47 protein-coding genes, 3 tRNA genes and 1 other RNA gene (2 of these 51 running past the window's edge) are annotated in these 57221 nt (G+C 69.7%); 31 read left to right on the forward strand and 20 right to left on the reverse strand.

Going from position 1 to position 57221, the window contains the following annotated elements:
* The 4 genes from dnaG to Q9R08_RS07070 form a co-directional block, all read left to right on the forward strand.
* Positions 1-496, forward strand: the final stretch of a protein-coding gene (gene dnaG / locus Q9R08_RS07055; protein WP_308867185.1) for a DNA primase. It extends 1361 nt beyond the left edge of the window; only the last 496 of its 1857 coding nucleotides appear in the window; the start codon falls outside the window, past its left edge; it ends in the stop codon at positions 494-496.
* Between the two features lie 50 nt (positions 497-546).
* Positions 547-1338: an ATP-binding cassette domain-containing protein gene (locus tag Q9R08_RS07060; RefSeq protein WP_308867186.1), complete on the forward strand. Its 792-nt coding sequence runs from the start codon at positions 547-549 to the stop codon at positions 1336-1338.
* A gap of 77 nt (positions 1339-1415) precedes the next feature.
* Positions 1416-1488: transfer RNA gene (locus tag Q9R08_RS07065), tRNA-Asn, on the forward strand.
* 63 nt (positions 1489-1551) lie between these two features.
* Positions 1552-2211, forward strand: a complete 660-nt coding sequence (locus Q9R08_RS07070) for a hypothetical protein (RefSeq protein ID WP_308867187.1) — start codon at positions 1552-1554, stop codon at positions 2209-2211.
* 31 nt (positions 2212-2242) lie between these two features.
* Here the strand turns inward: Q9R08_RS07070 and def are convergent, their stop codons facing one another.
* On the reverse strand, positions 2243-2809 hold the full coding sequence (gene def, locus Q9R08_RS07075; RefSeq protein WP_308867189.1) for a peptide deformylase: 567 nt from the start codon (positions 2807-2809) through the stop codon (positions 2243-2245).
* Positions 2810-2851: 42 nt separating this feature from the next.
* Between def and Q9R08_RS07080 the strand changes: the two genes are divergently transcribed.
* From Q9R08_RS07080 to nagE, 3 genes are all read left to right on the forward strand, one after another.
* Positions 2852-3940, forward strand: a complete 1089-nt coding sequence (locus Q9R08_RS07080; RefSeq protein WP_308867190.1) for a DMT family transporter — start codon at positions 2852-2854, stop codon at positions 3938-3940.
* 53 nt (positions 3941-3993) lie between these two features.
* Positions 3994-4067, forward strand: a tRNA-Ile gene (locus tag Q9R08_RS07085).
* Between the two features lie 200 nt (positions 4068-4267).
* Complete coding sequence (gene nagE, locus Q9R08_RS07090) at positions 4268-6208, forward strand: N-acetylglucosamine-specific PTS transporter subunit IIBC (RefSeq protein ID WP_308867191.1); 1941 nt, start codon at positions 4268-4270, stop codon at positions 6206-6208.
* A gap of 62 nt (positions 6209-6270) precedes the next feature.
* Here nagE and Q9R08_RS07095 read toward each other — a convergent pair whose 3' ends face one another.
* Positions 6271-8277: a DUF262 domain-containing protein gene (locus Q9R08_RS07095; RefSeq protein ID WP_308867192.1), complete on the reverse strand. Its 2007-nt coding sequence runs from the start codon at positions 8275-8277 to the stop codon at positions 6271-6273.
* Between the two features lie 164 nt (positions 8278-8441).
* Between Q9R08_RS07095 and Q9R08_RS07100 the strand changes: the two genes are divergently transcribed.
* A complete protein-coding gene (locus tag Q9R08_RS07100) occupies positions 8442-9215 on the forward strand; it encodes a hypothetical protein (protein ID WP_308867193.1) in 774 nt (257 codons plus the stop codon).
* Between the two features lie 155 nt (positions 9216-9370).
* Entirely contained in the window at positions 9371-9874 is a 504-nt protein-coding gene (locus Q9R08_RS07105) for a DUF3145 domain-containing protein (protein WP_308867194.1), read from the forward strand.
* A gap of 193 nt (positions 9875-10067) precedes the next feature.
* Here Q9R08_RS07105 and Q9R08_RS07110 read toward each other — a convergent pair whose 3' ends face one another.
* From Q9R08_RS07110 to aceE, 6 genes are all read right to left on the reverse strand, one after another.
* Positions 10068-11306 carry a beta-ketoacyl-[acyl-carrier-protein] synthase family protein gene (locus tag Q9R08_RS07110; RefSeq protein ID WP_308867195.1) on the reverse strand — a complete coding sequence of 413 codons (1239 nt, stop codon included), beginning with the start codon at positions 11304-11306 and terminating at the stop codon, positions 10068-10070.
* Between the two features lie 56 nt (positions 11307-11362).
* Entirely contained in the window at positions 11363-11611 is a 249-nt protein-coding gene (locus tag Q9R08_RS07115) for an acyl carrier protein (protein WP_013586517.1), read from the reverse strand.
* 73 nt (positions 11612-11684) lie between these two features.
* Positions 11685-12686 carry a beta-ketoacyl-ACP synthase III gene (locus tag Q9R08_RS07120; protein ID WP_308867196.1) on the reverse strand — a complete coding sequence of 334 codons (1002 nt, stop codon included), beginning with the start codon at positions 12684-12686 and terminating at the stop codon, positions 11685-11687.
* 13 nt (positions 12687-12699) lie between these two features.
* Entirely contained in the window at positions 12700-13611 is a 912-nt protein-coding gene (locus Q9R08_RS07125) for an ACP S-malonyltransferase (RefSeq protein ID WP_308867197.1), read from the reverse strand.
* 100 nt (positions 13612-13711) lie between these two features.
* Positions 13712-14932: a PucR family transcriptional regulator gene (locus tag Q9R08_RS07130; RefSeq protein WP_418001321.1), complete on the reverse strand. Its 1221-nt coding sequence runs from the start codon at positions 14930-14932 to the stop codon at positions 13712-13714.
* Positions 14933-14942: 10 nt separating this feature from the next.
* Complete coding sequence (aceE, locus tag Q9R08_RS07135) at positions 14943-17672, reverse strand: pyruvate dehydrogenase (acetyl-transferring), homodimeric type (protein ID WP_308867198.1); 2730 nt, start codon at positions 17670-17672, stop codon at positions 14943-14945.
* 141 nt (positions 17673-17813) lie between these two features.
* On the opposite strand from aceE, the gene Q9R08_RS07140 reads away from it, so the two are divergent.
* A tRNA-Val gene (locus Q9R08_RS07140) sits at positions 17814-17886 on the forward strand.
* 9 nt (positions 17887-17895) lie between these two features.
* On the opposite strand, the gene Q9R08_RS07145 is transcribed toward Q9R08_RS07140, so the two are convergent.
* Positions 17896-19428 carry an amino acid permease gene (locus Q9R08_RS07145; RefSeq protein WP_308867199.1) on the reverse strand — a complete coding sequence of 511 codons (1533 nt, stop codon included), beginning with the start codon at positions 19426-19428 and terminating at the stop codon, positions 17896-17898.
* Between the two features lie 89 nt (positions 19429-19517).
* On the opposite strand from Q9R08_RS07145, the gene Q9R08_RS07150 reads away from it, so the two are divergent.
* The 3 genes from Q9R08_RS07150 (at position 19518) to rnpB (ending at position 22416) form a co-directional block, all read left to right on the forward strand.
* Complete coding sequence (locus Q9R08_RS07150; RefSeq protein ID WP_308867200.1) at positions 19518-20249, forward strand: zinc ribbon domain-containing protein; 732 nt, start codon at positions 19518-19520, stop codon at positions 20247-20249.
* Between the two features lie 21 nt (positions 20250-20270).
* Positions 20271-22001 (forward strand): bifunctional 3'-5' exonuclease/DNA polymerase, encoded by a 1731-nt coding sequence (locus Q9R08_RS07155; protein WP_308867201.1) that lies wholly within the window; start codon positions 20271-20273, stop codon positions 21999-22001.
* Positions 22002-22046: 45 nt separating this feature from the next.
* Positions 22047-22416: RNase P RNA component class A (rnpB, locus tag Q9R08_RS07160), an RNA gene on the forward strand.
* A gap of 46 nt (positions 22417-22462) precedes the next feature.
* On the opposite strand, the gene ppgK is transcribed toward rnpB, so the two are convergent.
* Positions 22463-23236 carry a polyphosphate--glucose phosphotransferase gene (ppgK, locus tag Q9R08_RS07165; RefSeq protein ID WP_308867202.1) on the reverse strand — a complete coding sequence of 258 codons (774 nt, stop codon included), beginning with the start codon at positions 23234-23236 and terminating at the stop codon, positions 22463-22465.
* Between the two features lie 99 nt (positions 23237-23335).
* On the opposite strand from ppgK, the gene Q9R08_RS07170 reads away from it, so the two are divergent.
* The 3 genes from Q9R08_RS07170 to Q9R08_RS07180 are packed head-to-tail and all read left to right on the forward strand — an operon-like array spanning position 23336 to position 27977.
* Positions 23336-23563, forward strand: coding sequence for an SPOR domain-containing protein (locus Q9R08_RS07170; RefSeq protein ID WP_308867203.1), 228 nt, complete (start codon positions 23336-23338; stop codon positions 23561-23563).
* Between the two features lie 60 nt (positions 23564-23623).
* A complete protein-coding gene (glnA, locus tag Q9R08_RS07175; protein ID WP_308867204.1) occupies positions 23624-24961 on the forward strand; it encodes a type I glutamate--ammonia ligase in 1338 nt (445 codons plus the stop codon).
* A 13-nt stretch (positions 24962-24974) separates the two neighbouring features.
* The gene (locus Q9R08_RS07180; protein WP_308867205.1) at positions 24975-27977 is read left to right on the forward strand and encodes a bifunctional [glutamine synthetase] adenylyltransferase/[glutamine synthetase]-adenylyl-L-tyrosine phosphorylase; all 3003 of its coding nucleotides are present in this window, start codon (positions 24975-24977) and stop codon (positions 27975-27977) included.
* A 137-nt stretch (positions 27978-28114) separates the two neighbouring features.
* On the opposite strand, the gene glnA (Q9R08_RS07185) is transcribed toward Q9R08_RS07180, so the two are convergent.
* Positions 28115-29539, reverse strand: coding sequence for a type I glutamate--ammonia ligase (glnA, locus tag Q9R08_RS07185; protein WP_308867206.1), 1425 nt, complete (start codon positions 29537-29539; stop codon positions 28115-28117).
* 132 nt (positions 29540-29671) lie between these two features.
* Between glnA (Q9R08_RS07185) and Q9R08_RS07190 the strand changes: the two genes are divergently transcribed.
* Entirely contained in the window at positions 29672-30064 is a 393-nt protein-coding gene (locus Q9R08_RS07190; RefSeq protein ID WP_308867207.1) for an RDD family protein, read from the forward strand.
* Positions 30065-30117: 53 nt separating this feature from the next.
* On the opposite strand, the gene Q9R08_RS07195 is transcribed toward Q9R08_RS07190, so the two are convergent.
* The gene (locus Q9R08_RS07195; RefSeq protein WP_308867208.1) at positions 30118-30828 is read right to left on the reverse strand and encodes a DUF4191 domain-containing protein; all 711 of its coding nucleotides are present in this window, start codon (positions 30826-30828) and stop codon (positions 30118-30120) included.
* A 125-nt stretch (positions 30829-30953) separates the two neighbouring features.
* On the opposite strand from Q9R08_RS07195, the gene Q9R08_RS07200 reads away from it, so the two are divergent.
* A complete protein-coding gene (locus Q9R08_RS07200) occupies positions 30954-32270 on the forward strand; it encodes a hypothetical protein (protein ID WP_308867209.1) in 1317 nt (438 codons plus the stop codon).
* A gap of 12 nt (positions 32271-32282) precedes the next feature.
* Here the strand turns inward: Q9R08_RS07200 and sucB are convergent, their stop codons facing one another.
* From sucB to Q9R08_RS07215, 3 genes are all read right to left on the reverse strand, one after another.
* Positions 32283-34082: a 2-oxoglutarate dehydrogenase, E2 component, dihydrolipoamide succinyltransferase gene (gene sucB / locus Q9R08_RS07205; RefSeq protein ID WP_308867210.1), complete on the reverse strand. Its 1800-nt coding sequence runs from the start codon at positions 34080-34082 to the stop codon at positions 32283-32285.
* Between the two features lie 62 nt (positions 34083-34144).
* Positions 34145-35518 carry a dihydrolipoyl dehydrogenase gene (gene lpdA / locus Q9R08_RS07210; protein WP_308867211.1) on the reverse strand — a complete coding sequence of 458 codons (1374 nt, stop codon included), beginning with the start codon at positions 35516-35518 and terminating at the stop codon, positions 34145-34147.
* Positions 35515-37002: a leucyl aminopeptidase gene (locus Q9R08_RS07215; protein WP_308867212.1), complete on the reverse strand. Its 1488-nt coding sequence runs from the start codon at positions 37000-37002 to the stop codon at positions 35515-35517. Before Q9R08_RS07215 ends, lpdA begins: the two co-directional genes overlap by 4 nt.
* Before the next feature lie 86 nt (positions 37003-37088).
* Here Q9R08_RS07215 and Q9R08_RS07220 point away from each other — a divergent pair, with 86 nt between their 5' ends.
* The 3 genes from Q9R08_RS07220 (at position 37089) to Q9R08_RS07230 (ending at position 40295) form a co-directional block, all read left to right on the forward strand.
* A complete protein-coding gene (locus Q9R08_RS07220) occupies positions 37089-38009 on the forward strand; it encodes a proteasome assembly chaperone family protein (RefSeq protein WP_308867213.1) in 921 nt (306 codons plus the stop codon).
* Positions 38010-38256: 247 nt separating this feature from the next.
* Entirely contained in the window at positions 38257-39603 is a 1347-nt protein-coding gene (locus tag Q9R08_RS07225) for an RNA polymerase sigma factor (RefSeq protein WP_308867214.1), read from the forward strand.
* On the forward strand, positions 39600-40295 hold the full coding sequence (locus Q9R08_RS07230; RefSeq protein WP_308867215.1) for a coenzyme F420-0:L-glutamate ligase: 696 nt from the start codon (positions 39600-39602) through the stop codon (positions 40293-40295). Before Q9R08_RS07225 ends, Q9R08_RS07230 begins: the two co-directional genes overlap by 4 nt.
* A gap of 66 nt (positions 40296-40361) precedes the next feature.
* Here the strand turns inward: Q9R08_RS07230 and Q9R08_RS07235 are convergent, their stop codons facing one another.
* Complete coding sequence (locus Q9R08_RS07235; RefSeq protein ID WP_308867217.1) at positions 40362-41384, reverse strand: sugar-transfer associated ATP-grasp domain-containing protein; 1023 nt, start codon at positions 41382-41384, stop codon at positions 40362-40364.
* Positions 41385-41429: 45 nt separating this feature from the next.
* Between Q9R08_RS07235 and Q9R08_RS07240 the strand changes: the two genes are divergently transcribed.
* Together Q9R08_RS07240 and Q9R08_RS07245 are read left to right on the forward strand one after the other, a co-directional pair.
* On the forward strand, positions 41430-42152 hold the full coding sequence (locus tag Q9R08_RS07240; RefSeq protein ID WP_308867218.1) for an alanine racemase C-terminal domain-containing protein: 723 nt from the start codon (positions 41430-41432) through the stop codon (positions 42150-42152).
* Positions 42149-43192, forward strand: a complete 1044-nt coding sequence (locus tag Q9R08_RS07245; RefSeq protein WP_308867220.1) for an alanine racemase — start codon at positions 42149-42151, stop codon at positions 43190-43192. The genes Q9R08_RS07240 and Q9R08_RS07245 overlap by 4 nt, the downstream gene beginning before the upstream one ends.
* 73 nt (positions 43193-43265) lie before the next feature.
* On the opposite strand, the gene Q9R08_RS07250 is transcribed toward Q9R08_RS07245, so the two are convergent.
* Entirely contained in the window at positions 43266-43484 is a 219-nt protein-coding gene (locus Q9R08_RS07250) for a DUF7455 domain-containing protein (protein ID WP_194415370.1), read from the reverse strand.
* A gap of 168 nt (positions 43485-43652) precedes the next feature.
* Here Q9R08_RS07250 and Q9R08_RS07255 point away from each other — a divergent pair, with 168 nt between their 5' ends.
* Entirely contained in the window at positions 43653-45734 is a 2082-nt protein-coding gene (locus Q9R08_RS07255; protein WP_308867221.1) for a DNA gyrase/topoisomerase IV subunit B, read from the forward strand.
* A gap of 123 nt (positions 45735-45857) precedes the next feature.
* Here the strand turns inward: Q9R08_RS07255 and Q9R08_RS07260 are convergent, their stop codons facing one another.
* Positions 45858-48317: a DNA gyrase/topoisomerase IV subunit A gene (locus Q9R08_RS07260; protein ID WP_308867222.1), complete on the reverse strand. Its 2460-nt coding sequence runs from the start codon at positions 48315-48317 to the stop codon at positions 45858-45860.
* Positions 48318-48383: 66 nt separating this feature from the next.
* On the opposite strand from Q9R08_RS07260, the gene Q9R08_RS07265 reads away from it, so the two are divergent.
* Positions 48384-49499: an alkaline phosphatase family protein gene (locus tag Q9R08_RS07265; protein ID WP_308867223.1), complete on the forward strand. Its 1116-nt coding sequence runs from the start codon at positions 48384-48386 to the stop codon at positions 49497-49499.
* A gap of 57 nt (positions 49500-49556) precedes the next feature.
* On the opposite strand, the gene sepH is transcribed toward Q9R08_RS07265, so the two are convergent.
* Positions 49557-50600, reverse strand: coding sequence for a septation protein SepH (gene sepH / locus Q9R08_RS07270; protein WP_308867224.1), 1044 nt, complete (start codon positions 50598-50600; stop codon positions 49557-49559).
* 262 nt (positions 50601-50862) lie between these two features.
* Between sepH and Q9R08_RS07275 the strand changes: the two genes are divergently transcribed.
* Positions 50863-51156: a DUF4193 domain-containing protein gene (locus Q9R08_RS07275; protein WP_308867225.1), complete on the forward strand. Its 294-nt coding sequence runs from the start codon at positions 50863-50865 to the stop codon at positions 51154-51156.
* On the opposite strand, the gene Q9R08_RS07280 is transcribed toward Q9R08_RS07275, so the two are convergent.
* Complete coding sequence (locus tag Q9R08_RS07280) at positions 51131-51634, reverse strand: DUF3093 domain-containing protein (RefSeq protein ID WP_308867226.1); 504 nt, start codon at positions 51632-51634, stop codon at positions 51131-51133. The two genes, Q9R08_RS07275 and Q9R08_RS07280, sit on opposite strands and share 26 nt — an antisense overlap.
* A 12-nt stretch (positions 51635-51646) precedes the next feature.
* Between Q9R08_RS07280 and dut the strand changes: the two genes are divergently transcribed.
* From dut to dxs, 5 genes are all read left to right on the forward strand, one after another.
* A complete protein-coding gene (gene dut / locus Q9R08_RS07285) occupies positions 51647-52099 on the forward strand; it encodes a dUTP diphosphatase (RefSeq protein WP_308867227.1) in 453 nt (150 codons plus the stop codon).
* Complete coding sequence (locus tag Q9R08_RS07290; RefSeq protein ID WP_308867229.1) at positions 52096-52695, forward strand: DUF3710 domain-containing protein; 600 nt, start codon at positions 52096-52098, stop codon at positions 52693-52695. Before dut ends, Q9R08_RS07290 begins: the two co-directional genes overlap by 4 nt.
* The gene (locus Q9R08_RS07295; RefSeq protein WP_418001322.1) at positions 52692-53489 is read left to right on the forward strand and encodes a DUF3159 domain-containing protein; all 798 of its coding nucleotides are present in this window, start codon (positions 52692-52694) and stop codon (positions 53487-53489) included. The genes Q9R08_RS07290 and Q9R08_RS07295 overlap by 4 nt, the downstream gene beginning before the upstream one ends.
* 133 nt (positions 53490-53622) lie before the next feature.
* A complete protein-coding gene (acnA, locus tag Q9R08_RS07300) occupies positions 53623-56451 on the forward strand; it encodes an aconitate hydratase AcnA (RefSeq protein WP_308867230.1) in 2829 nt (942 codons plus the stop codon).
* 97 nt (positions 56452-56548) lie between these two features.
* A protein-coding gene (gene dxs, locus Q9R08_RS07305) for a 1-deoxy-D-xylulose-5-phosphate synthase (protein WP_308867231.1) crosses the window boundary here: on the forward strand, positions 56549-57221 show its 5' portion. It continues 1304 nt past the right edge of the window; the window shows 673 of its 1977 coding nt (coding positions 1-673); the start codon lies at positions 56549-56551; its stop codon lies off the right edge, out of view.

Below are 57221 nucleotides of genomic sequence, written 5' to 3' on the forward strand. Positions count from 1 at the left end.
CTCCGTCGACGACGGCGCGCTCCGCGTCACGCTGGCGACGCTGCCCCGCAGTCCCGAAGTCGGTCTGGAGCGCGACGCCCTCATGGGGGTGCTGCAGTTCGGCCACCGCATGGACGCGACGCTGGTGGAGCGCGCTCTCGAGCTGCCGTTCCGCAACGCCGCTCTCGACGCCGTCCGCGTCGCGGTTCGCGACGCCCCCGGCATGCAGCGGCCGGGCTGGTCGGCGGATGCCGTCGCCACGGTGCGCGAGCCCTACCGCTCGCTGGCCGCAGAGCTGCTCGCCGGCGACTTCCCGGCGCTGAACGACGACGCGGCGGTGACATCGGCGGGGGATCTCGCGCGACGCCTCGTCCTGCGGCGCTTCGATCGAGAGAAGGCAGAGCTCCTCGGCGCGATCCAGCGTGTGCCCGCGGCCTCGGAAGAGGGGCGCAGCATCCGGCTGCGACTGCGTGAACTGGATGCGCAGCGCCAGGCACTCGTCGACGAAGCATCGTGACGCGCGGATCCCGGCTGGCGCCGACGGCGCTCGCGCGGCAGGATGAACAGATGGCTCGCCGACGAGACGCGGATGTCGCGATCGACTGTTCCGACCTTTCGATCGCTCGCCGCGCGGGCCGGGGCGGGCCGTCCCAGCGCGTCGTCGACGGCGTGTCGTTCCGCCTGCCCCACGGTGGCATCCTGGCGGTCATGGGACCGACCGGCTCGGGCAAGTCCTCGCTCGCCGCCGTGCTGGCGGGCGCCGACGAGACGGGACTCGCCGTCGTCGGCGGCGACGGTCTCGTCGAGGGCATCTCGGTGCGGCGCCCGGGTCGTGCGCATCGCCAGCTCACGTACTACGCCGGCTACCTCCCGCAGTCCGCAGGCGCCCGTCTGCCCGCGCGGCTCACTGTGGCGGATGTCATCGGAGAGCCCATCACCAGCCGCGACCGCCGAGTGAGCGCGCGCGCCCTCGCCGTCCGGGTGGCCTCGCTGCTCGACGAGCTGATGCTGCCCCTCGGGGCCGCCGCCAAGTACCCGTACGAACTCAGCGCCGGCATGCGCCAACGCGTCGCGCTGGCGCGCGCACTCGTCCTGCAGCCGCGGGTGCTGATCGCAGACGAGCCCTTCGCGAACATGGATGTCGAGGTGCGCAAGGCAGCTCGCGAAGCCGTGCTGCGACGCCGGCGCGAGCTCGCCATGGCAGCGCTCATCGTGACCAACGAGCGTGACGTCGTGAACGAGCTGGACGCGGACGTCCTGGTGCTGCGTGCCGGGCACGCCGTCGCCTACGGGCACGGCACCGACGACCTCCTCTGGACCCCTGGCGGCGAAGCTGACAGGCGCCTCGTCAGCTCGTGAAAGAGCCCGCCATGGTCATGAGCACGGGCTGAGCTTTGCTAGTATGGTCTGGTTGCCCGCGCGAAAGTGCGGACCATTCCTCCATAGCTCAATTGGCAGAGCAATCGGCTGTTAACCGATAGGTTCTTGGTTCGAGTCCAAGTGGGGGAGCGAAAGCCTCGGGGCTCCACCCCCGAGGCTTTCTTCGTCTCCGGACCAGATCGAGGGGTGCACATGGCGGGTCGCGCGAAGCCTTCACCGCTGCTGGCGGTCGAAGGCGGCGTCCCCGCGCCGGCACCGATCTACCGCTCCGCGCCGCTGCTCGGCGCGCTGGCTCTGTTCGCGGGCGCGGTGGGGTGGGTGGGGCTCGTCGTGCTCTTCGGCGGAGAGCCGTGGATGTTCCCCGTGTCCGCGCCGGAGCCCTGGCTGTTCCTCGCGCTCGTGCCGTCGGTCGTGGCGATCCTGCTCGCCGTGCGCGGCATCGCCCTCTGGTCGCTTGCTCTGGCGGTCGTGAGCTGCTGGCTCGTGCCGACCGGGATCGCGACGATGCTCGTCGTGCTCGTGGCCCTGTGGGCCGTGCGCGGCATCCGCAGTCAGTGGGCCGCGCACGACCTGGACTCCGTCATCGCCACCGCCGCCGCCCACGGCCTTCCCGTCCTGGTCGTGCAGCACGTCGCGGGCAGGGCAGGCGCACGCAAGACCACGGACACCACGCAGGTGCAGGTACGGGACGTCGACACCGGCGAGCTGACCACGGCCCGGGTGTGGGGGCCCATGCGCACCGGCACGACGCTCGTGCGCCAGGGCATGAACGTGATCGCACAGGCGCCTCCCGGGGCCGAGGCCGAGCTGCGCCGGTGGGTCGAGCGTCAGAATCGCCGCAGCGACGCCTGACGCCCCGCCGGGCGGGTCGCCGGCGCCAGGATCACGCCTCGATGTCGTCCAGGCCGGGGGTCCAAGAGCTGCCCGGCCGGCCCCAGCCGCGCTTGCGCGCGATCTTCTGCACGGTCTTCCAGTCGCCGTCGTCGAGGCGGTCGACGTAGAGGATGCCGTCCAGGTGATCGAACTCGTGCTGCATGATGCGCGCCCGCCATCCGTCGACCTGGACGCTCACGGGTGCGCCGTCGAGGTCGATGCCGGTCACGAGGACCTCCTCCGAGCGGCGCAGCGGGAACCGCTCACCCGGGAACGACAGACACCCCTCGGACTCCTCGTCGGGGTCGGGCGCACCCGGCTCGAGCGGCCGCATCCACAGCTCCGGATTGATGATCACGCCGCGCCAGGGCGCGCCGTCGTCATCGCCGTAGGTGTACGTGTAGATGCGCAGGGGAACGCCGACCTGAGGGGCCGCCAGGCCCACGCCGGGGGCGGCATCCATCGTCTCGAACATGTCCGCGACGAGTGTGCGGATCTCGTCCGTGATCTCTTCGACGGCGGACGCGGGGGAGTGCAGGACGGGATCGCCCATGATGCGAATGGGGAGAACAGCCACGCCTTGAGCCTATCGAGCGGCGCCTGCGGCTAGTGTCGATACGTGCTCTGGACATCGGTGGAACTCGAGGACGTCGGCGATCAGCTCGTCGGCGCTTTCCAGAACCCCGGCATCCTGATCGGCATCCCGCTCGCCCTGCTCGGGGCGGTGTTCATGTCGTTCGGCGCCCAGTATCAGCACCGCGGCGTGACGAAGGTGGAGCGCCTCAGCGGCGGACACTCCAGCCAAGGTCTGGGCCCCAGTCACCTGCTGAAGCTGCTCGCCCGCCCGTCTTGGGTGATCGGCACCGTGATGCTCGGGCTCGCCATCGTCTGTCAGCTGTCCGCCCTGTACTTCGCGCCGCTCATCGTGGTGCAGCCGCTCGGCGCGTTCGCCCTGGTCATCACGACGCTGCTGAACGCTCAGATCAGCGGGCACAGGCCCACGAAGCGCTCGCTCATCGCGATCGCCGCCTGCGTCGGCGGCATCTTCATCTTCGTCACGATCGCCGCCCTGTTCGCGACCGAGAAGCCGGTGTCGAACGGGCAGCTGATCACCATCCTGGTCCTGCTGCTCGTCGTCACGCTGGTGTTCGCCGGACTGTGGATCTGGCTGCGCAAGCGCATGGGCGCGCTGTTCTACATCACGGCCGCCGGCGTGATCTACGGTTTCGTCGCGACTCTTGCCAAGGTCGTCATCGAGCGAGTCAAAGTGAGCGACTTCAACTGGCTCACCTTCCTGTGCCTGGCCGCGCTCATCATCGGCGCCATCGTGGGCGCCTACTTCGTGCAGAGCGCCTACGCGTCGGGCCCGCCGGATCTCGTGGTCGCGGGCCTCACGGTCATCGACCCGATCGTCGCGATCATCATCGGTCTGACGGTGCTCCAAGAGGCTGCCGGCGCCCCGCTGTGGGTCTACATCTCGTTCGCCGTCGTCGGCGGCGTCGCCGTATGGGGGGTGTTCCAGCTCGCGCGACACCACCCGCAGGTGCTCAGCGAGAGCCAGGAGCTGCCGATCCAGCGGGGGAGCGACGCGGGGATATCGGATGCCGCGCACCCGCGCACCGGCTCCGTCAAGGTGACCGAGGCAGTGGCCAAGGTGTGGCCCGAGCCGCCGGTCAAGGATCGCCTCGACGATCCCGACAAGCGCTGACGCACGCGTCGCTCGGGCCGGACCGGTAGGCTCGTCTGCGCACTCCGTGCCGAGGGGCGGTGGCCAAGCTGGTCAAGGCAGCGGGCTCATAACCCGACGATCGTGGGTTCAAGTCCCACCCGCCCTACGAAGTGAGAACCGCCGCTGCCCGAGGGGTCGCGGCGGTTCTCCATTCGGTTGACCGGTACCGGCGGGTACCGGCGAGAACGGCGGCGCAGGATTCGTTCACCCTCCTTACTTTCGGAGGGGGGCCCGGTGACGCGCACCTCCCTTTGCCTGTAGCGTCATCGACATCACCTGTCCCCTGGGCCCTCACGGAGGCGAACAATGAAGTTCTTGCAGAGGCTCGGCCGATCGATCATGCTGCCGGTGGCTGTGCTGCCGGTCGCCGCGATCCTGTCGGGCCTGAGCTACTGGATCAGCAACGGCGGGAAGAGTCCCAACCTCGTCTCGGCGTTCCTCGGCGCTGCCGGAGGGTCGCTGCTCGACAACATGGCGCTGCTGTTCGCCGTCGGCATCGCACTCGGTATGGCACAGAAGTCCGACGGCACCTCGGCGCTGGCCGGGCTCGTGTCGTGGCTCGTCGTCACCACGCTGCTCAAGCCGGAGACGGTCGCCCTCTACACCGGCGTCGCCGACGTCAACGAGGTCGATCCCGCCTTCCTGAAGGTGCAGAACGTGTTCGTCGGCATCATCTGCGGACTCATCGGCGCGTACTGCTACAACAAGTTCAAAGACACCAAGCTCCCCGACGCACTGTCGTTCTTCTCGGGCAAGCGCTCGGTGGCGATCGTCACGGCCGGCGCCTCTCTCGTGGTCGCCGTCGCACTGTTCTTCGTATGGCCCTGGGTCTACGGCGGCCTCGTCACGTTCGGCGAGTGGATCGTCACCCTCGGACCGTTCGGCACGGGCATCTACGGCTTCCTCAACCGCCTGCTGATCCCCGTCGGACTGCATCACGCCTTGAACTCCGTGTTCTGGTTCGACGTGGCGGGGATCAACGATCTGAACAACTTCCTCTCCGGTGAGGGCACCTACGGCGTGACCGGTCAGTACATGACGGGCTTCTTCCCGATCATGATGTTCGGTCTGCCCGGTGCGGCCCTCGCGATGTACCTGACCGCCAAGACCACGCGCAAGAAGCTCGCCTACGGCATCCTGCTCGGCGGCGCGATCTCGTCGTTCTTCGTCGGCGTGACCGAGCCCCTCGAGTTCGCCTTCATGTTCCTGGCGCCCGTGCTGTACCTGGTGCACGCGATCTTCACCGGCATCTCGATGGCCATCAGCCAGATCCTGCCGGTGCGCATGGGCTTCGGCTTCTCGGGCGGCTTCATCGACCTCGTCCTCAACTGGATGAACCCGATGGCGCAGAACCCGTGGCTCATCCCCGTCATGGGCGTGTTCTGGTTCTTCATCTACTTCGTGGTGTTCTACTTCTTCATCAAGCGGTTCAACCTGAAGACGCCGGGCCGTGAAGACGACGACATCCTCGGCGAGGGCACGGAGTACGACACGCACGCGGCCGACGACAAGTACCTGGTCACGGGCAGCCGCTTCATCGATGCGCTCGGAGGGAAGGACAACATCCTCGAGCTCGAGAACTGCGCCACGCGCTTGCGGATGGAGATCGACGACCCGAGCAAGGTCGACGAAACCGCGCTCAAGCGCGCCGGGGCTGCGGGCACGATGAAGCCCGGCGGCAAGTCGGTGCAGGTGGTCTACGGGACGAACGTCCAGTTCGTGAAGGACGCGATGGAGCAGATCATCGCGGGAGATGTCGCCGTGCCGGCAGGCGCAGCGCCCGAGCCTGCCATCGCTCCCGCCGCGGGCACGACCGCGGTGCTCACCGACACCCCGGCCACCACGACCGTGACCCTGCGCCAGCCGCTCGAAGGACGAGTGGTTCCGCTCTCCGCCGTGCCTGATCCGACCTTCGCGCAGGGCATCATGGGTCCGGGAGTCGCGATCGAGCCGACCGGTGACACGGTGGTCGCTCCCGCCGACGGCACCATCGGGGCCACATTCGACAGCAGCCACGCGGTGGCGCTCGTCCTGGGTGACGGCACCGAGCTGCTGATCCACGTCGGCATCGACACCGTCGGCATGAAGGGCGACGGCTTCCAGACCCTCGTCGAGAAGGGGCAGAAGGTCACCGCCGGCACGCCGCTTCTCCGCTTCGACCTGGCGAAGATCGAGGCAGCGGGCCACCCCTCGATCACGCCGGTGATCGTGCTGAACAACGAGAACGCCGCTGTCACGTTCGAGTGACGCCCGCGCGCGACCCACGATGAAGGGGACGGATGCCTCGGTTCGAGGCATCCGTCCCCTTCTCACATCGCGTTGCCGATGTACGAGTACTTGACGAAGACCTCGGCGGCGAGGCCTGCCTCTTCGAGCACGCCCTGCACGGCGCTCAGCATGTAGCTGGAGTCCCATCCCATGTAGAGCGAGTGCTCGTCGTCGAGGCGATCCCACTGGCCGTTCCACGACTGCGCGGTATAGACAGGTCCGCCGCGTCGTGCGCTGTACGCGACCACGGCGTCGCGTGAGTCGGCCCAGAGCCGCTTGAAGACACGGTTGAAGAGGTACTTGACGTCGGGCACCTCCCAGTGCTCGCCGCAGTACTCCACGTACGACCACTCGCGGTGCCATCCCGGCGGCCACCCGCGCCGGCGGACGGCGTCCAGGATCGGGGTGAGCCCGTCGTCGTCGATCGCGGGACCGCCGGGCCGCTTCCACACCTCGACGAAGCGCTCTGTGAGCTGCATGGATCGCTGGGCGATGGCCGCCGTTCCCCACCCGGGCAGCTCCGCCAGCGCCGATGTCGTCCCGATGGCGCTGCGGGCGTACAGCGCCTGCTTCTGCGGGAAGGAGCGGTCCAACGCGCGGAGCGCGAGATCCTCCTCGAGGATCGTGAGGTTGCCGATCGTGTTCGCCAGGGCGCGATGGCTGTTCTGCTCGTCGTCGCTGTACGCCGCCCACTCGCGCTCGCCATCGCCCGACCAGGTGTCCCCGGGCGCGAGCGGGAAGATGTGCTCGACGTCGAGCCCGCCGGTACCGTCGACCCCGGCGAGGCGACCCAGCACGTACCCGGCGTGGGGGAGCTCGGAGTACTTCAGCGCGACCGCGACGCGCTCGTCCGACGGAGTGATGCGCGAGATCGCCGAGACCAGCGCCTCACGGCCCTGTTCACGCGCACGGCAGAGGCGCGCCACCAGACGGTCCACTCCGGTGCCGACGACCGCACGGCGCACCAGGAGCGACTGCACCATCTCGAGCGTCTCGATCAGCTCGTCGCGCGCGATGGATCCGAGCTCGAAATCCCGGTACGCCCGCATGATAAGCGGGTACATGCCGGTGCCGAAGGTGCTGAGGTGGGAGAGCTCGCGCGTGATCCCGGCATCCGGCGCCTCGCTCGGATGCAGCAGCACCCCGTATACGCGCGACAGATGGCGCCATTCGGCGGCGTGACGCACCAGGTCGGCGAACTCGAGGCGGGGGAACTCGTGCCGGAAGGCCTCGTACACGCCGCGCCCGCCGACGACGGTCACCTCGCGCCCCGTTCTCATGACGAGGTACTGCCGCCAGAACTCGGCGATCGAGTCGCCGGTGTTCTGTTCGATCGGCTGCCAGTACTCTGCTTCGATCTCGCGCTGCTCCGCATGCGTGAGGCCCATGAGCACGTAGTTGTGGATGAGCTCGTGGTCGCGCAACGGCTCGCCGGTCGAGTTGAGGCTCTCGAAGATCTGCTGCGCGTTCGCCCCGATGCCGAGGGTGATCGCCACATGCTCGAGCTTCTGCAGACCCCGCCAGATGTGCGGCGCCTCGTCGAGGCTGATCTGGCTGCGGAAGAACGCGTAGTTGTCGTCGAACCGTGAGTCGCGCTGCTCGCCGTGGGGGAGTGGGAGGTCGAGCACGACGCGCTCGAAGACCGCCGCCCACGCGCGATGCGGGCGAAGCTTCGTCCGCGTCGCGTCGTGGGAGTGCACGAGCACGCGCTGCAGCTGATCGGCGAGAGCAGGATCCGCCTCGCGGACGGTGTGGTGCAGCGCCGCGACGAGCAGCATAAGGGTCGTCGTCCGCTGCTGACCGTCGATCAGCACGAGCTCGGCGTCCTCGCCCTCACCGCTGGCCGACGAGAGGATCGAGCCGATGAAGTGCATGTGCCGATCGTCGAGGTCGGCTACCGCGCGGATGTCGGAGAGCAGCTGCTCGCATCCGCCGATGTCCCACCGATACTGCCGCTGGTAGACGGGGACGACGATCGTCCAATCCGCGGCCGAGAGCCATCCGATGGTGTTGACAGCAGTGGCGTCGACATTCGTGGCAGTGACCATGGCCCGTCCAGTCTAAATGGGCCCACCGCGCCGGACCGGCCGCCCGGGCGCCCGGCGGTTATTCACGGCGCGGTCCTCCGGAGCCTTCGGGGGCCCGAGGTAGGCTTGCCTAAGTTGAGCCTGTTAAAACGTGCTGGCTCACTGACCGAAAGGCATGATTCGTCATGGGTTACATCAAGTCTGCCGCTCTCGATGAGACCGGCTTCGTGGTCCTCGACCCCTACGACAGGGAGCTCGACCCGAAGGAATGGCTGTCCATCGAGTACGTCGACTGGAAGTCGTCAGGTGACACGCGCTTCGCGCCGCTGGCCTCGGCCAAGGGCGAGATCGAGTGCAACGGGTTCTGGAACCACACGCCGCCGCGCACCGACAAGGACGGTGTCTGGATCCCCTCGCAGGTCGAGAAGGCACCGGACATGACGCGTCGCGCGCAGGAGCCGGGCGCCAACGTCGGACGCTGCCGCGTCATCGAGCTGCAGCCCAACACCTACGCCGACGCGCTGTACAACCTGCATCAGGACGACAACAACCGGCTCAACCCCGACGGCACCGGGTGGGTCGTCCGCGGCTTCTTCAACCTCACCGACGACAAGAACAGCTACTTCGTGCTGCGCGAGAACCGCACCGACCCGAGCATCGAGTACCGCGTCGCCCTCCCGGCCGGCGCACAGCTGATCGTCGACACGCAGCGCCTGTGGCACGCCGTCCACCACACCGGCGACGAGCCGCGGTACTGCCTCATCACCTCGTGGGAGTCCGGCCCCGAGCTCGACGCCTACATCGAGAAGTACCACGGCAAGCCGACCACCGACTACGTCGACGTCCCTCAGGATGTGCTCGACGCCGGCCAGGCGGAGCAGGCTCGCCGCGACGCCGCTCGCGCCGCGTACTACGCGGCCAAGGGCAAGGCCGAGGTCCAGGCGATGAGCGAGGCCTGAGCCTCCTCGTTCCTACAGACCAGAGAGGGCGGGGAAATCACAGTCTTGTGATTTCCCCGCCCTCTCCGCAATAATGGGCGGCAGCACAACCGAACAGCACGTCATGACACCGTCACAGGTCGTAGGGGAAGACGCACCTGACGAACGGAGAGATCATGGCGACACAAAAAGCGCGTGGGGTGATCTTCATCCACTCCGCGCCACGGGCGTTGTGCCCGCACCTCGAGTGGGCGGTCGGTCGAGCACTCGGCCGAGCCGTCAGCTTCGACTGGGTCGATCAGCCCGTCCTCACCGGGAGCCGCCGCGCCGAGTTCTACTGGGAGGGCGCCGCCGGCACCGGGTCGGCGCTGGCGACGGCCATCCGCGGTTGGGAGCACCTGCGCTTCGAAGTCACGGAGGATCCCACCCCGCGCAGTGACGGCGGCCGTTGGCTGCACACCCCGGGCCTCGGCATCCACTACGCCCAGACCGACACTGCCGGCAACGTCGTGATCGGCGAGGACCGCATCCGCTATGCGATGGAGATCGCCGGCGGCGACGCCTTCGAGCTTCGGCGAGAACTGGACGTCGCGCTCGGCGCCGCATGGGACGAGGAGCTCGAGCCGTTCCGGCACGCGAGCGACGACGCGCCCGTCGTGTGGCTGCACAAGGTCGGCTGAGACTCTCTCAGACGCAGGCGGTGCGAGGCGCCACTACCGAGGCTCGGAGGCCGTGAATCCCGGGCAGCGAGACCGCGAACCACCGCCTGACACGACAGACGCCCCCGGTCGGCTTCACCGGGGGCGTCTTCGTGTGAGGGAGTTCGAGACGGGTCGACGCGCTTCGCAGGCCGACCCAACGATCCGGGCGGCCTCAGACCGAGGCGAACGCGGCGACCGCGTTGTGCCCGCCGAAGCCGAACGAGTTGCTGATCGCGAGGTGCGGACCGTCTCCGAGCGGCGTGGGAGTGCCGGAGATGCGGAACGGCACCTCGGGGTCCTGCGTCGTCAGGTTGATGGTCGGCGGAGCGACGCGGTCCTGCAGGGCGAGCACGGTGAAGATCGCCTCGAGCGCGCCGGTGCCGCCGAGGAGGTGGCCGGTCGACGCCTTGGTCGCCGACACCGGGATCTCGTCGATGCGGTCGCCGAACACCGAGCGCAGCGCCGTGTACTCGTTGGGGTCGCCGACCGGCGTCGAGGTGGCGTGCGCGTTGATGTGCGTGACGTCGTCGGCGGAGGCATCCGCCATTTCCAGCGCCAGGCGCACCGCGCGCGAGGCGCCGAGTCCCTCGGGATCATTGGCGGTGATGTGGTACGAGTCCGCGGTGACGCCGCCGCCGGCGGCGACCGCGTAGATCTTGGCGCCGCGCGCACGCGCGTGCTCCTCGGTCTCGAGGATGAGGACGGCCGCGCCCTCTCCCATGACGAAGCCGTCACGGTCCACACTGCACGGCCGCGAGGCGGTCGCGGGATCGTCGTTGCGACGGGAGAGCGCCTGCATCGACGAGAACGCGGCAATGGTCACCGGGTGGATGACGGACTCGGTGCCGCCGGCGATCACGACGTCTGCGTAACCGGCGCGGATGTGCTCGATCGCGTTGACGATCGACTCGGTGCTCGACGCGCAGGCGCTGGCGACGGTGCGCGCGTAGGCCCGGGCGTTGAAGTGGAGGGAGAGGTTTCCGGCTGCCGCGTTCGGCATGAGCATCGGGACCGTCATCGGCAGAACGCGGCGCGGACCCTTCTCGCGCAGGGTGTCCCAGCCGTCCAGGAGCGTCCAGAGTCCGCCGATGCCGGTGGCGAAGTCGACACCGAGTCGCTCGGGCTCGATCTCCGGGCTTCCGGCGTCCGCCCACGCCTCCATGGCCGCGACGAGCGCGAACTGGGACGAGGGGTCGAGCCGCTTGGCGATGGGACGCTCGAGCACAGTGTCGGGGCGCACCTTCGCCTCGGCGGCGAATGTCACCGGCAGCTGGTACTTCTCGACCCAGTCGTACTCGAGGGTGCGGGTGCCGGAGACGCCCTCCAGGAGCGCGGACCAGCTCTCGGGTGCCGTGCCGCCGAGCGGCGACGATGCGCCGATGCCGGTGACGACGATGCGGGAGTTGCTCATGTCGTTCTAGATCCTCATGGATGCGCCGGTGGGGGCCGCAGCCCCCACCGGAGGGTTTACGCCTGGTTCGACGTGATGAAGGTGACGGCGTCGCCGACGGTCTTGAGGTTCTTGACCTCGTCGTCAGGGATGGTGACGCCGAACTTCTCCTCGGCGTTGACGACGATCGTCATCATCGAGATCGAGTCGATGTCGAGGTCGTCGGTGAACGACTTCTCGAGGGCGACCTCGTCGGCCGAGATGCCGGTCTCGTCGGTGATGAGCTCCGCGAGTCCGGCGAGGACCTCGTCGTTGGTGAATGCCATGGGGTTCTCCTGTTTTCTAGGGGTTGCGGGGGCCCGAACGGGCCGTCTCAGTCTAGGGTCGTGCTCCGCCGGCTCAGGGGAGCACGACTACCTGCGCGCCGAACACGAGTCCGGCGCCGAAGCCGATCTGCAGGGCGAGGCCGCCGCTGAGCTCGGGGTGCTCCTGCAGCAGGCGATGAGTCGCGAGCGGGATGGAGGCCGCCGACGTGTTGCCGGTCGTCTCGATGTCGCGACCGATCAGCACCGTGTCGGGCAGCTTCAGCTGCTTGGCGAACTCGTCGATGATGCGCATGTTGGCCTGATGCGGCACGAAGGCGGCGAGGTCGGATGCCTCGACCCCTGCGGCTTCGAGCGCCTGGCGGGCGACCTTCACCATCTCCCATACCGCCCAGCGGAAGACCGTCGGTCCTTCCTGGCGCAGCGTCGGCCACGGTGCGGTGCCGTCGCGGAACTCGGTCAGCGTGTGGTTCATGCCGACGGCGTCGGCTTTCGAGCCGTCGGAGCCCCAGATGGTCGGCCCGATACCGGGGGAGTCGCTCGGGCCGATCACGACGGCGCCTGCGCCGTCACCGAGCAGGAACGAGATGCTGCGGTCGGTGGGGTCGACGATGTCGCTGAGCTTCTCCGTGCCGATGACGACCGCGTAGTGGGCGGCGCCCGCGCGGATGAGGGCGTCGGCCTGGGCGACGCCGTAAGCGAACCCGGCGCACGCGGCGTTCAGGTCGTATGCGGCGGCGGGATTCGCGCCGACACGATCCGCCACGATGGCCGACACCGACGGGGTCTGCTTCGGATTGCTGACCGTGGCGACGATGACCGCGTCGACCTGCGACGGGTCGACGCCGGAGCGCTCGATCGCCTCGCGGGCGGCATCCGTCGCCAGATCGATCGCATCGGTCTCGGGCACCGCCCGCGTGCGCGTGACGATGCCGGTGCGCTGGCGGATCCACTCGTCGCTCGAGTCGATCGGACCGATCAGGTCGTCGTTCGGCACGGCGATCTCACCACGGGCGGCGCCGTACGCGTAGATGCGCGTGTGCGCGGCACCAGTGGGCTGGACGAGGATGCGGGTCATGCGAATACTCCGGTCATGCGTCGACGGCCACCAGGGCGGTGGCGGCCTCCAGGTCGTCGGGCGTCTTCACGGCGACGGCCGGCACCCCGCGGAGCGCGCGTTTAGCCAGCCCGACGAGCGTCCCCGCCGGAGACAGCTCCACGAGGCCCGACACGCCGGCGTCGGCGAAAGACGCCATGCAGAGGTCCCAACGCACGGGAGAGGCGACCTGATCGACCAGAAGGTCTACGAATGCGCGTCCGGACGTCACGGGCGAGCCGTCGCGGTTCGTCCACAGCACGACGTCAGGATCGGATGCCGCGACCTGGTCCGCTGCCGCACGGAGCGTCTCGACGGCCGGCGCCATGTAGCGGGTGTGGAAGGCTCCGGCGACCTGCAGCGGGATGACGCGGGTGCCGGCGACCGGCTCCGCCGCCAGCGCCTGCAACGCGCCGAGAGCTCCGGCGACGACGAGCTGGCCGCCGCCGTTGTAGTTGGCCGGCGCGAGGTCGAGCTCGTCGAGACGCGCCAGGATGGACGCCTCCTCGCCGCCGATCACCGCGCTCATGCCGGTCTCGGCGGCAGCCGCGGCCTCGGCCATCGCGCGACCGCGGATTCCGACGAGCGTCAGGGCGGCCTGCTCGCTGAGGACGCCGGCCGCGGCGGCAGCGGCGAACTCGCCTACGGAGTGACCGGCGACGCCGGCGATGCGCTCACGGTCCGGTAGCGCGTTCCACGACATCAGGCTCGCGGCGACGATGAGCGGCTGCGCCACCTGCGTGTCGCGGATGCGGTCGGCATCCCACTCGGTGCCTGCGGCGACGAGGTCCACGCCGGACCACTCGGAGTACTGGGCGAGCCGATCGGCTGCGCCGTCCGCGTCGAGCCAGGGTGCCAGGAAGCCGGGGGACTGGGAGCCCTGTCCGGGGAAGACCGCGATTCTCACCGTTCCATCCTGTCAAGGATCGTGGAGGGGGTTCTGGCGACACCGTCACAAGAATCGCGGTTGCCTTTGTGCGTGGTCCACACGTCCGGAGTTCTCGGCGTCAGCCGGCGCCGCGTCGCGCCGCCGGCGGGCGGCGGCGGGCGGCATCCGCTCCGATGGAGCCGAGGATCAGCGCGGTCTGCAGGATCAGCGCCTCGCGGGGGCCCGTCGCGTCCCATCCGATGACCTCCGACACGCGCTTTAGGCGATAGCGGACCGTGTTCGGATGCACGAAGAGCTCACGGGCCGTGGCCTCGAGCGAGCGGCCGTTGTCGAGGTAGGCCCACAGCGTCGCGACCAGGTCGGCGCTGTGCGCCTGGAGCGGCCGGTAGATGCGGTCGACCAGGGTGAGCTTGGCCAGGGGGTCGCCGGCGAGGGCGCGCTCCGGCAGCAGGTCATCGGCCTCGACAGGGCGGGGCGCGTGCCGCCACGCCCTCGCGACGGCGAAGCCCGCCAGCGCAGCCCGAGCGCTCTGGCTCGCGTCCACGAGCGCGGGCACCGTCGGACCGAGCACGAGATACCCGGCCCCGAAGCCGGGTTCCAGGCGTCGCGCGATCTCGGCGAACGGCAGGTCCGTCACGGCGTCTTCGGCCATGGCGGCCGGCTCGGCGCGCCCCACGACGAGCACCAGGCGAGAGCCCTGCACGCCGATGAGCACGTCCACACCGAGCTTGCGCGCCGTGCGGCGGAGCTGATCGACGTCGAACTGCGGGGGAGTCGTGCCGACGAGCACCGCGACCTCGCCGTGGCCGTGCCAGCCCAGCGCTGCGATGCGGCTCGGTAGCTCCTCGTCGGCCTCGCCCGTGAGGATCGAGTCGACCACGAGGGCCTCGAGCCGGGCATCCCACAGTCCACGGGCCTCCGCCGCCCGGGCGTACACGTCCGCGGCGGCGAAGGCGACCTCGCGCGAGTACAGAAGGATCGCCTCTCGCAGATGCTCGCCCTTGCCCGCGACCCGCTCCTCCGTCACCTCGACCGTCACGCGGATCAGCTGCAGCGTCTGCGTCAGGCTCACGCTCCGCAGGAGCTCCCGGGGAGCGGCCGCGAAGATGTCGGCCGCGATCCAGGGCGTCGAGGCAGGATCGTCGTACCACTGGATGAACGACGTGATGCCCGCCTGTGCCACCAGCCCGACGGCGGAGCGTCGGGCCGGCGGCATCTCGGCATACCAGGGCAGCGTGTCGTCGAGGCGCTTGATCGTGACGGTGGCGAGGTCACCCGAGATGCGTCGCAGCCAGGCGAGCGTCTCGACCTTGTCCATCACCTCGGCGGGTTTGCCCATCGTCGTCAGGTCAGCTCTCGCCGCCCGCGTTCCCGCTCGTGCCGGCCGTCACATCGTGCAGACGGTACTTCTCGATCGCCTGCGCGGCGAGGCTGCGGTCGACCGCGCCCTCTTCGGCAAGCGCCTGCAGCGTGCGGACGACGACCGACGGTCCGTCGATCTTGAAGAAGCGACGGGCGGCGGCGCGTGTGTCCGAGAACCCGAAGCCGTCGGCCCCGAGGGTCGCGAACCGGTTCGGCACCCACGGGCGGATCTGGTCCTGGACCGCGTGCATGAAGTCGCTCACCGCGACGACCGGGCCTGCGGCATCCCGCAGCTTGTTCGTGAGGTACGCGGTGTGCGGCTCCTCCTCAGGGTGCAGGAAGTTGTGCTCGTCGGCCGCCAGGCCGTCGCGGCGCAGCTCGCTCCACGAGGTGACCGACCACACATCGGCCTGTATGCCCCAGTCGTCGCGCAGCAGCTGCTGCGCCTCGAGCGCCCACGGCACGCCCACGCCCGACGCCAGGATCTGGGCCTTCGGGCCCTCGCCCTCGGCGGTCGAGACGCGGTGGATGCCGCGCACGATGCCGTCGACGTCCACGCCCTCGGGCTCCGCCGGCTGGACCAGCGGCTCGTTGTACACCGTGAGGTAGTACATGACGTTCGGGTCGGGGTGGTTGCCGCCGTACATGCGCTCGATGCCCGAACGGACGATGTGCGCGATCTCGTAGCCGTAGGCCGGGTCGTACGACACGGTGGCGGGGTTGGTCGAGGCCAGCAGGAGCGAGTGGCCGTCGGCGTGCTGCAGGCCCTCACCGGTCAGCGTCGTGCGTCCTGCCGTCGCGCCGATGATGAACCCGCGCGCCATCTGGTCGCCCGCCGCCCACTGGGCGTCGCCGGTGCGCTGGAACCCGAACATCGAGTAGAAGACGTACACCGGGATGAGCGGTTCGCCGTGAGTGGAGTACGAGGTGCCCGCGGCGGTGAACGCGGCCACCGCGCCGGCCTCGTTGATGCCGACGTGGATGATCTGACCCTGCGGGCTCTCCTTGTACGCGAGCAGCAGCTCGCGGTCCACGGAGGTGTAGTTCTGACCGTGCGGGTTGTAGATCTTCGCCGTCGGGAAGTACGCGTCCATGCCGAACGTGCGCGCCTCGTCGGGGATGATCGGCACGATGCGGTGGCCGAAGTCCTTCGACCGCAGCAGGTCCTTGAGGAGACGCACGAACGCCATCGTGGTGGCGATCTCCTGCGTTCCCGAACCCTTCTTCGGCAGCGCGTACGCCTCGTCGCCCGGCAGCTGCAGGCCGACGTGGTGCGTGCGGCGCTCCGGCAGGAAGCCGCCCAGCGCCCGGCGACGCTCGAGCATGTACTGGATCGTCTCGTCGTTGCCGCCCGGGTTGTAGTACGGCGGCAGGTACGGGTTCTCTTCCAGCTGCGCGTCAGAGACCGGGATCCGCATGGAGTCGCGGAAGTACTTGAGGTCCTGCAGCGTCATCTTCTTCATCTGATGGGTCGCGTTGCGGCCCTCGAAGTGATGCCCCAGACCGTAGCCCTTGATCGTCTTCGCGAGGATGACGGTCGGCTGACCCTTGTGCTCGGTCGCCGCCTTGTAGGCGCCGTAGACCTTGCGGTAGTCCAGGCCGCCACGGCGGAGCTTGCCCCAGATGTCGTCGTCCGACCAGTCCTTCACCAGAGCCGCCGTGCGCTCGTCGCGCCCGAAGAAGTGCTCACGGATGAAGGCGCCGTCCTCGGCGCGGTAGGTCTGGAAGTCGCCGTCGGGGGTGGTGTTCATGAGGTGCACGAGCGCGCCGTCGGTGTCCTTCGCCAGCAGCTCGTCCCAACCGCTGCCCCAGACGACCTTGATGACGTTCCAGCCGGCGCCGCGGAAGAAGCTCTCGAGCTCCTGGATGATCTTGCCGTTGCCGCGGACGGGACCGTCGAGGCGCTGCAGGTTGCAGTTGACGACGAACGTCAGGTTGTCCAGGCCCTCGTTCGCGGCCACCTGGAGCTGACCGCGGCTCTCGACCTCGTCCATCTCGCCGTCGCCGAGGAAGGCCCACACCCGGGAGTTCGAGAGATCCTTGATCCCGCGGTTGGTGAGGTACTTGTTCGACATCGCCTGGTAGATGGCGTTGATGGGGCCGAGACCCATCGATACCGTCGGGAACTGCCAGTACTCCGGCATGAGACGGGGGTGCGGGTACGACGGCAGCGCGTTCGGCGCCTTCGACTTCTCCTGGCGGAAGCCGTCGAGCTGCTCCGACGTGAGACGCCCCTCGAGGAACGAGCGGGCGTAGATGCCGGGGGAGGCGTGGCCCTGGATGAAGATCTGGTCGCCGCCGGTGGGGTCGTCGAGACCGCGGAAGAAGTGGTTGAAGCCCACTTCGTACAGCGAGGCCGACGACGCGTACGTCGAGATGTGGCCGCCGACGCCGATGCCGGGCCGCTGTGCGCGGTGGACAGTGACCGCGGCGTTCCAGCGGATCCACCGGCGGTAGCGACGCTCGAGCTCTTCGTCGCCGGGGAACTCGGGCTCGTTCTCGGGCGCGATCGTGTTGATGTAGTCCGTGGTGGGAACCTGCGGGACGTTCAGCTGCAGTTCGTGCGAGGTCTGCAGCAGGCTCAGCATGATTTCGCGGCCACGACCGTGGCCCTTCGCCTGCACGAGCTGCTGGAGGGACTCCTGCCACTCGGAGGTCTCATCGGGATCGCTGTCGAGGGGTTCCTGCGAGTACGGATCCTGATCGTTGACAGTCACAGAAGACCTTTCGTCGTCTGGCAGATCATGCCAGGGAATCGCTACCGGAGCGCCGCGGGCTTTGTCAGCCCTCCACAACGCACCATCTGCCAGCCTAGCGAGTTCAGGACGAACCGGACGCACCTCGTAGACTGGCTGCGAGGGCCTTTAGCTCAGCTGGTAGAGCGCCACGTTTACACCGTGGATGTCGTCGGTTCGATCCCGGCAGGGCCCACCGTCATCCTCACCCCCGGTCCGGCCGCGGATCGTCGTCGCTGTCGTCGCGCTGGTGCGAGACGACATGCGGCAGCGCGAAGTCCTGGTAGCCGGGCTGGCCGATCTTCGAGTGCCGGTGCGAGTACGCGAAATAGATCGCGAAGCCGATGACGAGCCACACCAGGAACCGCAGCCAGGTCTCGACGGTGAGGTTGAGCATCAGGTAGACGCAGATGGCCGCCGAAAGTCCCGGCAGCCACGGATTGAGCGGCACGCGGAACGCGCGTGGCAGGTCGGGGCGCTTGACGCGCAGCACGATGACTCCGACGGAGACGAGTACGAACGCCGAGAGCGTGCCGATGTTCACCATCTCCTCGAGCAGTCCGACGGGCGTGAACCCCGCGACGACCGCGACCACGATCGTGACGATGATCGAGATGAGCCAGGGCGTGCGATACCGCGGGTGCACCTTCGCGAGGCCCATCGGCAGCAGCGCGTCGCGCGACATCGCGAAGATGATGCGAGTCGCTCCGATCAGCAGCGTCAGCGCGACCGTGGTGAGGCCTGCGACGGCGCCTGCGGAGATGAGCGTGGCCATCCAGGTCTGACCGTGGAATGCGAAGGCGTTGGCGAGGGCCGCAGCCGGGTCGAGATCCTGGTACGGCACCATGCCCGTCACGACCAGCGCGACCGCGCAGTACAGCAGTGTGCAGATCACCAGCGACGCGATGATGCCGATCGGCAGGTCGCGCTGCGGATTGCGGGTCTCCTCGGCGGTCGTCGCGACGACGTCGAAGCCGATGTAGGCGAAGAACACGAGTGCGGCGCCCGCGAAGATGCCGCCGACGCCGAACGCGGTCGGCTCGATGCCCGAGAAGAACTGCAGCAGCGGCTGACTGAGGCCGGTCGGCGCGTCGGTCGGCGCGGGCGCGGGGACGAACGGCGACCAGTTCGCGGGGTTGATGAACAGGAGGCCGGCCACGATCACGAACAGCACGATGAAGAGCTTCACCGCGACCAGCACCATGTTGACCCGCAGCGACTCCTTGATGCCGAAGGTCATCAGCCCGCCGAGCACGAGCACGAGCAGGATCGCCATGAGGTCGACGACGCCGCCGTAGCCGATCTCGGCCGGGATCGGCATCCCGAGCTGCTCGAGGAGCGTGCCGAGATACGCGCTCCACCCCTGCGCCACCACGCTCGCACCCAGGAACATCTCGAGGATGAGGTCCCACCCGATGATCCAGGCGAACAGCTCGCCGAGCGACGAATAAGAGAACGTGTACGCCGAGCCGGATACCGGGACGGTCGACGCGAACTCCGCGTAGCAGAGCGCGGCGAGTGTGCAGGCGATGGCGGCGACCGCGAAGCTGATGACGATCGCGGGGCCTGCGACCTCATGCGCGGCGCGGCCGGTGAGTGTGAAGATCCCCGCCCCGATCACCACGCCGATGCCGAAGACGGTGAGGTCGAGCGCGGTCAGCGACTTCTTGAGCCGGAACTCCGGTTCATCGGTGTCGGCGATGGACCGCTCGACGGACTTGGTGCGGAGAACGCCCATGGTGCGCGCCTTTCGTCATCGGAAGGACCGGTCGTCGAATGCTAGCCGCCGCCGATCGCGGCGTCGATGCCCCGCGGTAGGTTGGACACGTGAAAGCCAGCCCCGCAGACCAGCGCCGCCTCGTCGAGGTCGCCCAGCTCGACGCCCGGATCCGCCAGGCCGAGAACGCCCGCAAGAACCCCCCGCAGGCCGGTCGCGTCCAGGAGCTGCTCGGGCGGCGCCAGCAGCTGTCGCAGGAGCTCACGACGCGCCTCGGCGCCCGCGATGACCTGCGCACGGAGCTGTCGCGCATCGAGTCCGACGTCGCCGTCGTCGATGCCCGCGCCGCGCGTGACGCACAGCGGCTCGCGGCATCCACCAATTCCAAGGAGGCGCAGGGTCTCGAGAGCGAGCTCGCTGCGCTCGCACGACGCAAGAGCGACCTGGAGGACGCCGAGCTCGCGGTCATGGAGCGGCTCGAGCTGGCGGACGCGGCCGTCGCCGAGCAGGAGGCGCTGATCGCGACGACCAACGCCGAGGGCGCCGAGCTCAGCGCCGAGGGCAAGCGCGCCGTCGCCGAGGCAACAGCCGCCTTCGAGGCCGCCACGCGGGACCGCGCCGCGATCGCCGGTGCCCTGCCCGCCGACCTCGTCGCGCTGTACGACCGTGTCGCCGTGCGCAGTTCCGGCGCGGCGTTCCTGCGCCGACGCACGTGCGAAGGCTGCAACATGGTGCTCGCCGGCACCGACCTGCAGGTGCTGCGCCAGGCCGCCGACGACGAGGTCGTCACCTGCCCCGAGTGCGGCTGCCTGCTCGTGCGCGACGACGAATCCGGGCTGTGAGCGCAGCCGGACTGTGCCGGCGTGGACGCAGCTGAAGCGCCGGCCTGGATCGTCCTCGGACGGACCGACCGCGTGGTCCACGCCATCCTGCTGGATGGGTCCGCCGCTGAGCTCGGCCGCGAGCGGGTCGATCCGGCTCGGCTGACGTCGTGGATCGCCGACGCCGAGGCGCGCTGGGCGCCACGCTGGGTCTGGCATGACACCCCGCAGTGGTACGGCGCCCTGCTCGCGGACGGCATCCGCGTCGCCCGCTGCCACGACCTGCGGCTCTGCCACGCGATCCTCCGGGACTCGGCGCTGGTCGACGACGCGGCAGCGGTGCGGCGGGCGGTGGAGTGGGATGCCGCCCCCTACGTCGATGCCGAGGATGCGGCGCCCGCGCTGTTCGAGCTCGATCACGCACAGCGGCCCGCGGGCCCGCCCGCGGACGCCGACGCCGCCCTGGACGAATTCCTCCGGCAGCGTGCCGCGGTCGCGGACAGCCCCGAGGCGGGCAGGCTGCGTCTGCTGATCGCGGCGGAGTCCGCCGGCGCACTGGTCGCGTCGGAGATGAGGGCCGCGGGGCTGCCGTGGGATGCCGAGGCGCACGACCGCATCCTCGTCGAGACGCTGGGGGAGCGCCCAGCGGGCGGCGGTCAGCCGGCGAGGCTCGCCGACGCCGCCGAGCGGGTGCGCGCCGCGCTGGGGGATCCGGCGGCGAGCCTCGACTCGCAGCCGAAGCTGCTGCGGGCGCTGCATCGCGCCGGCGTGCTCGTGGAATCCACGAGCCGCTGGGAGCTCGCCGAGCAGCGGCATCCGGTCATCGAGCCGCTGCTCGAGTACAAGAAGCTGTCGCGGCTGCTGTCCGCCAACGGGTGGGCGTGGCTCTCCGAGTGGGTCGCGGACGGCAGATTCCGACCCGTCTTCGTCCCCGGCGGCGTCGTCACGGGCCGCTGGGCATCCTCCGGGGGCGGCGCCCTGCAACTCCCGCGTCAGCTGCGCGAGGCGGTGCGCGCCGATCCGGGCTGGCGTCTCGTCGTCGCCGACGTCGCCCAGCTCGAACCCCGCGTCCTGGCGGCCATGTCGAGCGACACCGCTCTCGCGGGGGCGGCGCGGGGCCGCGACCTCTACGCGGGCATCGTAGAGAGCGGGGCCGTCGCCACCCGGCAAGAAGCCAAGATCGCGATCCTCGGCGCCATGTACGGCGCGACGACGGGGGAGTCCGGCCGGCTGGTGCCGCGTCTGCGCCGCGCGTATCCGCGCGCGATGGGCCTCGTGGACGACGCCGCCCGCGTCGGCGAGGACGGCGGCGCCGTCTCCACGTGGCTGGGACGCACGTCGCCTTCTCCCTCGCGCGAGTGGTCGGCCGCGCAGTCCCGCGCCACCGAGGCCGAGGCATCCGGAGCGGAAGAGACGCACGCGCGGCGGTGGGCCCGTGATCGTGGCCGGTTCACCCGCAACTTCGTCGTGCAGGGGACCGCCGCGGAGTGGGCGCTCGCGTGGCTCGCCGATCTGCGCGGACGCCTCGCCGCGCTTCCGCCAGTGTCGCCCGAGCACGCGGCGCCCCGCTCCGGCCCGGTGTTCGCCCGGCAGGCGCACCTCGCGTTCTTCCTCCACGACGAGGTGATCGTGCACACCCCCGAGGAGCACGCGGATGCCGCTGCACAGGCCGTGGCCGATGCCGCGGCATCCGCGGGACGACTGCTCTTCGGCAGCTTTCCGGTCGACTTCCGGCTCGACGTGCACATCGCCGAGACCGCGCTCAAGGACTGACACGGAGCCGCGGCACGGCCGGCGGCGATAGACTCGCGGGGCGAATGGGTCGGCTGGACGGTCGCGTCGCGGGCGGTTCGCCGTCGCGCGCCGAGGAACGTCCGGGCTCCGCAGGGCAGGGCGGTGGGTAACACCCACCCGGAGCGATCCGCGAGACAGTGCCACAGAGAGCAGACCGCCGGGACCTCGGTCCCGGTAAGGGTGAAAGGGTGGTGTAAGAGACCACCGGGGTCGTGGTGACACGACCCGCACGGCAAACCTCGCCCGGAGCAAGGCCAGACAGGGGATGATGACGCGGCCCGCCGAGTCCCCGGGTAGGCCGCTGGAGCGGCACGGCAACGTGTCGCCGAGAGAGATGACCGTCCACGGGGCTCACGCCCCCGGACAGAACCCGGCGTACAGGTCGGCCCATTCGCCCTCTCGCCGGCCCGCCTTCGCGGGGCCGGCGCGAGGGCGTGACGTCAGGCGGTCGGCCGGCCCGCGAGCGCGGCCGCGCCGATGATGCCCGCGTTGTTGCGGTGCACCGCGGGGACGATGGGCGTCTTGAGCTCGAGCAGGTGCAGGAACTTGTCGGCGTGCTTCGACACGCCGCCGCCGACGACGAAGAGGTCGGGGCTGAACAGGAACTCGATGTGCCCGTAGTACCACTGCAGCCGCTTCGCCCACTGCTCCCAGGTGAGCTCGTGGCGCTCCATCGCGGAGTACGCTGCGTACGCCTCGGCGTCCTTCCCGTGGCGGGCGCGCTGCACGTGCCCGAGTTCCGAGTTCGGGACGAGGACGCCGTTGTACAGCAGCGCCGAGCCGATCCCGGTGCCCAGCGTGGTGAGGATGGTGAGCCCGGCCTGGTCCTTGGCGGCTCCGTAGCGCACCTCTGCGACGCCGGCGACGTCCGCATCGTTGGCGAAGTGGATGTCGCGCCCCAGACCGTCTTCGAAGAACTTCTCGGCCTCGAAGTCGATCCAGTCGTCCGAGACGTTGGCGGCCGACAGCGTGCGCCCGTTCTTGACGATCGCGGGGAACGCCACGCCGAGGGGGACCGACTGGTCGTCGGCGACGCCGAGCGTCGAGAGGACTTCGGTCACCGCGGCGAGCACGTCCGGCGGGTGGGCCCCCTCGGGGGTCGCGACCTTGACGCGGTCGCTGATCAGCTCGCCTCGCTCGAGGTCCACGATGCCCGCCTTGATGCCGGTGCCGCCGATGTCCACGCCGACGGCGCGTGCCGCGTCAGATGCCATGCCGACAGCCTAGCCACGCCGACAGGGCTCCTGCGGAGCCGCCCGGCGTCAGTAGGATCGTGCTGGCGGCGAGCATGCCCGCGATCCGAGGAGGGCGAGATGTCCAACGACAGCGAGAAGTACTGGTACAACCTCAAGACCGGAGCGGTCGAGAAGGGCTTCGAGTCGCCCGCGCCCGATCGCGCCGGTCCGTTCGACACTCCGGAGGAGGCCGCGAAGGCGCCCGAGGTGATCCGCGAACGGTCCCGCGCGTGGGCGGCCGAAGAGGCCCGCGAGGACTCGTGGGGCACCGACACGGTGTCCGGAGAGCCCGGCGACGACCAGTAGTCTGGCTTCGACCGCGGTCAGACAGACAAGTCGGGCGGATCCGGCACCGGAGAGGACGCGATGGACAAGCAGCGTGACTTCGTTCTGAGGACCATCGAAGAACGAGGCGTGAAGTTCGTACGGCTGTGGTTCACAGACGTGATCGGCACGTTGAAGTCCGTGGCCATCGCACCCGCAGAGGTCGAGGGAGCCTTCAGCGAGGGCCTCGGGTTCGACGGCTCCGCGATCGAGGGGCTGACCCGCTCCTACGAGTCGGATCTGCTGGCTCACCCCGACCCCACCACGTTCCAGATCCTGCCCTGGCGGGGCGAGATCGACCCGACGGCGCGGATGTTCTGCGATATCACGACGCCCGACGGGCAGCCTGCCGTCGCCGATCCGCGTCACGTCCTCAAGCGGACACTGGCGAAGGCGGCCGACGCCGGCTTCACGTTCTACACGCACCCCGAGATCGAGTTCTACCTGCTGAAGTCCTCGTCCTTCGGGACGGAGGGCCCCGAGCCGGTCGACTCCGCGGGGTACTTCGACAACGTTCCCGGCGGCACCGCCCATGATTTCCGCCGGCGCTCGGTGCGCATGCTGGAGGACCTCGGCATCTCGGTCGAGTTCAGTCACCACGAGGGCGGCCCCGGTCAGAACGAGATCGACCTTCGCTATGCGGACGCGCTCACCACGGCAGACAACATCATGACGTTCCGCACCGTGATCAAAGAGGTCGCGATCGAGCAGGGCGTCTACGCCACATTCATGCCGAAGCCGATGACCGGCAAGCCCGGCAGCGGCATGCACACGCACATGTCGCTGTTCGAGGGCGACGTCAACGCCTTCTACGAGGAGGGCGCCCAGTACCAGCTCTCCAAGGTCGGCCGCCAGTTCATCGCCGGTCTGCTGCGCCACGCCAACGAGATCTCGGCGGTGACGAACCAGTTCGTCAACTCGTACAAGCGCCTCTGGGGCGGCGACGAGGCGCCCAGCTTCATCTGCTGGGGTCACAACAACCGCTCGGCGCTGGTGCGGGTCCCCCTGTACAAGCCGAACAAGGGCCAGTCCTCGCGCGTCGAGTACCGCGCGCTCGACTCGGCGGCGAACCCGTACCTCTCCTTCGCACTCATGCTCGCCGCCGGCCTCAAGGGCATCGAAGAGGAGTACGAGCTGCCCGCCGAGGCGGAGGACAACGTCTGGTCGCTGACGGATGCCGAGCGCCGCGCGCTGGGCTACGCTCCGCTTCCGGCGAGCCTCGACCACGCGCTGGAGTACATGGAGGAGTCCGAGCTCGTCGCCGAGACCCTCGGCGAGCAGGTGTTCAACTACGTGCTCCTCAACAAGCGCCGCGAGTGGCAGGAGTACCGCTCGCAGGTGACGGCGTTCGAGCTCAAGAGCAACCTCGAGATGCTCTGAGACCGGCTGACGCATGTCCGCGAGCGAGCGACCGGGTTCTCTGACCCCACTCGCTCGCCTGGGCTTCAGCCGTCTCACCGATGCCGAGGCGCTGCTGGCCGAGCTCTCCGACCTCGTGGATGCGCCTCGCGACGAGCTGCTGGACGGCGCGGGTGCCGCGGCGGACCCCGACGAGGCGCTGCAGGCGCTGACGCGCCTGGCGAGACGCGATGCCGCGCCGGTGCAGCGCGCGCGCTCGCGACCGGGCGCATGGCGCGCACTGTGGTCCCTGCTGGGCGCGTCGACCGGGTTTGGGGAGTTCTTCTTCCGTCACCCGTCCGAGGTCGATCAGCTCACCGGCGCGGGCGAGCGACTGCCCACCGCGGACGAACTGCGCGCGGAACTCCTCGACTCGGTCGGCGCGGTCGACGGATTCGCCGCCGAGGGGGACGAGAGCGCCTGGGTCGCACTGCGCGTGCGCTACCGCCGCATGCTCGCCCGGATTGCGGCATACGACCTGCTGAGCCCCTCGCCGGTCGACGAGATCGCCGCGGTGTCGGCGCGACTCGCGGATGCCGCCGGCGCAGCGCTCGAGGCGTCGCTGGCGGTCGCCCGCACGCGCGTGTCGGGCGGCGCGGTCGGCGCCGGCCTCTTCCCCCGCGACCAGGTCGCGCGGGCCCAGCTCGCGATCATCGGAATGGGCAAGACCGGGGCGCGCGAGCTGAACTACGTCAGCGATGTCGACGTGATCTTCGTGGCGGGCGGCGACGACGAGGCCCTCGAGCGGTTCGGCGAGAGCCGCATCGTCGACATCGCAACCCGCCTCGCGGTCCAGACGATGCGCGGAATCTCGGGTGTCGAGATCGAGCCGCCGCTGTGGGAGGTGGACGCCAACCTGCGTCCGGAAGGCAAACAGGGCGCGCTCGTGCGCACGCTCGACTCGCATCTGGCGTACTACGACCGGTGGGCGAAGAGCTGGGAGTTCCAGGCGCTGCTCAAGGCGCGCCCGATCGCCGGCGACGAAGCGCTCGGCAGGGCGTACACCGCAGCGGTCCAGCCCAAGATCTGGACCAGCGCCGCGCGTGAGAACTTCGTCGACAGCGTGCAGCGGATGCGCGAGCGCGTCACCGAGCACATCCCCGCGGCCGACGTGCCGTACCAGCTCAAGCTCGGCCCCGGCGGCATCCGCGACATCGAGTTCACGGTGCAGCTGCTGCAGCTCGTCCACGGGCTGTCCGACGACCGGATCCGCCAGCGCGGCACGCTCGAGGCGCTCGACGCGCTGGTTACGGAGGGCTACATCGGCCGTGCCGAGGCATCGGCGTTCTCACGGGACTACCGGGTGCTGCGGCTGCTCGAGCACCGCGTGCAGCTGCGCCAGCTGCGCCGCACGCACCTCATGCCGTCGCGGCCGGAGGAGCGTCGGGTGCTCGCCCGCGCGAGCGGGCTCGCCGACACCGGCGAGGGCATCTGGAAGCTGTGGGAGTCGGTCAAGCGCGAGGTGCGCGACATCCACGTCCGCCTCTTCTACCGCCCGCTTCTGTCGGCGGTGGCGGCGCTGCCCGCCGACGAGCGCGTGCTGTCGACGGCGCAGGCGCACGACCGCCTCGCGGCCATCGGATTCTCCGATCCTGCCGGCGCGCTCCGCCACATCGCCGCGCTGACCAGCGGGCTCAGCCGCAAGGCGACCATCCAGCGCCACCTCATGCCCGTCATGATCCGGTGGTTCGCAGACGGTGTCGACCCCGACTACGGCCTGCTGGCGTTTCGCCGGCTGAGCGAGCGCCTGGGCGACACGCACTGGTTCCTGCGCATGCTGCGCGACTCCTCGGGGGCGGCCGAGAGCCTTTCCCGCGTGCTGTCGGGCTCGCGGTACGTCGGCGAGCTCATCGAGTGGATCCCCGAGTCGGCCGCCTGGCTGGACGACCCGGAGCTCCTCCGTCCGCGCTCCGGACGGGCCCTGCAACAGGAGGCGCGCGCCATCCAGACGCGGCACGACACGATCACCGAGGCCATGCGCGCCGTGCGCGCGCTGCGTCGGCGCGAACAGCTGCGGATCGCCATGGGCGCCATCCTCGGCAGCGTGACGATCGAAGAAGTCGCAGCGGCGCTCACCACGATCACCGATGTGACCATCCAGGCGACGCTGCGAGCCGTACGCCGTGAGATCGTGCCGCCCGAGGACGCCGCACTGGATTTCTCGGTCATCGCGATGGGACGCTTCGGCGGCGCCGAGCTCGGCTTCGGCTCCGACGCGGACGTCATGTACGTCTATCGCCCGAACGGCGTCGACCCGCAGCGCGCGAGCGAGCTGGCCCTGAAGCTCGTGGCCGCGCTGCGCACCTACTCCGAAGACCACCGCGTGCCGCTCGAGCTCGATGCGGATCTTCGCCCAGAAGGCCGCAACGGCCCCCTCGCACGCTCGCTCGACGCCTACGCCGAGTACTACCGCCGCTGGGCGCTGTCGTGGGAGGCACAGGCTCTCCTGCGCGCACGCGGCGTCGCAGGCAGCGTGAAGCTCATCGACGACTTCATGCAGCTCGCCGATCAGGTCCGCTATCCGGAGCGGGTCGACGTGGCGGCGACACGCGAGATCAAGCGGATCAAGGCTCGCGTCGAGAGCGAGCGGCTGCCGCAGGGCGTCGATCCGTCCCGGCACCTGAAGCTGGGCCCGGGGTCGCTGAGCGACGTCGAATGGCTCGTCCAGCTGCTCCAGCTGCAGCACGCGCACGCCGTGCCCGAGATGCGGACGACGTCGACGCTGGACGCGCTCCGCGCGGCGGAGCGCGCGGGCTTCATCCCCACGGCCGCCGCCGACCGGCTCGCAGCCGCCTGGCGGCTCGCCAGCCGGCTGCGATCGGCCAACACGCTGCTCTCGGGTCAGACGAGCGATGTGCTCCCCGTCGACCGCAGCAAGCTCGACGGGATCGGCCGGCTCCTCGAGTACCCGCCGCGCTCGGCCACGCAGGTCGAGGAGGACTACTTGGGGACCACGCGCCGTGCCCGCCGCGTCTTCGAGAAGCTCTTCTACGGCTGAGAGGCGCGGTCTGCTCGGGCGTCGTCCCACCGGTCCGGACGTCGTCAGGGCACACTCGCACGACAGCGTCCGCCGGAGAACCAGAACTCCTCCGGACTCCCTGAGCGGGAGTCCGGAGGAGTCGCGTGATCCGGGTGTCAGACCCCGAAGTACAGCTCGTACTCGAACGGGTGCGGACGCGCGTTGAGCGGCTGGATCTCGTTCTCGATCTTGTACTCGATCCACGTCTCGATCAGCTCGGGCGTGAAGACGCCGCCCTTCAGCAGGAACTCGTGGTCGGCGCGGAGCGCGTCCAGCGAGTCGAGCAGGGAGTTCGGCACCTGCGGGATGTTCTTCGCCTCCTCGGGGGGAAGCTCGTACAGGTCCTTGTCGACCGGCTCGTGCGGCTCGATGCGGTTCTGGATGCCGTCGAGACCGGCCATCAGCTGCGCGGCGAAGGCGAGGTACGGGTTGCCCGAGGCGTCGGGCGCGCGGAACTCGATGCGCTTGGCCTTCGGGTTGGAGCCCGTGATCGGGATGCGGATGGCGGCCGAGCGGTTGCCGGCCGAGTAGACCAGGTTGACCGGGGCCTCGTAGCCCTTGACGAGTCGCTTGTACGAGTTCAGCGTCGGGTTGGTGAACGCGAGCAGCGCCGGCGCGTGGGCCAGGATGCCGCCGATGTACCAGCGCGCCAGGTCGGAGAGCTGCGCGTAGCCCTTCTCGTCGTAGAAGAGCGGCTTGCCCTCGAGCCACAGCGACTGGTGCGTGTGCATGCCGGAGCCGTTGTCGCCGAAGAGCGGCTTGGGCATGAAGGTCGCGACCTTGCCCCACTCGTTGGCGACGTTCTTGACGATGTACTTGAACTTCAGGATGTCGTCGGCCGCGTGCACCATGGTGTCGAAGCGGTAGTTGATCTCCTGCTGGCCGCCGGTGCCCACCTCGTGGTGCGCGCGCTCGAGGAGCAGGCCCGACTCGATGAGGCGGAGGCTGATGTCATCGCGGAGGTCCGCCGTCTTGTCGACCGGCGAGACGGGGAAGTAGCCGCCCTTGTACGGGGTCTTGTTGGCAAGGTTGCCGCCCTCTTCGGTGCGGCCCGAGTTCCAGGCGCCCTCTTCGGAGTCGACGGAGTAGAAGCTCGAGTTCTGCTTCACCTCGTAGCGGACGTCGTCGAAGATGTAGAACTCCGCCTCGGGAGCGAAGAACGCGGTGTCGGCGATGCCGGTCGACGCGAGGTACTTCTCCGCCTTCTTGGCGACCTGACGCGGGTCCTTCGCGTAGATCTCGCCGTTGCGAGGGTTGTAGATGTCGAACACCATGACGAGGGTCTTCGCCTCGCGGAACGGGTCGAGGTAGGCCGTCGACACGTCGGGGATCAGCTGCATGTCCGATTCGTGGATGTTCGCGAATCCCCGGATGGAGGAGCCGTCGAACAGCTGGCCGACCGTGAAGAACTCTTCGTCAACGGTGGAGGCCGGGATGTTGAAGTGCTGCTGCACGCCAGGAAGGTCCGTGAAACGGATGTCGAGGAACTTGACGTCCTCGTCCTTGATGAACTTCAGCACCTCGGATGAATCTTTGAACATGAAGACTCCAGAGGTAGGGCATTCGGATCCGCCCGTGCGGGCCGGGCTTGCTGGCAAGCTACCCGCAGGGGATTGCCCGGCAGTATCACTTGTGTTTCCGGGATGTTACGACGACCTGTATACGCTGGGGAAGTGACGCAGAGCACCCAGGACTACCCCGGCGAACGACTCGGACTGCCCCGGGAGGGCACCGGATCGATCGGCCGGCTCGGCCGTCGTGTGGGCGCACTCTTCGTCGACTACGGCGCCGCGTATCTCATCTCGGGGTTCTTCGGATGGGACCCGCTCGCGATCCTCGCGATCTTCGCGGCGATCCAGATCGTCTTCCTGCCGACCCTGCAGGGGAGCCCCGGTCACCGCATCTTCGGCCTGCGGCTGGTGCGTGTCGACGGCGCGTGGGTGGGCCTGTGGCGGCCCGTGATCCGCACGGCACTGCTCGTCCTCGCGATCCCGGCGGTCATCTGGGATGCCGATCAGCGCGGCCTGCACGACAAGGCCGCAGGCACGGTTCTCATCCGCTCCTGACGCGTCGCCCGGGCCGCCCTTCGTGGTGGCCCGCGCACCCGACGATGGTGCGCTCAGCGGGGTCGCGGAGCGCGCACCTTGGTGGGGTCGATGCCCTTGGGGATGGGCAGTGACGTCAGGGACTGCGAGACCGACTCGACACGCTTGATGACGGCTGCCATCGTGGCGCGGTCGATCTTCGTGGGAAGCGCCTTGATCGTCGACGAGAGCTTCGAGATCGGCACCTCGCCTTCGCCGTGGCCGATGTACAGCACGGTCACGGGAACACCCGATGCGACGCGCTGCACCTTGGAGCGCTCGTCGTTGACGAGGCGTGTGAGTCGGCCGCGGGCGCCCTCGCCCACGATCACGACGCCGCCACGACCGATCGCGCGGTAGACGGCCTCCTGCGTCTTGGGGTTGATGCCGACCGGCATCTCGCTGGCCTGCCACTTGCGCCCGAGCGAGGTCGACATGACGTGTCCGGTGGCTCCCGGCATCCCGTCGATCTTCTTGTACATCGCTCGGGTGGACAGGCGCGTCATCGTCATCATCGATGCCAGGACGCCGAGCATGAGGCCGGTGATGCCCCACAGGATGATGCTCCACACGGCGACCGGCGGGATCGCGAACCCGATGCCCACACCTGCTGCGGTGCCGAGGAGGAGGATGCCGGCCAGCAGGTACGGCAGCCAGCGGAACTCCTTCTGGGTGAAGGTGTAGAGGGTGCGGATCTGGGAGAAGAATCCAGGGCCCTTCTCGGGGGCGGAACTGCGCGCGGCCATACCTTTCAGCCTACCTTTTCGCGGCGTCCTCCTCGGCTCCTCCACAGTCCCGCGCTCCGCCTATCGGTCCACAGAACCGCTCGCTCCGACGGCTGTGCGCACATCTCGCCCCGCAGACTGTCGCCATGACGACCGTCGAAGGCCTGCTCGGCGCCCCGTACCGTGCGATCCGGCCGGTGCGCGCGCGCGACGACGGGCCCTGGCCGGGCCTTCTGGTGCGCACGGCGACCGGCGAGGCGTGCGTCATGGTCGATGCCGACGTCCTCGGCCCGGAGTGGACCGGATGGGATGCCGCGCCCGAGGGCCACGTGCTCGCCCCGCTCGACATCTGCCGACGACCCGACGGACACGACGTGGCTTTGCCGGTCTGCGTCGAGCGTCTCGAGGAGTTCGTGGGCCGACGTGGAGTGCGGATGCCGCTCAGCCTCGGGGAGGCGGTGACGCTCGGCGTGAGCGTGCTGCGGGGCTGCGCACAGATCGCCGGGGCACCCGAGACGGTGGGGGACTGGTGGCTCGACGACGCGGGTCGCCCGGTACTGGCGACCCAGTCCTCGCCCCGTCCGGCGCGTGAGGCGGCCGCGGCGGTGCTCGAGCGCGTGACCGTCGATGCGAGCGCCCAGCGGACATGGAGGACCGCTCTGCACGCGGTGACCGCTGAGCGCATGGCGGTGCGCGAACTGGAGGCGGCCGAGGAGGCGCTGTTCGCGATCGCGACGCCCGAGCCGCTCAGCACGGTGAGCCTCAGCCCGCGCAGCGCGGCGGAGAGCGGCTTGCGCCACCACGACCCCGCTCGCGCGGGCGTCGCGCTCCCGGACCACGAGCCGGCACCGCCCTCGATGTGGCACAGCCTTGTCGCGGGGGTGGACGACGACCTCGCCGACACCGTCTCGCGGGCGACGACGGCGGTGTGGCGCCGGCTGCGCCGCGCCGAACGTGGCGGAAAGCCTGCGCCTCGGCGAGCTCCCTGGCTCGTCGGCGGCGCCGTCGCCGCTGCGGTCCTCGCCGGCGGTGCACTGTGGCCGACGGCGAGCGGTGTCGCGACCGAGGACCCTGTCGACGTCGTGACGCCGACCCCGAGCGGCACGGATCCCGCGCGCGACGGCTCGCCGACCGATCAGGTCGACGCGCCGACGGATGCCGGCTCACCCGCCGATCTCGCTCAGGTCGCAGGCGCCCTGCTCGACGCCCGGCTCGCGTGCGGGAACGCGTCCGACTGCCTGGCGTCGGTTGTCGTCGATGCCGCGCCGCTGCCTGGCGGGGCGATCGACCTTCCCGCCGCCGAGCGGGCGCTCACGCTCCTGGACGACTTCGGCGACATCGCGGTGCTCCGCGTGGACGCCGCGGACGGGGCCGCCCCGTCGCAGATGGTCGTGATCCTGCGCCGAGACGACAAATGGCTGCTGCGCGACGTCTCGGACGTCGCGCAGCAGCCTGAGCAGTGAGCGGCCTGCGGGTCAGATCCCGAGCTGACCCTCGAACGCCGCCGCCTCGAGGCGCGACTTCACCGCGCCGAGGAAGCGCGCGGCGTCCGCACCGTCGATGACGCGGTGGTCGTACGAGAGCGCGAGGTACACGTACGAACGCACCGAGATCGCGTCCTTGCCGTCGACCGTCACGATCCCGGGGCGCTTGACCACCACGCCGGTCCCGAGGATCGCCGTCTGCGGCAGGAAGACCACGGGCGTGTCGAACAGGGCGCCACGCGAACCGGTGTTGGTCAGCGTGAAGGTGCCGCCGGCCAGCTCGTCCGGCTTCAGCTTGTTCTCGCGAGTGCGGGCCGCGAGATCGGCGATCTCGTGCGCGATCTGCGCCAGGTTCTTCGACGCCGCATCGCGAAGGACCGGGGTCAGCAGTCCGCGCTCGGTGTCGACCGCGATCGACAGGTTCTCGCTCGCCGGGTAGACGATCTGGTCGCCGTCGACAGTGGAGTTGACGACGGGATACGCCTGGAGCGCCTCGGCAGCAGCCAGGGCGAAGAACGGCAGGAACGACAGCTTGTCGCCCGTCTTCGCGAGGAAGTCGTTCTTCACCTTGTCGCGGAACGTCGCGAGCTTGGTGACGTCGACCTCGACGACGGACGTCAGCTGGGCGGTCGACTGCATCGACTCGACAGCACGCTGGGCCAGCACCTTGCGCAGACGCGACATCGGCTGCGTCGTGCCGCGCAGCGGCGACACCTCGAGCGGTGCCGGAGCAGGCGCCGCCGCCGCGGGAGCGGCCGGAGCCGACGCGGCCTCAGCCGCCTTGAGCACGTCCTCCTTGCGGATGCGGCCGCCGACGCCGGTGCCCTTCACCGAGGCGAGGTCGACCCCCTGCTGCTGCGCGAGGCGGCGCACCAGCGGTGTGACGTAGGTGATGCCGTCGTCCTCGGAGACGAGCGAGGAGGCGGGTGCGGCGGCCGGGGCGGACGCCGCAGGAGCCGACGCGGGAGCAGCCGGCGCGGGAGCAGCCGGCGCGGCGGTCGGGGCCGGAGCGGCAGGAGCCGGCGCGGGAGCAGCCGGTGCCGGAGCCTCAGCGGGTGCCGGTGCCTCCGCGGGTGCCGGGGCAGCGGCCGCGGGCGCCGGTGCAGCGCCGGGAGCCTCGGCGGGGGCCGCCGGCGCAGATGCACCCGCTTCGCCGATGCGCGCCAGCGGAGCGCCGACGGCGACTGTCTCGTCTTCGGCGGCCAGGATCTCCTGGAGCACGCCGGCGAAGGGCGAGGGGATCTCGGTGTCGACCTTGTCGGTGGAGATCTCGAGGAGCGGCTCGTCGACGGCGACCTCGTCGCCGACCTGCTTGAGCCAGCGGGTGACGGTGCCCTCGGTGACGCTCTCGCCGAGCTCGGGCAGGACGATCTCCTTGCCTCCGCCGGCGGGTGCTGCTGCCTGCGCGGGCGTCGCCTCAGCAGGAGCCGCCTCGGCAGCAGGAGCTTCGGCCTGCGCGGCCGGAGCCTGCGCCTCGGCAGCCGGAGCCTGTGCCTCGGCAGCCGGAGCCTCGGCAGCGGCGGCCTCGGGGGCGGGCGCTGCGGCGGCACCGGAGCCGTCGCCGATCTTCGCCAGCACGGCGCCGACCTCGACGGTCTCGTCCTCCTGGACGAGGATCTCCTCGATGACGCCGCTGACCGGCGACGGGATCTCGGTGTCCACCTTGTCCGTGGAGATCTCGAGCAGGCCCTCGTCCGCCTGGACCGTGTCGCCGACGTTCTTGAGCCAGCGGGTGACCGTTCCCTCGGTCACGCTCTCACCGAGAGCGGGGAGGACCACGGATGTGCTCATGAGGATGTCTCCTTCTGAAGAAATATCGGATCTAGCTTAGTGATGAGGGGCGACCGCGAGGGTCAGAGCGCGTGCAGCGGCTTGCCCGCGAGGGCGAGGAATGCCTCGCCGAGCGCTTCGGACTGCGTCGGGTGCGCGTGGACGTACGGGGCGATGTCTTCGGGGTGGGCTTCCCAGCCGACGACGAGCTGTCCTTCGGTGATGAGCTCGCCGACGCGATCGCCGATGAGGTGTACGCCGAGCACCGGTCCGTCCTTGGCGCGCACGACCTTGACGATGCCGCTCGTCCCCAGGATCTCGCTCTTGCCGTTGCCGGCGAGGTTGTACTCGTACGCGACGATCCCGTCCGCGCCGTGCGCGTCGGCGGCCTGCGCCTCGGTGAGGCCGACGGAGGCGACCTCGGGGTGGCTGTAGGTGACCTTGGGGATCTGCGCGTCGGGGACCACGACGGGGGACAGGCCGGCGATCTCCTCGGCCACGAAGATGCCCTGCTGGAATCCACGGTGGGCGAGCTGCAGCCCCGGGACGATGTCGCCGACGGCCCACACGTGGTCGACGCCGGTGCGCAGACGCTCGTCGGTGATCACGAACCCGCGGTCGATGGTCACGCCGGCCTCCTCGTACCCGAGACCGGCCGATGCCGGTCCGCGGCCGACGGCCACCAGGAGGTAGTCGGCGGTGAACGTCTTGCCGTCCTCCAGGTTCACGATCACGGCATCCGCGGTCTGCGTCGCGCTCTGGAAGCGCACACCGAGGGAGTACTGGATGCCGCGGCGGCGGAATGCACGCTCCAGGCCCTTGCTGAGCGCCACGTCCTCGTTCGGCACGAGATGGTCGAGCGCCTCGACGATCGTGACGTCGGCACCGAACGAGCGCCACACGCTCGCGAACTCGACGCCGATGACGCCGCCGCCGAGGATCACGACGCTGCGGGGGATCTCGTCGAGCTCGAGGGCGTACTCGCTGGTGAGGATGCGGCCGCCGATCTCGAGCCCGGGAAGCGTGCGGCTGTACGACCCGGTCGCGAGCACGACGTCGGTGCCGCGATAGAGGTCGTCGCCGACGCGGACGGCCGGTCCTGCCTCGAGCCGACCCTCACCGTTCACCACGGTGATGCCGCGGGCCTTGACCAGGCCTTCGAGGCCCTTGTACTTCTTCGCGACGATGCCTTCGCGATACGCGCGCACGCCGGCGGGGTCGACACCCTCGAAGGTGGCACGGATGCCGATGGCCGAGGCATCCCGCGCGGCGTCCGCCACTTCGGCGGCGTGAAGCAGCGCCTTCGTGGGGATGCAGCCGCGGTGCAGGCATGTGCCCCCCACCTTGTCCTTCTCGACGAGGGCGACGGTCTTGCCGAGTTCCGCGGCGCGGAGGGCGGCCGCGTAGCCGCCGCTTCCACCGCCCAGAATGACGAGATCGAAGGAATGGTCGGTCATCGTGCCTCCTCATCGAGGTCAGCCAGGACGAAGCGGATCAAGCTGCGCACGGTCGCGGCAGTCGGTCCCTTGTCGGTGAAGCCGTACGGCGCGCCCTTGTGGGTGCCGCTGCCGGCGATGTCGAGATGAACCCACGGGATGCGGGGCGCATCTTCCTCGTCGGCCGTGCGGCCGACGAAGTGACGCAGGAACAGGCCTGCGAAGAGCGAGCCGCCCGCAGGATCGCCGATCTTGGCGTTCTGCAGGTCGGCGATCGGGGAATCGAGCTCCTCGACCATGTGACCGGGGAGGGGCAGCTGCCACGCGGGCTCGCCGGCCTCGGCGGCGGCGGCGAGATACGCCGCCACGGCTTCGTCGTCGCCCATCACGCCGGTGTGGCGCGTGCCGAGGGCGATCAGGATCGCACCGGTGAGGGTCGCGACGTCGACGATCACATCCGGGTGCTCGCGACTGGCTGCGACGAGTCCGTCGGCGAGCACGAGGCGCCCCTCGGCGTCGGTGTTGAGCACCTCGACCGTGGTGCCGTCGAGCAGGCGCAGCACGTCCCCCGGGCGCGTCGCGCGACCCGAGGGCATGTTGTCGGCCAGGCACAGCCATGCCGTCACCTTGACGGGCGCTTCGACGGATGCCGCTGCCCTGAGCACCGCGAGCACGGTCGCAGCTCCGGCCATGTCGTACTTCATGCCGACCATCGAGGCCGCCGGCTTGAGCGACAGCCCACCGGTGTCGAACGTGATGCCCTTGCCCACGAGCGCGACGTGCCTGGTGGCGCCCTCGGGTGCGTACTCGAGACGCACGAGCCGCGGCGGACGATCCGATCCCTGGCCGACGCCGAGGATGCCACCGAAGCCCTGCTCGCGCAGCGCCTCCTCATCGAGGATCTCGACACTGACGGGCAGGCCCGACACGGACTCGGCGGCCCGCTCGGCGACATCGGCGGGGCCGAGCCACTCGGCCGGGATGTTGACGAGGTCCTTCACCAGGGCGACCGATGCCGCGGTCTCGACGACGAGCTTCAGGGCGTTGTCGTCGGGTTCTGCAGTGCCGTGGACCACGACACGCGCGGCGCGCGGCTTGGGCGCCTCGGTCTTGTACCCCTCGAACCGGTAGCCGCCGAGGGCCGCGCCCTCCGCGACCGCGGACCACAGTGCCGGGTCGGCGTACGGCGCGGCGACGGCCACCGTCGTGAATCCGGTCAGCGCGCGGATCGCCGCGCCGACCGCGTCGCGCAGGGCGGCGGCATCCGGATCCGATCCCGTGCCGACGACGGCCAGCGGCAGTGCGGTGACCTCCGGCGCGTACGCGCGCACCCATGATCCCGGAGCGCCGGTGAACCCCACGCCGAGGAGCGCCTCGCGAAGTCCCGGCCAGTCGGAGAGGTCGGGGGATGTCTCGGCCTCGAGCGGGGGGAGTGCGACGAGCAGGAGGTCGGCGTCGGACTCTCGGACGGGTGCGGTGCGGTACTCGAGGTCGGGAAACGACATGGTCTCCATCCTAGGGACGACGACTGTTCGCTCTGAGCGCGTCCGACACGACCCGACCACGTCGGGGTGGCTCGTAGCATGGGACCATGCCTCTTCCCGGCCCGCTGTTCGAGCGTGCGGCTTCCGCGCCGCCCGTGCCGCGCGGGCTGCCGCTGGTGATCGCCCTCACCGGGTTCACCGATGCCGGCAGTGCCGTCAGCCGAGTCATCGACTACTTCCGCGACGACCTGTCGCCCTCGCCGCTCGCCGTGTTCTCCAACGACACGCTGCTGGACTACCGCGCGCGCCGGCCCATCGTGTCGTTCGAGAAGGACCACCTCACCGACTACCGTCCGCCGCGCCTGGAGCTCTCGTTCGCCCACGATGCGCTCGGTCAGCCGTTCCTGCTGCTCGCGGGCTACGAGCCCGACTTCGCATGGGACGCCTTCGCCGGTGCCGTGCTCGACTTCGCCGAGAGCTACGGCGTGTCGACGGTCACCTGGGTCCACGCGATCCCGATGCCCGTTCCGCACACACGACCGATCGGCACCACCGTCAGCGGCACACGCTCCGAGCTCACCGAGGCGCACTCGGTGTGGCAGCCCCACACCCAGGTGCCCGCCACCGCAGGGCATCTGCTCGAGTACCGGCTCGCCGCAGCCGGGGTGCGCATCGCCGGCTTCGTCCTGCTCATCCCGCACTACCTGGGTGACACCGAGTACCCCGCCGCCGCGCTGGCAGCGCTGGACAGTCTCACCGTTGCCACGGGCCTTGTCTTCGCGGGCGACGATCTGCGCGACGAGAACCGCGAATATCTGGAGAAGGTCACCGAGCAGATCGAGGGCAGCGACGAGCTCGCCCGGATGGTGCAGGGGCTCGAAGAGCGCTACGACGCGTACATGGCGGGCTCGACGCTCGCCACCCCGATGATCCACACGGGCGATCTGCCGAGCGCCGACGAGCTCGCCGCCGAACTCGAGCGATTCCTCGCGACGCGGCCGGCGGAGGACGACAAGCGCGGCTCCTGATCCTTCGCCCGCACCGTGCACGGAATTCCACGCCAGACCAGCGTGTTGAATCCTGTGATGGAGGTGCGCCCGTCCACGCGGGGCGATGCTGGCGGCGCACGGCAAGTATGAGATACTAGACGCTCTGACCCGTTGTCAACCGTCTTCGTCCGGCTTCCGGCTGAAGATGTGGACTTGACAAGGGTCTTACTAGTGTCCGAAACCGACCGGAGACGCGCAGGGCGTGTCGACCGGTGAAAGGCGAAACGTGACTCCAGGCACGAACACCAAGGCTCGCTCGGCCGCGAAGGACACCGAGACGGACGAGACGACGGCTGCCGCCGTGAAGAAGGCTCCCGCAGCGAAGGGCGCCGCCAAGGCGAAGGCGGCACCCAAGACCGCGTCGAAGCGCGCGAAGAAGTCGGACGACGACTTCGAGGACGACGTCGAGGAGCTCGACGACGACGTCGAGATCGAGGCGGACGACATCGAAGTGGACGCCGTGGACGACACCGCCGAGGCGGCGCCGGCCGCCAAGGACGCGAAGGTCACCACCGACGACGCCGCCGCGACCGACGACGAGGAAGAGGACGAGGAGAGCACGAAGCCCGCGTTCACCGAGCCTCTGCCCACCGGCGCGATCGTCATCTCGTCGAGCGACGAGGACGACGTCCCCGTGTACTCGACCCAGATCACCGGCGCGACGGCCGACCCCGTCAAGGACTACCTGAAGCAGATCGGCAAGGTGCCGCTGCTGAACGCGGCCGAAGAGGTCGAGCTCGCGATGCGCATCGAGGCGGGACTGTTCGCCGAAGAGAAGCTGTCGCACATGTCGGCCGCCGAGAAGACCTCGCAGCTCGGACTCGACCTGCAGTGGGTCGCCCGCGACGGCCAGCGCGCGAAGAGCCACCTTCTGGGCGCCAACCTGCGTCTGGTGGTGTCGCTCGCCAAGCGCTACACGGGACGCGGCATGCAGTTCCTGGATCTCATCCAGGAGGGCAACCTCGGTCTCATCCGCGCGGTCGAGAAGTTCGACTACACCAAGGGCTTCAAGTTCTCGACGTACGCGACGTGGTGGATCCGTCAGGCCATCACGCGCGCCATGGCCGACCAGGCGCGCACCATCCGCATCCCGGTGCACATGGTCGAGGTCATCAACAAGCTCGCGCGCGTCCAGCGGCAGATGCTGCAGGACCTCGGTCGCGAGCCCACGCCCGAGGAGCTCAGCCGCGAGCTCGACATGACCCCCGAGAAGGTCATCGAGGTGCAGAAGTACGGCCGCGAGCCGATCTCGCTGCACACGCCTCTCGGCGAGGACGGCGACAGCGAGTTCGGTGACCTGATCGAGGACACCGAGGCCGTGGTTCCCGCCGACGCGGTGGGCTTCACGATGCTGCAGCGTCAGCTCGAGTCGCTCCTCGATTCGCTCTCGGAGCGCGAGGCCGGCGTGATCCGCATGCGGTTCGGCCTCGGCGACGGCCAGCCGAAGACCCTCGACCAGATCGGCGACACGTTCGGGGTCACCCGCGAGCGCATCCGCCAGATCGAGTCGAAGACCATGGCGAAGCTGCGGCACCCGTCCCGCTCCCAGTCCCTGCGGGACTACCTCGAGTGAGCGAGGCGAACGCCGGCAAGGCGCTCACCGTCCAGGTCGAAGGCTCGTCGTTCGCTCGCATCCCGATCCGCACGCGGGTCGTGATGCCGGGCGACGACCTCGATGAGTTCATCCGCGAGTACGCGGCAGACGTCGTGCGCGAGGGAGACCTGCTGTTCGTGACGGAGAAGATCGTCGCGATCACGCAGGGCCGCTCGTACCTCGTCGAGGACATCAAGCCCCGCAGGCTCGCGTTCTTCCTCTCGAAGTACGTCACCCGCACGCCGTACGGCATCGGTCTCGGCATGCCCGAGACCATGGAGATGGCGCTGCGCGAGTGCGGTCCGATCCGCATCCTGTTCGCGGCCGCGGTGTCGGCCGTGACCAAGCTGTTCGGGCGCAAGGGAGACTTCTACCGCATCGCGGGCGACAAGGCACGCGCGATCGACGGCCCCACGTCGGGCACGATCCCGCCGTACAACAAGGCGGTCGTGCTGGGCCCGGAGCGTCCGCGCGAAGTCGCCCAGCACGTCAAGGCCCTGCTCGGCGGTGTGCCCGAGGTGGCGGTGGTCGACATCAACGACCTCGGCGGCAACATCCTGGGCTCCACCCTCGACAAGGCGGGGGAGAAGCGCCTCGTCGCGATCCTCAAGGACAACCCGCTCGGTCAGGGACACCAGTCCACGCCGCTCGGGATCGTGCGCGCGGTCTGACCGTAGAGAACTGCGAAAGGGTATGTTTCCGGCGCCGGAAACATACCCTTTCGCGATTCCGAAGCGTCAGAAACCGATGGCCTCGCGGTAGCGCGGCTTGTGGCCGGTGCGGATGCCGGTGACGCTGGGCTTGTTCTCGTAGACGCCGGCGCCCCAGTTGCCCTCGACGAGCACCGGACCCTCAGGGGTGACGACGATGTCCCAGCCGACGTACTGGATCTGCGGCACGACCCGCGCGACGCGGTCGACGAACTCCTTGACCTCGTCGATCATCGGCAGCTGGAAGTCCGCGATCAGGAAGCCGCTGTCGGGGTGGGCGACGTGCACGTGCCCGTGCGAGTCGTACCCGGGACCGACCGCGCGCCCGTTCTGGTCGAGCATCGTGTAGAAGCCGCCGAACGTCATCTGGTCGCTCACCGCGCCGCGCCCGAACTTCTGCGCCATCGCCAGGATGTGCGTGGTCTCGCCGTCGAAGAAGGCGGTGACGCGCGTGGTGTTCACGGTGCCGGGGCACACCGCGGCGAGGTCCGCGTGCTGGCGGATGACCTCTTCGATCAGCAGCTCGCCGCGCGAGAGCAGGCCACGGTGGAACTCGTCCCAGTCGGTGATGTCGGCCGCGTGGTAGCGGTGCACGCCGGTGCCGGCCTGTCCGACGGGCTCCTTGGTGACGATGGTGCCCTGTTTCTCGGTGAAGGCGCGCACGGCGTCGGCATTGCCCTCCTCGACGACCATCCAGTCGCGGAGAAGGAAGTCGCTGAAGGTGCGGTCGAACGCCACCTTGTCGTGGAAGAGGTGGCGGTAGTCCGGGTGGTCGTACTTCTGCGACAGCTCGTTCGACACCGGGTGGGTCATGTAGGTCGCACGCTCCGCCCGCGTGAGGATGGCGAAGTCGTAGTCGACGTAGTCCTGGAATCCCACCTGCCGGAAGCCCGCCGACCACAGCATGTCGGCGACCACGGCAGGTGTCCACTTGCCGTGGTCGCGGGAGGTCTCCTTCGCGCGTTCGATCACCGATCCGACGTCGATGCGACGCGCGCGGGCGGCGAGATAGCGAAGGCGGTTCGAGAGGGCGAGGCCCTGAGAAGGCATGCGTGCTCCGGGATCGGGTGCGGGGGACCCCGATAGTCTAGAGGCGTGAGTTCCTCGATCCCTGGGCGCGGCGTGCCCGCGCCGGGATCGGGTCCCCGCAGCGGCCCGGTCGCCCGGATCTCGCGGGGCGCGCTCACCGCGAACGCCCGTGCCGCCTGGGAGCGCGGCATCCGCTCGTTCGCTCCGTCGGTGTTCGAGGCGGATGCCTGGGGCCACGGCGCTGCTCTCGTGCGCGAAGTTCTCGAGTCGGAGGGCTTCGTCACGGCGGAAGCGTCGGTCGTCACCGCCGCCGAGGGACCCGCCGTCGCGCGACCGGCGACGACGCTCACTCCGTCGCCACTGTTCGGACTCCCCGGCGCCGGCACGTCCGCAACACCTGCCATGCGCCTCACCGGCACGGTGCTGTCGGTCAAGGACCTCCGCGCAGGCGAGGGCGTGTCGTACGGCTACGCCTACCGGGCCACCGCCGAGACCCGCATCGCGCTCGTGACGGGCGGCTACGCCCAGGGCATCGTGCGCGGGCTGGGCGGGGCCGTCGATGTCGCCGTGGAAGGCCGACGGCACCCCATCGTCGGGCGTGTCGCCATGGACGTCTGCGTCGTGGAGATCTCGGATGCCGCCGTCCGGCGCGGCGACGAGGTGCTGTTCCTCGGCGATCCTGTGCGCGGCGAGCCGTCGCTCGAGAGCTGGGTGCGGGCGACCGGACTCAGCGAGGGAGAGCTCGTCACGATGGTGGGCCTTCGCGCGGTCCGCGAGGAGGCTGCGTGACGGCGCGGCTGCACGTCGATCTGGCGGCGCTGACCGACAACATCGCGCGAGTGCGCGAGACCGTCGCGCCGGCCGAGCTCATGCTCGTCGTCAAGGACGACGCCTACGGCCACGGGCTGCACGCAGTCGTGAACACGGCTACCCGTGCCGGGGTGAGGTGGTTCGGGGCGTTCGACGTACGGACGGGAACCGCCGTGCGTGCCGCTGCCGGCGACGCGGTCCGCATCTTCACCTGGATCGCCGCGTCGCCCGACGACCTGCGTGCCGCCATCACGGCGCAGCTCGACCTCGGCATCGGTGACGCCGAACTCCTGGAGGAGCTGGCGGATGCCGCCTCCGACGCCGGCGCCACACCTCGCGTGCATCTCAAGATCGACACCGGACTTCACCGCAACGGCGTCCGCCCGGAGGAATGGAGCGCCTTCGTCGCAAGGGCCGCCGCGCTGCAGGCCGCCGGTCGGATCGACGTCGTGGGTGTCTGGAGCCACATCGCCGAAGCCTCGGACGCCGAGGACGACGACGCGCGCGCCGTGTTCGAGCGGGCACTGCAGCAGGCGGAGTCCGCCGGCATCCTCCCCGGGGTCCGGCATCTGGCTGCCAGCGCCGCGTCGTTCGCTCGGCCCGAGTTCCGGTACGACATGGTGCGGGTCGGCGCGTTCTGCTACGGCATCCGATCCGCGGGCGGGCCGTCGGCCGCCAAGCTCGGACTGCGCACGATCGCCCGGCTCGAAGCCGAGGTGGTCGCCGTGCAGGAGGAAACGGTGCGGATCGACATCGGTGCGTTCGACGGTCTGCCGAGTTCGCTGAGCGGTCGCGCGATGGTCGGCACGCCCGCCGGTGCGCGAAGGCTCGGCCCGCTGGGCGGTGTGCAGTCGCTCGTCGAGACGTGGACGGATGCCGAGGTCGGAGACGTCGTCACCATCTACGGTCCCGGCCGCTCCGGTGAGGGGACGGCGACCGACCTCGCCGAGCTCATCGGCACGATCGGCGAAGAGATCGCGGTGAGGATCTCGCCGCTGATCCCGCGCGTCTACACGTGAAAGCCCCGTGAGACGCGCGGCGTCTCACGGGGCGGTCGTCAGGGGGCTGCGGAGCAGCGGACCTCGGAGGGCCTTATTCCGCCAGCCGGGCCGTCTCGTCGTGCCACGAGGTCGCGATGCTGCGGAGCTTCTCTTCGTACTTGCGGCCGTGGTGGGCGCAGAAGAGCAGTTCGCTGCCGTTGACCTCGGCGGCGATGTAGGCCTGGGCGCCGCAGGAATCGCAGCGGTCCACCGCGGTCAGGCGGTACTCGAGGACGGCGCCGGGCTCTGTGGGTGTCGATAGCGTGGTCATTTCGGTGCCTCCTCGTATATGTAGAACTCTTGGGCCGTGATGAGATACAACCACGGGGATGTTTCGAGAATGCCGCGAACAGGCGACATTTCGCTGAGCGCGTAGCGCTGCTCGGCGTGGAGCGTGTCTGCGCAGCCGTGTCAGGCGCGCGGATTACGATGGGAGACTGTGACCGCCGAGTATTCTGCCCATCATCTCCAGGTGCTCGAAGGGCTCGAGGCGGTCCGCAAGCGCCCGGGCATGTACATCGGCTCCACCGACTCCCGCGGCCTCATGCACTGCCTGTGGGAGATCATCGACAACTCGGTCGACGAGGCCCTGGCCGGGCACGGCACCCGCATCGACATCGTGCTGCACGCCGACGGCAGCGTCGAGGTGCGCGACCGCGCACGCGGCATCCCCGTCGACATCGAGCCGCGCACCGGGCTGTCGGGCGTCGAGGTCGTCTTCACGAAGCTGCACGCGGGCGGCAAGTTCGGCGGCGGATCGTACGCGGCGTCGGGCGGCCTGCACGGTGTCGGCGCCTCCGTGGTGAACGCCCTGTCGGAGCGCCTCGATGTCGAGGTCGACCGCGGCGGCAAGACGTGGGCGATGTCGTTCCACCGCGGCGAGCCGGGCATCTTCTCCAACGGCAGCCCCGACTCCGCGTTCACACCGTTCGAGCAGCGCAGCGAGCTGCGGGTGGCCGGCCGCGCGGCGAAGGGCGTGACGGGAACGCGCATCCGCTACTGGGCAGACCCGCAGATCTTCACCAAGGACGCCGCGTTCAACCTGCAGGAGCTCGAGCAGCGCGCGCGGCAGACCGCCTTCCTCGTCCCCGGCCTCGAGATCGTCATTCGCGACGAGCGCCCCGGCACCGAGTCCGGGGAGCCGGTCGAGACCAGCTACCGCTTCGACGGCGGCATCTCCGAGTTCGCCGACTTCCTCGCGCCCGACGCCGGGATCACCGACACCTGGCGCCTGACCGGGAGCGGCAGCTTCACCGAGACCGTCCCGGTGCTGCAGCCGTCCGGTGCGATGGTGCCCACCGAGGTCGAGCGCGAATGCCACGTCGACGTCGCCGTCAGGTGGGGAACGGGCTACGAGACCGTGTCGCGCTCGTTCGTCAACATCATCGCCACGCCCAAGGGCGGCACGCACCAGCAGGGATTCGAGCAGGGCCTCATGAAGGTCCTCCGCGATCAGGTCACGCAGAACGCAAGGCGCCTCAAGGTCGGCAACGACAAGATCGAGAAGGACGACATCCTCGCCGGACTCACCGCGGTGCTCACCGTGCGGGTGCCCGAGCCGCAGTTCGAGGGTCAGACGAAGGAGGTGCTCGGCACTCCCGCCGTGCGCCAGATCGTCTCGAACGTCGTCATCCGCGAGCTCGCCGCACGCTTCAGCTCGTCCAAGCGCGACGACAAAGCGCAGACCAGCCTCCTGCTCGACAAGGTCGTCTCCGAGATGAAGGCGCGCATCTCCGCGCGCACGCACAAAGAGACGCAGCGTCGCAAGAACGCCCTCGAGTCGTCGTCGCTTCCGGCGAAGCTGGCCGACTGTCGGTCGAACGATGTTGCGGAGTCGGAGCTCTTCATCGTCGAGGGTGATTCCGCCCTCGGCACCGCCAAGCTCGCGCGCAACAGCGAGTTCCAGGCGCTGCTGCCGATCCGCGGCAAGATCCTCAACGTGCAGAAGGCCTCGATCAGCGACATGCTGTCGAACGCCGAGTGCGCGGCGATCATCCAGGTGATCGGCGCCGGCTCGGGTCGCTCGTTCGACCTCGAGGCGGCCCGCTACGGCAAGATCATCCTGATGAGCGACGCCGACGTCGACGGGGCGCACATCCGCACCCTGCTGCTCACCCTGTTCTTCCGCTACATGCGGCCGCTCATCGACGAGGGGCGCGTGTACGCCGCCGTGCCGCCGCTGCACCGCGTCGTCGTGATGAACCCCGGGACCAAGCCGAACGACACCATCTACACGTACTCCGAGGCTGAGCTGCACGGCCTGCTCACCAAGCTCGGCAAGGCGGGCAAGCGCTGGCAGGAGCCGGTGCAGCGCTACAAGGGCCTCGGCGAGATGGATGCCGACCAGCTGGCGACGACGACCATGGACCGTGCCGGCCGCACGCTGCGCCGCGTGCGGATGCAGGATGCCGAGGCTGCGGCATCCGTCTTCGAGCTGCTCATGGGCAACGACGTCGCCCCGCGCAAGGAGTTCATCATCGACTCCAGCGACCGGCTCGAGCGGGAGCGCATCGACGCGTGACGCCTGGCCGACCCAGGACCGTGCCGGCGAGCGACGATGCTCGTCGCGTCGAGACCGCATAGCGGGCAACCCCCGCGAGAGCCGTGCTCGCCTCGCCCCAGCGGGCGGGAGAGCCGGCTCGGCTCAGCGGATGCCGGTGCCGACCGCGCCGACGACGCCGTCGAGAGCGGTCCCCGACGCGTCGCGCTTCGCGCCCGCAGCAGGCAACGCGCGGACCGCCCCGTCGGAGCCGATGGCACGCGGATCCGTGCCCACCCAGGCGATCGTGAGCGCGTCCTCGCCGCGGAGGAAGCGATGGGCGCGTACACCGCCGGTCGCGCGCCCCTTGGCGGGGAACTCGCTGAAGAGCGACACCTTGGCGCTGCCGGCGTCGGTGCCCGGAAGCGCGGTGGTCGAGCCGGCGATCGTCACCACGACCGCGTCGAACTCGGACGGCCCGACGACGTCGAAGGCGATGACCTGCGCGCCGTCGGTGAGCCGGATCCCGGCCATACCGCCGGCGGAGCGGCCCTGCGGGCGCACCGACGACGCGTCGAAGCGCAGGAGCTGGGAATCGCTCGCGACGAACACCAGCTCGGCGCCGTCGGAGGCCGGTGCGGCGCCGACGACCCGATCGCCGTCCTTGAGCGCGATGATCTCGATGTCGTGCTTGCTGCCGAGCTCACTCGCAGCGACCCGCTTGACCACCCCCTGCGCCGTGCCGACGGCGATCGGCGGGGCGTCGGCGAGCGGGACCAGGGCGACGACGTGCTCGCCGCCGCTCAGTCCGAGGTACTGATCGGCGCGCGTGCCGGCGCCCAACTGCACCGAGTTGCCGGGGACCGAGGGCAGGTCGACGGGGGAGAGGCGCACCAGGCGGCCCAGGCTCGTCACCGCGCCGATGTCGCCGCGGGTCGTCGCGTCCACCGAGGAGCGGATCGCGTCGTGCTTCGACCGGCGTGCCGGCGGCACGACGCCGCCACCGGGCGCATCGGCGACCAGCTCGGCGCGGACCATGCGTCCGGTGGCCGAGAGGAAGACCCGACACGGGGCGTCCGCGATCTGGAGGTCGGCAGCCGCTGCGGCGGCGCGTGAGCGCGGCTGCACCGGGCCGCCGTTGAGGAGGAGGGTGCGCCGCGGGGTTCCGAACGCCTCGGCGGCGGCATCCAGTTCCTGGGCGACCTGCGCGCGCAGCAGCACGTCGCTGCCGAGCAGCTCTTCGAGCTGGGCGATCTCCTTCTTGAGGTTGTCGCGCTCCGCCTCGAGCTCGATGCGGGAGAACTTCGTCAGCCGGCGCAGTCGCAGCTCGAGGATGTATTCGGACTGCGCCTCCGACAGATCGAAGACGCTCATCAGACGCTGGCGCGCCTGCTCGCCGTCGTCGGAGGTGCGGATGACCTGGATGACCTCGTCGATGTCGAGGATCGCGATGAGGAGACCTTCGACCAGGTGCAGTCGCTCCTGGCGCCGGGCGAGCCGGTAGCGGCTGCGGCGCGTGACGACGCTGATGCGGTGGTCGAGGTAGACGCGCAGGAGTTCCCGGAGCCCGAGCGTCTGCGGCTGGCCTTCGACGAGGGCGACGTTGTTGATGCTGAACGAGTCCTCGAGCGGCGTCAGCCGGTAGAGGTGGTCGAGCACCGCCTGCGGGTCGAAACCGGTCTTGATGCCGATGACCAGACGCAGGCCGTGGTGGCGGTCGGTGAGGTCGTTGACGTCCGCGATGCCCTGCAGCTTCTTGGCAGTGACCGCGTCCTTGATCTTCTCGATCACGCGCTCCGGGCCGACGAGGTAGGGCAGCTCGGTGACGATGAGGCCGGTGCGGCGCGGACCGAGCGACTCGATCGACACTTTCGCCCGGGTGCGGAAGCTGCCGCGCCCGTTCGTGTACGCGTCCTTGATGCCGTCGAGACCGACGATGATGCCGCCACCGGGAAGGTCAGGACCGGGCACGAACTCCATGAGCTCTTCGACGGTGGCCTCGGGGTTGTCGAGCAGATGCGTGGCAGCACCCACGACCTCGATGAGGTTGTGCGGCGCCATGTTCGTCGCCATGCCGACGGCGATGCCGGTCGTGCCGTTGACGAGCAGGTTGGGGAAGGCGGCCGGCAGCACTTCGGGCTGCTGGAACTGTCCGTCGTAGTTGGGGATGAAGTCGACGACGTCCTCGTCGAGATTCTCGGTGAGCGCAAGCGCCGGAGGGGCGAGACGGGCCTCGGTGTAGCGAGGGGCCGCGGGCCCGTCGTCGAGCGAGCCGAAGTTGCCGTGTCCGTCGACCAGGGGCACGCGCAGCGAGAACGGCTGCGCGAGCCGCACGAGTGCGTCGTAGATGGGCGCGTCGCCGTGCGGGTGCAGCTTTCCCATCACCTCGCCGACGACGCGGGCGCTCTTGACGTGGCCGCGGTCGGGGCGCAGGCCCATGTCGGCCATCTGGAAGAGGATGCGCCGCTGCACCGGCTTCAGCCCGTCGCGCGCGTCGGGGAGCGCGCGCGAATAGATCACCGAGTAGGCGTACTCGAGGAACGACGTCTGCATCTCGGACGAGACGTCGACGTCCTCGATGCGTCCGTGGTCGGCGGGTGAGGAATCGGTGCGGGAAGCGGGCATGTGTCGATGAAGCCTCGGGTGACGGCGGGAGCGGTGGGGCAGCCGCGGTGTGCGAGACTGGCCCCGATGTCCCTCAGCCTACCCGCGGACCCGCCGCGCGCCCGGAGCCTCACCCGTGTCGTGCCCCAGATGTCGGCGGCGCTGAACGGCGGATCGGAGTGGTTCGCACCGGCGCGGAGCGCGATCGTGTGGGTCATCGACGGCCTGGGCGTTTCGAACCTCGCGGCGCGCGCCGGGCACGCGCGATTCCTCAGCGAGGCGCGGACGAAGCGGGACACCGCACGCACCGTGTTCCCCTCGACCACGGCTGCCGCTCTGACCAGTCTGCTCACCGGCGCCCTGCCGGGGGAGCACGGCATCGTCGGCTACCGCGCCCGGGTTCCCGGCACCGACGACGTCGTCAACATGCTGCGCGGGTGGGACACCGATGGCCTTCCACTGTCGTTCCAGCGCGCAGCGCCACTGTCGGCCACGCTCGGCCGGCCGTTCTTCGCCGTGTCGCGCAACGAGTACGCGCGCACCGGATTCACGGCCGCGACGCTCGGCGAAGCCGAGTTCCACGGAGCGGACGACCTCGACGAACGCGTGCGCGTCGCCGCCGACCTGGCGGCGCGGCATCCGGGCTCGCTCGTCTATCTGTACGCGGCCGATCTCGACGCCGTGGGACACAAGCGCGGCTGGGAGTCCGACGAGTGGGTGGCTGCTCTGGAACGGGTCGACGCCGCAGCCCGCACGCTGGCCGCATCGATTGACCGCGGCACCGGCGTCGTCGTCACCTCCGATCACGGCATGATCGACGTCCCCCGGCACCGCCACATCCTGCTCGACGAGACCGGCGAGCTCCTCGACGGGGTCCGCCTCATCGGCGGCGAGCCGCGCATGCTGCAGCTGTATACCGAGGCCGGGCAGGCCGACGCCGTGCTCGCGCGGTGGCGCGAGGCGGAGGCATCCCGCTCCTGGGTCTTCTCCCGCGCCGAGCTGGAGGCGTCGGGACTCATGGGGGCTGTCGACCCGGAGGTCGGCGCCCGGATCGGCGACGTGATCGTCGCCCCGCGCGCCGGAATCGCGTACTACGACGATCGCCTCGCCGACAAGGCACCGCAGAAGATGGTGGGACAGCACGGCTCGCTCACCGATGAGGAGCGGGTCGTGCCGCTCATCCGGCTCGGCGCGTTCGCCTGATCTCGATGGCGTCGGCGCACTTCGTGCAGCGTCGCACTCGACCGGGCGGACCCGGCGTCAGTCGTCGGAACGGGCGCCGAAGACGATCTCATCCCACGAGGGCATCGAGGTGCGCCCCTTGCGGCGACCCGCCTCCGCCACCGCGGCGGGAGTGGGCGCCTGATAGTCGGATGCCGGCGGCTCGTCGTCGGCTGGTGCCTCGTCGTAGCCCGGTTCTAGGGCGTCGAACAGTGCGACCGGCGCCGAGGAGCGCTGCGGTGCGGCCACTTCTTCGGCGCCCGGCAGCGGCTCGCGCTGACCGCGGCGACGGCGCAGCGCCTCGAGAAGGTCGGCGGTCTCGGCCGACGTGACGACGCTGGGCTCGCTGGCGCGCTTGATCGCCGCCTCCTGGACGGCGGGAGCGGCAGGCGAGGGGATGTCCGGCGATTCGATGTCGGCGTCCGGGAGCCGTCGTGGTCCGAAGGCGCCGCTGTCGAAGCGCGAGTCGTCCTTGGCCGGCGCGCTGTCCAGTGCCCGCAGGCGCGGGATCAGCCCTTCGGGGAGCGACCCTTGGCGGGAGAGCTGGATCGCGTCGGAGTTCAGCGGCGACAGGGTGCTGCGACGCGGGTCGAAGCCCCAGCGGGCATCGTGTCCGATGTCGTTGGCCGTGAACTCGAGCTTGACCGTCCAGCCGGTGGGCGCCTTCCAGCTGGTCCATCGTTCGCCGATCGCGCCCGCCTCGGCGAGCTTGGCGCGCACGGCGGAGCCGAAGGTGGTCTGTCCGTCGCCCTCGAAGTCGCCGCCGAGAAGCACCGGAACCGCCAGCGCCTGTCCGACGACGTGCTCGCGCTCGGCCAGCACGGGTCCTTCGAAGCGCACCACGTCCTCGACGCGCGCGCCGAGGAGCTCGGCGACCTCGCGGGCGGACAGCCCGGAGCGGATGTGCGCCTGGATCTCACGCGGACTCGCGCGCGGCGCTTGAACGTCGCCGCCGCGGTCGCGCCGCGCCTTGCGCAGCTCGACCCGCAGCACATCGTCGACATCGAGCGAGAATCTCTCGCCGGACTCGGTCGCCAGGATGAGCTTGTCGTCCTCGGTTCCGATGACCTTGAGCTGTTCCATGCGAACGCCCCTTACTTTTCCCTTGGGCTCACGGCTGTACTTCCCCGTCGGGCTGATGGCAGCCGATGCTGCCTGATCCGCCCCATCGTGTCACAGCGAAGTGCGCTGGCCGGGAATATACGGCGCGTGCCGCGAGTTTCACGCGAACGCACGTGGTGGACACCGCCGGACGCATTTGCGAAAAGGGGAACCGTCGTGCAAACTATCGCCGCCCGCAAGGGCGAGCGCAACCCGCGATACCCGGAAGTTGAGACGTTCACGCATGGCCACCGATTACGACGCCCCCCGCAAGACCGAGGACGACAGCGAGTCGATCGAAGCGCTCAAGGAGCGCGTTCCCGACAAGCTCTCGGGCTCGGTCGATGCGGAGGATGCCGACAACCCGTCGGGCTTCGAGCTGCCCGGTGCCGACCTCTCGGACCTCGAGCTCGACGTCGTCGTTCTCCCGCCCCAGGAGGATGAGTTCACCTGCTCGAACTGCTTCCTCGTGAAGCACCGCTCGCAGCTCGATCACGAGACGGCCGACGGCCCTATCTGCGCGGAGTGCTCCGCGTGATCTGAGCCCGCCGCACAGCGGCGGACAGTCGATCCGGCGTCCGCGAGGAGATTACCCACGCGGTCGTCGGGTCGTCGACATCGGTCACCGGGATGACGACGAGTCCGTCGATCCCGCCGCGGATCAGATGCCACGACCGCGGGTCGAGACCCGCACCGCGCGCGTGCCGCGCATCGTCGCCGACGTGCACCACGGGCGCACCGAGGAACTCGACGCCGATATGAGCACGTCCCGCCCGCAGCTCACCGTCGCGGACCTCGACCACCGGGGCCGCGGCGATGAGCAGTGCGATCAGCAGCACCCCCACGCAGATGCCCACGACGAGAGCGATCGTGGTGTCGATCGGCGTGAGGACGAGGGCCGCCATGGGGGCAGCGACTGCTGCTGCGACGAGGATCCACAGGGAGGGTCCGAGCCGCTCCCGGTAGCCGTCGGTGCGGCCGCTTCGAGCATCGGCGTGACGCATGGAGTTCTGCATTACCCTCGTTGGGTGACTGAAACGGTGGACGTCCCCATTATCGCCCCCGACGTCCCGGTGTACGCACACCCCGGAGACGCCGGAGCCGACCTCGTCGCCGCCGAGGAGGTACGGCTCGAACCCGGCGCTCGCGCGCTCGTCGGCACCGGCGTGCGCATCGCGCTGCCCGAGGGATACGTCGCCTTCGTCGTGCCCCGCAGCGGCCTCGCAGCCAAGCACGGCATCACGATCGTCAACGCCCCCGGCACCATCGACGCGGGCTACCGCGGCGAGATCAAGGTCATCCTCCTCAACACCGACCGCGAGCACGCGCACGACATCTCGGTGGGCGACCGCATCGCCCAGCTCATCGTCATGCCGGTGCCTCGCGCCGTATTCATCCCCGTGGAGCATCTGCCCGACAGCGTGCGCGGCGAGGGCGGCTTCGGCTCCACGGGCTACCAGAAGGACGGAGTCCTCGCATGACCGACCCCTCATCCGCCGACGGACCGCGCAAGGTCGCGCCCGAGGACCGCGCCACCACCGGCCCGTTCGACGAGTCCGAAGCCAACCCGGTGCGGCCGTACATCGACCTCGGCGGCATCAAGATCCTTCCGCGCGAAGGCCTGAACCTGCGACTCGAGGTCGAGGAGCAGACGAAGCGCATCGTCGCCGTCGGACTGGACTACTCGGGCTCGACGCTGCAGGTTCAGCCGTTCGCCGCGCCCCGCTCGGCGGGGCTCTGGGCGGAGACGCGCGAGCAGATCCGTCAGCAGATCCGCCAGCAGGGCGGCCGCGTCGAGGAGCGCGAGGGCCCGCTCGGCCCCGAGCTGCTCGCCGAGGTTCCCGTCGTCGCCGGTCCCGACGGCACCGCGGGCAAGCGTCTCGCGCGCTTCGTCGGCGTCGACGGACCCCGTTGGTTCCTCCGCGGTGTCATCGGCGGCGCGGCGACAGCCGACGTCGAGGCGGCCGCGGCCGTCGAGGATCTGTTCCGGTCGATCGTCGTCGTCCGCGGCGGATCGCCCATGCCGCCGCGCGATCTCATCCCGCTGCGCATGCCGGCCACGCCGGGCTCGGCGTGAGCGACAGCCCGCGGCCCGACGACCAGGATCCGGAGCGAACGGCGAAAGCTCCCGCCGACGGGGGGAGCTCTCCCATCGACGAGACCGAGACGCCGGCGTCCGCATCCGAGGTGCTCGGCGCGGCTCTCGGCAGTGCTGCACGGCGCGCCGGGCTCGACCCCGCGGAGGGCCGCAGCACCGGTCACGTCGTGTGGACGGCGATGGGCGGCTGGCGCGGCATCCTGGAATCCGTCCTTCCGGGCATCGTGTTCCTGGTGGCATGGACCCTCACATACGACAGCGAGACGCGGACGGGCAACCTGCCGCTGAGCCTCGGGCTGTCGGTCGGCCTGGCCGCGGTGTTCACGATCGTGAGGCTCATCCAGCGGCAGTCCGCGAGCGCCGCGATCGGCGGTCTGATCGCGGCTGCCGCGGCGGCGGGTCTGTCGCTCTGGACGGGCAGGGGAGAGGACAGCTTCATCCCGGGCTTCCTGACGAACACGATCTACGGAACGGCGTTCCTCGTGTCGGCGCTCGTGGGGTGGCCGCTCATCGGTCTCGCGGTCGGATTCCTGATGGGCGAGGGCACCGCGTGGCGCGCCGATCGGCGCAAGCGCCGGGTGTTCTTCTGGCTGTCGCTCGCATGGGCCTCTCTGTTCGCGCTGCGCCTCATCGTGCAGGTGCCGCTCTACTTCGCGGGCGACGTGACGGCGCTGGGCACGCTCAAGCTGGTGATGGGGCTGCCGCTGTTCGCGCCGCTGGTCGCGGTCACGTGGCTCGCCGTGCGAGCGCTCTACCCTCGCGCGCCGAAGTGATACATTTATCTTGACATCAAGATAGTTTTCCCTCGATCCGTTAGGTCGACCTCACTAGCCGCGGGCTTCGGGGCGGGGGAAGATGGGGATGCCGGACTCCGGCACGATCCCGCCGCCGACGAAGGAGACAGACGTGTCCACGGTTGACAGCTTCGGTGCGAAGAGCACCCTGACGGTCGGCAGCACCGACTACGAGATCTTCCGCATCGACACGGTCGCGGGCTACGAGAAGCTCCCGTTCAGCCTCAAGGTGCTGCTCGAGAACCTGCTGCGCACCGAGGACGGCGCGAACGTCACCAAGCAGCAGATCGAGGCTCTCGGGTCGTGGGATGCCGCAGCCGAGCCGAACACCGAGATCCAGTTCACGCCCGCTCGCGTCGTGATGCAGGACTTCACCGGCGTTCCCTGCATCGTCGATCTCGCCACCATGCGCGAGGCGGTCACGGCGCTCGGCGGCGACCCGACGAAGATCAACCCGCTGTCGCCGGCCGAGATGGTCATCGACCACTCGGTGATCGCCGACCTCTTCGGCACCGAGAACGCCCTCGAGCGCAACGTCGAGATCGAGTACGAGCGCAACGGCGAGCGGTACCAGTTCCTGCGCTGGGGCCAGACGGCCTTCGACGACTTCAAGGTGGTCCCGCCGGGCACCGGCATCGTCCATCAGGTGAACATCGAGCACCTGGCCAAGGTCATCTACGACCGCACTGTCGGCGGTGTCCTGCGCGCCTACCCTGACACCTGCGTCGGCACCGACTCGCACACGACGATGGTCAACGGACTCGGCGTCCTGGGCTGGGGCGTGGGCGGCATCGAGGCGGAGGCGGCCATGCTCGGCCAGCCGGTGTCGATGCTCATCCCCAAGGTCGTGGGCTTCAAGCTCTCGGGCGCCATCCCGACCGGCGTGACCGCCACCGATGTCGTGCTGACCATCACCGACATGCTGCGCAAGCACGGCGTGGTCGGCAAGTTCGTCGAGTTCTACGGCGAGGGTGTGGCCTCGGTGCCGCTCGCCAACCGCGCGACCATCGGCAACATGAGCCCGGAGTTCGGCTCGACCGCCGCGATGTTCCCGATCGACAGCGTGACCGTCGACTACCTGCGCCTCACCGGCCGTGACGAGCAGCAGCTCGCACTGGTCGAGGCGTACGCGAAGGAGCAGACGCTCTGGCACGACCCCTCTCGCGAGCCGGTCTTCAGCGAGTACATGGAGCTGGACCTGTCGACGGTCGTCCCGTCGATCGCCGGTCCCAAGCGCCCGCAGGACCGCATCGTCCTCTCGCAGGCGAAGCAGCAGTTCGAGAGCGACCTCACCAACTACGCGGAGGTCGACCACGATCTGGTCGATCTCGAGGGCTCGGAGTCGTTCCCGGCGTCCGACCCGCCCGGAAACTCGCCCGAGGACGAGTACAGCCTCCACGAGCACCACCATCACAGCCACGCGCCGGCGACGGCGTCGAAGCCGACCCCGGTGACGCTGGAGGGCGGCGAGAAGTTCGTGCTCGATCACGGCGCCGTGACGATCGCCGCGATCACGTCGTGCACGAACACGTCGAACCCGTCGGTCATGCTCGCTGCCGGCCTGCTGGCCCGCAACGCGGTGAAGAAGGGCCTCAAGGCCAAGCCGTGGGTCAAGACCACGCTGGCTCCGGGCTCGAAGGTCGTCACCGACTACTACGAGAAGGCCGGTCTGACCAAGGACCTCGAAGACCTCGGGTTCTTCACGGTGGGCTACGGCTGCACCACGTGCATCGGCAACTCGGGCCCGCTCATCGAGGAGGTCTCGGCGGCGATCAACGAGAACGACCTCGCCGTGACGGCCGTCCTCTCGGGCAACCGCAACTTCGAGGGCCGCATCAACCCCGACGTCAAGATGAACTACCTCGCGAGCCCGCCGCTCGTGATCGCGTACTCGCTCGCCGGGTCGATGAACTTCGACTTCGAAACCGACGCCCTGGGCAAGGACCAGAACGGCGAGGACGTCTTCCTGAAGGACATCTGGCCGGACGCCTCGGAGGTCCAGGCGACCATCGACTCGTCCATCAACCAGGAGATGTTCACCAAGCAGTACGCCACCGTGTTCGCCGGCGACGACCGCTGGCGCAACCTGCCGACGCCCACCGGCGACGTGTTCGAGTGGGACGAGGCATCGACCTACGTGCGCAAGCCCCCGTACTTCGACGGCATGACGATGGAGCTCACCCCGGTCAGCGACATCCACGGCGCACGTGTCATGGCCACTCTCGGCGACTCGGTCACGACCGACCACATCAGCCCGGCCGGAAACATCAAGGCCGAGAGCCCCGCGGGCAAGTACCTCGCCGAGCACGGCGTGGATCGCAAGGACTTCAACTCGTACGGCTCGCGCCGTGGCAACCACGAGGTCATGATCCGCGGAACGTTCGCGAACATCCGCCTGAAGAACGAGCTGGTCGCCGCGGTCAACGACGGCCAGATCGTGGAGGGCGGCTTCACGCGCGACTTCACGCAGGAGGGCGGCCCGCAGTCGTACATCTACGACGCGAGCCAGAACTACCAGGCGCAGGGCACCCCGCTCGTGGTCTTCGGCGGCAAGGAGTACGGCTCGGGCTCGTCGCGTGACTGGGCCGCCAAGGGCACGAGTCTGCTGGGCGTGAAGGCCGTCATCACCGAGAGCTTCGAGCGCATCCACCGCTCGAACCTCATCGGCATGGGCGTCGTCCCGCTGCAGTTCCCGGCCGGCGAGAGCTGGAAGTCGCTCGGACTCGACGGCACCGAGATCGTCTCGATCGAGGGCCTCGAGCAGCTCAACGAGGGTGTCACGCCCAAGACCGTGCGCGTCACGGCGGAGCCGAGCGAGTTCTCGCCCGCGGGCAAGCAGACGGTCGCCTTCGACGCGGTCGTCCGCATCGACACGCCCGGTGAGGCCGACTACTACCGCAACGGCGGCATCCTGCAGTACGTGCTGCGTTCGCTGGTCTGACAGCTGATTCACGGGGGACCGGATGCCGCGGCATCCGGTCCCCCTTCATGCCCCGGGTAGACTTGCAGAGCCCTTCCCGGGCCGGAAAGGAGCGGGGATGTCGCTGCTGTCGTCCATCACCGGACCCCGCGACCTCGACGGACTGACCACCGATCAGCTCGAGCAGCTCGCGAGCGAGGTCCGCGGCTTCCTCGTCGAGAACGTCGCACGCACGGGAGGCCACCTCGGCCCCAACCTCGGCGTCGTCGAGCTGACGATCGCACTGCATCGGGTCTTCGACTCGCCGAACGACCCGATGATCTTCGACACCGGCCACCAGTCCTACGTGCACAAGCTGCTGACCGGACGCCAGGACTTCACGAATCTGCGCGCCCGCAACGGCCTCGCCGGCTATCCGCAGCGGTCGGAGAGCGCGCACGACGTCGTCGAGTCGTCGCATGCGTCGAGCTCCCTGAGCTGGGCCGACGGCGTCTCGCGCGCCCTGACCCGCACCGGGCGCAAGGACCGGCACGTCGTGGCCGTCGTGGGCGACGGCGCCCTGACCGGCGGCATGACGTGGGAGGCGCTCAACAACATCTCCGACGACAACGACCGCAACCTGGTGATCGTCGTCAACGACAACGGCCGCTCGTACGCGCCGACGATCGGCGGCATGGCCCGCTACCTCAACCGCGTCCGCACGGCGGAGTCCTACCGCACGCTGCACCGCGGCTCCGACGACTTGTTCCGCAAGCTGGGTCCCGCCGCACGCGCCGTCTATCGCGGGGTTC

The organism is Microbacterium psychrotolerans (assembly GCF_031085295.1).
GTDB classification, from domain to species: Bacteria; Actinomycetota; Actinomycetes; order Actinomycetales; family Microbacteriaceae; genus Microbacterium; species Microbacterium psychrotolerans.

Excerpts from the sequence above, each read along its gene's own strand:
- Q9R08_RS07060 (WP_308867186.1), top strand. The coding sequence starts at position 547 with ATGGCTCGCCGACGAGACGCGGATGTCGCGATCGACTGTTCCGACCTT.
- Q9R08_RS07070 (WP_308867187.1), top strand. The coding sequence starts at position 1,552 with ATGGCGGGTCGCGCGAAGCCTTCACCGCTGCTGGCGGTCGAAGGCGGC.
- nagE (WP_308867191.1), top strand. The coding sequence starts at position 4,268 with ATGAAGTTCTTGCAGAGGCTCGGCCGATCGATCATGCTGCCGGTGGCT.
- Q9R08_RS07095 (WP_308867192.1), bottom strand. The coding sequence starts at position 8,277 with ATGGTCACTGCCACGAATGTCGACGCCACTGCTGTCAACACCATCGGA.
- Q9R08_RS07100 (WP_308867193.1), top strand. The coding sequence starts at position 8,442 with ATGGGTTACATCAAGTCTGCCGCTCTCGATGAGACCGGCTTCGTGGTC.
- Q9R08_RS07105 (WP_308867194.1), top strand. The coding sequence starts at position 9,371 with ATGGCGACACAAAAAGCGCGTGGGGTGATCTTCATCCACTCCGCGCCA.
- Q9R08_RS07110 (WP_308867195.1), bottom strand. The coding sequence starts at position 11,306 with ATGAGCAACTCCCGCATCGTCGTCACCGGCATCGGCGCATCGTCGCCG.
- Q9R08_RS07115 (WP_013586517.1), bottom strand. The coding sequence starts at position 11,611 with ATGGCATTCACCAACGACGAGGTCCTCGCCGGACTCGCGGAGCTCATC.
- Q9R08_RS07120 (WP_308867196.1), bottom strand. The coding sequence starts at position 12,686 with ATGACCCGCATCCTCGTCCAGCCCACTGGTGCCGCGCACACGCGCATC.
- Q9R08_RS07130 (WP_418001321.1), bottom strand. The coding sequence starts at position 14,932 with ATGGGCAAACCCGCCGAGGTGATGGACAAGGTCGAGACGCTCGCCTGG.
- Q9R08_RS07145 (WP_308867199.1), bottom strand. The coding sequence starts at position 19,428 with ATGGGCGTTCTCCGCACCAAGTCCGTCGAGCGGTCCATCGCCGACACC.
- ppgK (WP_308867202.1), bottom strand. The coding sequence starts at position 23,236 with ATGGCATCTGACGCGGCACGCGCCGTCGGCGTGGACATCGGCGGCACC.
- Q9R08_RS07170 (WP_308867203.1), top strand. The coding sequence starts at position 23,336 with ATGTCCAACGACAGCGAGAAGTACTGGTACAACCTCAAGACCGGAGCG.
- glnA (WP_308867204.1), top strand. The coding sequence starts at position 23,624 with ATGGACAAGCAGCGTGACTTCGTTCTGAGGACCATCGAAGAACGAGGC.
- Q9R08_RS07180 (WP_308867205.1), top strand. The coding sequence starts at position 24,975 with ATGTCCGCGAGCGAGCGACCGGGTTCTCTGACCCCACTCGCTCGCCTG.
- glnA (WP_308867206.1), bottom strand. The coding sequence starts at position 29,539 with ATGTTCAAAGATTCATCCGAGGTGCTGAAGTTCATCAAGGACGAGGAC.
- Q9R08_RS07195 (WP_308867208.1), bottom strand. The coding sequence starts at position 30,828 with ATGGCCGCGCGCAGTTCCGCCCCCGAGAAGGGCCCTGGATTCTTCTCC.
- Q9R08_RS07200 (WP_308867209.1), top strand. The coding sequence starts at position 30,954 with ATGACGACCGTCGAAGGCCTGCTCGGCGCCCCGTACCGTGCGATCCGG.
- sucB (WP_308867210.1), bottom strand. The coding sequence starts at position 34,082 with ATGAGCACATCCGTGGTCCTCCCCGCTCTCGGTGAGAGCGTGACCGAG.
- lpdA (WP_308867211.1), bottom strand. The coding sequence starts at position 35,518 with ATGACCGACCATTCCTTCGATCTCGTCATTCTGGGCGGTGGAAGCGGC.
- Q9R08_RS07215 (WP_308867212.1), bottom strand. The coding sequence starts at position 37,002 with ATGTCGTTTCCCGACCTCGAGTACCGCACCGCACCCGTCCGAGAGTCC.
- Q9R08_RS07220 (WP_308867213.1), top strand. The coding sequence starts at position 37,089 with ATGCCTCTTCCCGGCCCGCTGTTCGAGCGTGCGGCTTCCGCGCCGCCC.
- Q9R08_RS07235 (WP_308867217.1), bottom strand. The coding sequence starts at position 41,384 with ATGCCTTCTCAGGGCCTCGCCCTCTCGAACCGCCTTCGCTATCTCGCC.
- Q9R08_RS07250 (WP_194415370.1), bottom strand. The coding sequence starts at position 43,484 with ATGACCACGCTATCGACACCCACAGAGCCCGGCGCCGTCCTCGAGTAC.
- Q9R08_RS07260 (WP_308867222.1), bottom strand. The coding sequence starts at position 48,317 with ATGCCCGCTTCCCGCACCGATTCCTCACCCGCCGACCACGGACGCATC.
- Q9R08_RS07265 (WP_308867223.1), top strand. The coding sequence starts at position 48,384 with ATGTCCCTCAGCCTACCCGCGGACCCGCCGCGCGCCCGGAGCCTCACC.
- sepH (WP_308867224.1), bottom strand. The coding sequence starts at position 50,600 with ATGGAACAGCTCAAGGTCATCGGAACCGAGGACGACAAGCTCATCCTG.
- Q9R08_RS07275 (WP_308867225.1), top strand. The coding sequence starts at position 50,863 with ATGGCCACCGATTACGACGCCCCCCGCAAGACCGAGGACGACAGCGAG.
- Q9R08_RS07280 (WP_308867226.1), bottom strand. The coding sequence starts at position 51,634 with ATGCAGAACTCCATGCGTCACGCCGATGCTCGAAGCGGCCGCACCGAC.
- Q9R08_RS07290 (WP_308867229.1), top strand. The coding sequence starts at position 52,096 with ATGACCGACCCCTCATCCGCCGACGGACCGCGCAAGGTCGCGCCCGAG.